This window comes from Pradoshia sp. Z5_111 (assembly GCF_058267535.1).
On the sequence record NZ_JBZCPQ010000003.1, the window covers coordinates 1 to 57,671 of the forward strand.

The window sequence follows — 57,671 nt, forward strand, 5'->3', positions numbered from 1 at the left end:
CTAAGTCCAGTTGAATACCGGACTCAGATCTTAGAAGCTGCTTAATTTTTTGTGTCTAACTTTCTTGGGTCAGATCATTTAGGCACTCGCGTTTTTTTCATTTTGTTCGGAATAACATTTTATTGATCAATAGAGTAAATGGGGTCAAGAGCAATAATCCAAATAGCAATAAGCAGCCTAAGGTTAACCATAAGTGACGCCCATTAAACGAATCCAATGTAATGAACGGATCAAGTATAAAAGGCAAATGTGAAATTCCATATCCATAGAAAGCAAATAAAAACTGAAGTAATACAAATATAAATGCTAAACCATGTCTTTTATTTCTAATTATTAAATATAAGGCACACATAAAGAAAATTAATGAAAAGGCAAATAACCACCAAATCTCCAACGCATTTTCAAAATGACGCAAGTTATGTCCCCTTAATGAAATAGTAGCTAAAGCGACTGCTATGATCGTTGGAACGCTCCAAAAAAGAGCGTAGCCCCGCACAGTCATACTTGCCTCCTTATCATTGGACTTTTCCTTATAATAGAGCAAAAATACCGCGCTTATAAATAAGACACTTACAATTGCCAGAAACACGACACTCCAGGAATAAGGACTGAGGAATAATTTTTTTACCAGGAGAAATACTCGTTCCCCTTCTTTTTTTATAAATCCTCCCTCAGATATCGTAAGCCCAATGGATAAAGAAGCAGGAATCAGGATTCCAGTCGATACATAAATAAATAAAAATGACCAGCTTGTTTTATTCCCTTTTTTGTACAGGAAATGTGCCATAAATCTGATGACTACCAGTAATAAAACAACCAGCCCTGGTATAACCAATGCTCTGCCAAAATAATAAAATGTATCTGGGAAAAATCCAATCAATCCAGCCACAAAAAATATAAAGAAAATAATCGTAATATGCCATAGTCGCGGATCATAATGACCTGTCCATTTAGGAATTCCCACCTGCTTACCTTTAAAACGACCATAATATGTAAAAAAACCAACACCAAACTCAATGGATGCAATTATGACATATACATAAAGGAAGGACCATAATACCGTTATTGTCAGCAGTTCAAAATTCAAGGCTACGACGCCTCCTTTTCAGTTTTATAAAGTGATTATTAACCCGATCTATACTATTTAGCGGAAAGGGAGAACCGCTCTTCATTCTTCACATGTTTCTTGAATGTCCCAAATCACCGATTGAGATCCAATCAACGAACCTTCATCCCGCCTAAAATTCCAATATATGTCCAAAATAAATATCACATATGCAAATAATACATAATACAGTTAAATGTTTACAGTATTTTCACCCAAACTTTTTGGAAAAATAGTAAAACTGACTATTGATTAACCTAATAAAAAAATCTATAACCCACCAGTAACGTCAAGTAGAAATTTAGCTCTATATAGTATACTAATAAATATATCAATAATTCTTTAAACAAACTCGAGAATCGTATTTAAAATATATAGAAATCGACATAGGTAAGCTTTATTATCTATAACTTTATTATTTTATCAGTTTATGTTAAAAAATGATTATGTCTTTTCAAACATTTTACCTTTCACTTGGCAAATCATTCAACTTCCTTTAAGGTATACCTATATTATTCTATTATGATAGTAAATGGGTGCATACACTTTCCTCTAAGATGAAGATTATAGTATACCAAAAACAGTATCTATCATAACTGAATACTTCCGTTTATATCAATAAAGAAGTTGTTAGGAAAGGATTGGTTTAATGGAGAATATGTTCGTAATGGGTTTTAAATTTTCAGATCTGAAGTGGGAAACCTGGCTTTTTGATATTGGAATTTGGGCTCTAAAAATCTTTTTATTTTATTTAATCTATAAAGTAATACGCACGTTTACTTTCAAAATCATTGAAAAGATTTTCTCACGCATGCAGGCGAAAGAGAATCTTTCAGAGAATCGCACGAAAACATTGGAATCCTTAACGAAAAACGCTTTTGGTTACGTCTTTATATTTATCTTAATTGTTACCATCCTGGAAATGTTGGGAATCAATGTGAGTGCGATTCTAGCCGGTGCCGGAATCGTCGGTTTAGCGGTCGGTTTTGGTGCCCAGGGATTAGTGAGTGATGTGGTAACCGGCTTCTTTATCCTGCTCGAAAAACAGATTGATGTTGGGGATGAAGTGACAATAGGAGTTATTAAAGGCGTTGTTGAGGTAGTCGGACTTAAAACAATCCAAATAAGAGGTTATGACGGAAGCCTCCACTATATTCCCAATCGACAAATTGCCATACTAAGCAATCATTCCCGTGGAGCTATGAGAGCTATGGTGGAAATTAAACTTAAAGCAGAAGATAATTTGGAGGAAATCACAAAATCGGTCAAAGAGATATGCCACACAATGGCCGAACAGGATGAAGATATTCTGATGGGGCCTGAGATTCTCGGCATCCAGGATATGGGTACAGCTGATTATACAATTCGAATTGTAGCCAGAACAACAAATGGACAGCAATACCATGTCGAACGCCAGCTGCGCTCTAGGATTAAAATTGCCATTGATCAAATAAGGCTTCAATACGCTGCTGAAGGAACGGAATAATACTAGAGAACCCGGCTGTTATACTCAAGCCGGGTTCTCTTTTTATATTGATTTCATTCGAATATAATCTGTTATAACCGATACAGCAAAGGAAAGTGCCTTCTCATCCGGATTTAATTTAGCGTGGTGCAATCCATACGATGACTGAACACCAAGCCAGAACATAAAGCCTGGGATCTCCTTAATCATGTATCCAAAGTCCTCACCCGTCATCGCTTCCTTACAATTGACTAATGACGTATCATGGCGCTGATACAGAAATTTCATAAACTCTTCTGTTAGATTTGGTTCGTTATATACTTGATAGTAGGATGAACCAAAATCAACATTAATCTTACAACCAAGAGCCATTTCCATTCCTTTTGCCATTTCCAGTATTCGATTCCGGATCAATAGCATAGAATCCTCAGAAAGCGTCCGAATCGTCCCTTCTATCCGCGCATTTTCAGCAATACTATTTTGGACGGTCCCTCCTGTAATTTTTCCAATTGTAACAACGGCCGAATCGAGTGGATTAATATTTCTTGCTACAATAGTCTGTAGCTGAGTAACAAATTGACAGGATGCAATCACCATATCATTCGTCAGATGGGGATAGGCAGCATGCCCACCAACCCCTTTAAAATCTATAAAGATCTCCGAGGTATTGGCAAAGAGTAAACCTGTTTTGGTGGCAATTGTTCCCACCGGATATTCCGGAGCTATGTGCAATCCAAAAATCAAATCAGGCCTCCACTTAGAAAACTGCTCAGCAGCAATCATCTCTTCTGCTCCTCCAGGTCCCTCTTCTGCGGGCTGGAACATAAATAAAACATGGTCATTAATTGGATTTTCCACTAAATCTGTTAATACACCCAGGGCGATGGTCATATGAAAATCATGGCCACATGCATGCATAAAATCTGCATGCTCGGATTTAAAGGGAAGCTCCGTTTCTTCACGAATTGGCAAACCATCGATGTCAGCACGGTAGCCTATGGTTTTCTCAGGAGATAGCCCTTTTACTCGAACAAATAGTCCTGTTCTCCATTTTTCCCATTCTATACGATCCTGAGGAAGATTTCTTATGTAATCTATCAAATATTGTTGAGTCTTAAATTCCTTATAACCAGGCTCAGGGATCCGATGCAGATCTCTTCTAATCGAAATTAACTTTTCCAAATCACAGCTCACCTCATCTCCAATTTAAAAACAGGCGCGGAAATCATCATCTCCACGCCCTTCCATTTTTATTATAACTGACGAAGCTCATCCTTAATTTCAATTTTGGATTTAGTCTTTTCATCAATTTTTTTAATTACTTTAGCCGGAACTCCAGCAACTACTGTATGAGCAGGAACATCTTCTACTACAATTGCGCCAGCCGCAACTACAGCTCCCTCTCCTACTCGGACACCTTCTAAAATAACCGCATTAGCACCAACAAGTACATTATCTTCAATTACAACGGGATTGGCAGATGGTGGCTCTATTACTCCAGCCAACACTGCTCCTGCTCCAATATGACAATTCTCACCAACAGTTGCACGTCCGCCAAGCACAGCATTCATATCAATCATGGTCTTATCTCCGATGCTTGCTCCAATATTGATGGAAGCTCCCATCATAATCACCGCATTATTGCCAATATGAACCTGATCACGGATAATCGCACCCGGCTCAATACGTGCATTAATCCCTTTTAAATCCAGCATTGGAATCGCAGAATTTCGACGATCATTTTCAATCACATAATCTTCTATTTTCTCCTTGTTTTCTTCTAATGTTGGTTGAATATCAGACCATTCTCCAAAAATTACCCCAGTGTTACCGGTAATAAATGTTTTAACTTCAGGATTAAATACCAGTTCACTGATTTCTCCCTTTATGTATACTTTAACCGGCGTTTTTTTAACACTATTTCCGATAAAGGATATAATTTCATTTGCGTCCATCATTTTCATAGTATATTTCTCTCCCCTAAATAATTTTCTATTACTTTATCAAACAAGCGTAGGAAAAACAAGAATAGAGATTTCATTTCTATTCCGTTAACATTTCCTCAATCAAACTAACAAAAGCCTTAACCTGCCTTAATTCCAGGGAAGCATCATAGCTTACAAGCCATGTCTTTCTTTCAACTGACTGTCCCTCCAGGTCATACAAAGGATGTTTAAAATACGAGGCTTCACCTTCTCTTAAAGATATACCCGGTAGAATGGCATAACCAATTCCATTCATCACCATCTGTTTACAAGTTTCAATTTGATCAACAAGAATGGTACGTGTCGGAGGAATTCCATAATGGCGAATCCACCAGTTTTGAATCTCTCGATAATAGTTCGAATCACTTTTAAACAAGATAAAGGGGCGTTCTGTAGTTAACGCATCTGATAATTGGCTAAGCTCGGTATCCACAAGGTATAAGTGATCACTGAACAATAGCTTTTTATAGCCATGCCAGTCAGGGACTCCTCTCAATATACCAATATGGGACTCTCCATTATAGATATTTTCGATCATTTCACTGCTCCATCCTGTCACAAGTGAAATCTTAACATTGGGATATTTGTTAACATATTTCTTTAAAATCATCGGGAGCCAATATTGGCCGACTATAGAAGCACTCGCAATTTTTAAAGTACCCTGTACATTATGATTAAGAGCGTCTACTTTTTCTCGTGTTTTTTCTTTTAATTTCAGGGATTCCCTGGCATATTGAACGACAATTTCTCCAGCCTCCGTCAACGTCATTCCTTTTGCTGACCTAATAAAAAGCGGTGTTCCCCATTCTCTTTCTATTGATTGAAGACGCTGTGAAAGTGCCGGCTGAGAGACAAACATTCTTTCGGCAGTCTTACGTAAATTCAGTTCAACAGCAAGAGTATCCAATAATTCAAAATCAGTTATAACCATTTGTTCTCCTCACAAACCAATCTCTTCTTAATCAGACATTCAATTTATTTTACCTTTATATTCTGCTGAACTGCAAATATTACAATATAGCAGGTTAATTAGGCTGTTACGATTTCTCTTTTGGCATTTTCAATATTAAGAACACGCTAAGTATAGCCAGTAGTAAGACAATAAAATAAACAATACCCAATGAATGTGTTAATCCACTTTGGAGCAGTTCCAATCTTTCCGGTCCTAATGAAGATCGAATCTCTGTGTTAAGCAATTCGTTTACCGAATTTAAATCTATATTTTCATTTTGTGAAAAATAGGCGTTTAATCGGTTATTCAATATGCCTCCCAATAATGCGGCACCGATTGTATTTCCCAGATTTCTCATGAACATGTTGGCGGCCGTTGCAGCACCTCTTTGTTCCCAACCCACAGTAGATTGGATGGACACAATAAACGAAGTGCTTGTAAGCCCCATTCCCACACCAAGTAAAAACGATCCCGAAGCGGCCAAAAACACATATCCATGGGAGGGCAAAAATGTAAAAGCCAATGCACCCAAAATGATAAAGATTCCACCTATTATACAGGTAGTACGATACCCTATCTTCAAAATCATATTGCCTGATATAAAGGATGCAATCGGCCATCCTATAGACATAGCAGTAAGAGTAAATCCTGCTATCGTTGGGGATTTCCCCATCACTCCCTGTACAAATGTTGGTAAATAGCTTGATACTCCAATTAAAACAATACCGGTTGTAAGAGAGGTTAAATTAGCAAACAATATTGCTTGATTCTTCCAGATAGAAAAGGGCATAACGGGCTCTTCAGTTCTGTTTTCATGCTTCACAAAGCAAAACACCAAAATCAGCAAGAGTATAATTAACAACAAACTTTTTAGAGAAATCCAGGAAAATGAGATCCCGCCTTGCACAAATAAAAACATTAAAAGCGACAAAAAAACAGCAAGCAGCCCTGAACCCATATAATCAACCTTTTGTTTTTTAACCGCCTTATGCTCATGGAAGAAAAATAACAAACCTCCTAAAGAGAGAAATCCTAACGGAATATTAATCCAAAAGATCCAGCTCCATGATATGTATTCGATTAATAATCCGCCAATTGCAGGTCCCAAAATGGCCGATATTCCCCATACACTTGATAAATACCCTTGAACTTTTGCTCGTTCTTCTTTCGTATAAATATCCCCCACAATTGTCATGGCAACGGGCGTAATGGCTCCCGCTCCAAAACCCTGGATTAAACGGAAGAAAATTAAGCTTTGCATGGACCATGCATATCCAGAGCCAAGGGAACCAAGCAGAAAGACTGTAATCCCAAATAACAATATGGGTTTTCTGCCAAATAAATCAGATAGCTTCCCATAGATCAATACCGTTACCGTATTCATTAGCAAATAGGCTGAGAAGACCCAACTATATAGGGAGAAGCCTCCCAGCTCACCAACTATCTCAGGCATTGCCGTTGAAACGATAGTACCCTCGATAGCACCCATGAATAAAGCCAATAGGATAGAAATTAATACGTAAGGGCGTTTTGTCTTCTTCTTTGCCCTTTTGAACAACTTTTTTTCTACACTTGAATTGTTCGAGTCCATTTTCCCACGCCCCTCCCTATCATTTTAACGAAGTTCCTATCCTGGATAAAGTAAATTTGGAAGATAATACCTAACAAAAATTTTTGTTAGATATCAGTATCTAAACAGTGTCTTATTGATCACTTCGTTTATAATCACTTTCCTTTTTAGTTATACACTTGAACTTTATAACCAAGTAAAAAACGCCTGGAGCTTTATCCAGGCGTTTTAAAAGATTGTTTAAATTTTGTTCCACTAATCATTATCGATTGAGATAACTGATATTAATTATATTTAATGATTTTTATTAAACGATTTGTTTGCTTCATAACCTGCCTTCTGGTCAATATACCTTCGAAAGCTCCCTCAGTACCTACCACACATACAAATGGATGATCGATAAGTAGTTCCATTGCTTTTTCAATTGAATCATTTTCTTTAAGACATGGGAGATTAGGATCCATCACTTCTGCAACCTTCATCTCTTCCAGTTTTTCAAATTCAATTCGCTCAAGGCCTAATATCGCATCCATTATCTTTGGTGTACTAATTAATCCATGCAATTTATAATCATGTCCCAGAACTGGTATAGCAGTATAGCCGCTTCTAGTAAGAACCAATAATGCATGTTCGAGATTATTTTCCTGCTGTACATGAGCAACACGTTCAGACGAAATCATTAAATCCTTTACAGTCAGTTCGAATCCATCTAATTTTTGCATATCTAACATGGTTAAGAACCCCTTATATAGTTAGTTCCTGTTTATCCATTTTTGGTTTTATTCGGAAGACTCAACTGTTCGATTTGTCAGTAATTATCTTCCCTTCCCTACTTTAGATTAATTCAAGTTAGAGATTTTAAAGAAGCATTACCTACATGATAAGGAACAAATACCTTCATCATGCTAATGGAACATAACCAAATCATCTCAAATTTCCAAATTAGCTATAAATTAACTCAAAAATTTCAATGGCAATCATATCAATATTATCAAATTGATACTTCATAGTCTTTCCTTTATCTTGGAAAATCTCTAGCTCGAATGTTTCAGTTTTATCGAAATAAGATACTTGACATTTCACTTGACCTTCAACTTCAAACACACGTTGTGCTGTATCTGATACTTTCCCTTGCTCCTGTAGGTTTTTCAAACGTGATAAAATTCCTTGTAATCGTGACATATCTAATATATGCTCCTTTCATGACTTACCAACAAATAAAATATTGTCGCTTATGGACTTGCCATTAGTAACAGAATAGAGGAATAGGCATTATTTGTATACCCAAATTCATTATAACGTATTTGATGGTTACACCTTTTATTTCATCTCTTTTTTTAGAGACTTCATCATTTTATCATAAAAACGTTCCAAGAAAAATTCCAGCGCCATTTTTTTCACTTTAAAGCAGAATCTATCAAAATAAATTGACAAGAAACTCAGGTGTTGGCAATCCTTTTTCTCTTTTCTTGTTCTTTTAATTAAAAGAGAGTCCTGCCTGATATCCTACTTAAAATTCGTACTATAGTAAACAAAAAAGTTTCATGTATACTGGTAGATACAAAATAAACAAAAGAAAGGATAGAAAAAAGTGGAACCAATTCTCTTTTTTACGCAACCAGGCTGTCCGCCATGTGCTTACGCCAAAATTTTTTTTGATGAGCACAATATTCCCTATACCTTAAAAGATATTCAGAAGGATACAAAAGCAAAAAAAATACTTATGACCAAATATGATTCATATTCTACCCCAACGTTTGTCATTGGTGATCAAGTAATCATTGGATTTAACCAGGAACGAATTATGGAATTGTTAAATATTGAAAATTAATACAAAAAAGCTAATCCTCATTTAAGCAGGATTAGCTTTTCTATTCATGCCATCAGGATTTAGAAAGCAATCATCCCAAACCAATGAGACATTTGATTAATGAACCCATAGCTAATATAATCTGTCATTCTGTTTATGAAAGTTTGATTGGATGGCTCCTCACCCACATTGGACTTTTGGGCTGTTTCTTGACTATTATCAAGTGTTTTGGGATCGAAAGCAATTTGGTAATCATTAATTACCCATTTATCATGGTCATACATCAGCCCGATTGCCTCGTAATGCCCTTCATAGCTAATTGGTCCATCTGTATTGCCTGGGAACCATTCATACACATACCATTGATCATTAGCTGAACTATATCCTAGTTTAGTATGTTCACTATATGTAAAAAAAGGAATATAATAAAGGGCTATATCGGTACCATATGTCTGATAGCCACTTCCATCCACACTTTTTTGTACATTCATGTTCATAAAATCCTCAGTGTATTCCTCTGAGAAGGAATTTTTTAATAAGTCTCGAATTTTGTCCATTGATCTTGGTTGTTCTGAAAGAGATACTTGCAATTGAAATGCGCTATCTAAAAGATTAAATGCATCCTGTTTATCCAGTGTACTTTTAGCATCTACTTTGACAAGAGGAGAAACCGCTAATACAAGTATGGCAATAAACAACGAAGTTAAAACCTTTTTCATTATGATCCCCCTTTTTAAGTACATCTATCTCAAGGCCTTTATTAGCTTATTCCCCTTTTTACCAGAATAAACACTTTTTACTGAAAAATAATACAAGGATAGTGAAAACTTAAGTATATTCATAAACAACCAGTCAATGAACGCACAAAAAAACAGTTCATCAGCAAATTGAACTGTTTTTTATTGATTCCTATTCTTACTACTACCATACTACCATTCATCTATACCTAAAACGGAAATTGATTAAGATGAGCACCGCCATCCATTGTAATACAGTCACCATTAATATAGTATGCCCGATCAGATAGTAAATAGAGGGCTAAATCTGCAATTTCCTCCGGTGTTCCTAATCTTCCAAGCGGAACACTTTCAAGAGTTCTTTGAGCTGCCTCCTCCGATTGAAATAACTTATCTGCTCCCCCGGTTCTTTCAATCGGCCCGGGAGCAATTGCATTTACGCGGATTCCATATTTTTTACCCCATTCCACAGCCAAAGTTCTTGTCATTGTCAGAACACCGGCCTTTGCTGAGGCAGAGTGAATGACATATGGACCTGCATCCCACGCATAGGTAGCGACCATATTGATGATTGATCCTTTAATGCCGTTTTCTATCCAATACTTGCCGATGAGACTGCTGCAGTAAAAGGTACCATTCAAAACAATATCAATGACAGATTTCCAGCCATTCGGTGATAGATCCTCTGCCGGACAAATAAAATTACCTGCTGCGTTATTAATCAAATAATCGATTGTACCAAATCTGGTAACCGTCTCTTCAATGGTTCTTTCAACATCCTCCACATTTCGAACATCCATCTGAACAGCCAGTATATTCTCCTGATTTTCTGCAAATTCTTTAATGGTGTTATCCAGTTTTTCTTTATTCCTTCCGGTAATGACTACCTTAGCCCCTTCATTTGCAAAACGTTGAGCCATAGCCTTTCCCATTCCACTCGAACCACCAGTTACAATCACTACTTTTCCCTTCATATGAGCCCTCCAAATAAAATGAATGATTATTCACTTTTATTATATCACAAAATTCTGTCAATAATATCCAGAAGTACTTAATTAGAAAAATAGAAGAGAAATATAGGTATAACGAGATTTATTAAATATTAGCCAATCTCCAATAAAATGATAAAAGGGCAGCCATTAGGCTGCCCTCAAAATTTACTTATGATTGATTGATTAGTTCATTTAGTTTAGAGAGAGTACTAATCAATGTTTCCTTTTTATTCGTGCCTTTTCCATTTACTCTTAAATCATTAAGCATAACAAATACTCTGCCGGGATTTCCTTTTTTATGGAATCCGTACATATATACTTTTATCATTCCTATTTTTGCAGGAAGATAGATCATTTCATATGATTTGGCTTTATTCATCTGTAACACCCTCGTCCTCAGAATGAAACATCCCATTCAGTTAAAAATATATAATCATCATTTCTATAAATCTAAATACCTATTGTATTTTAATTTTACCTTATTTTAGGTAGTTATTCTATAGACCAAATAGCACATAAATTTTGTAATCAAAAAGTAATACTCATACATCTTAACAATTTTCTTAATGAATGATAGGATTAGACTGACTATTATGAGATAGGAACTTTACAATGAAGAAAATAACCAGAAGATTCTTTTTAAAAAAATCATTTGCCTATATAGCTACTATTCTTTGCTCTCTTATAGGAGGGCGATTTTATATGAAAGATATTGAACCATCCTGGATTGACATAACAAACTTTTCCTATTCCCACCCACTTATTCCAGAATCCTTTCATAATAGTAGAATTGTCCAATTTAGTGATACTCATTTGGGTTTCCAATATAATTTGACAGATTTAGAAAAAACAGTCGAAACCATTCATTCACTTAATCCCGATATTATTTGTTTTACAGGTGATTTGATGGATAATCCGAATGAATATAAGATAACTCCTAAGCTCAATCAATTATTAAGTCAACTGGAGGCACCTCTTGGTAAATATTGCGTATTTGGCAATCATGATCATGGCGGTTATGGTACGGAAATTTACAAAGAGACTATGGTTAATAATGGATTTACCCTGTTAGTAAATGAATCAAACTTTATAACCCAGGAGAATGGCAGTCAAATCGTAATAAGCGGGATAGATGATGCAATGCTTGGCAAGCCCAACCTGGATGTAAGTATACCGGGACAATCCAGTGATTTATTTACCATTCTTCTGTCTCACGCTCCTGATTATGCTGATTATGCCGCCAGTTACCCAGTGCATTTGCAATTAAGCGGACATAGTCATGGAGGACAAATTCAAATTCCACTTTTGGGTGCGATTGTGACCCCTCCTTTTGCAGAAAAATACAGGGAAGGATCTTATACAGTTGGTCCTTTATCCTTGTATGTAAATCGCGGATTAGGTACAACCCGTATTCCATACCGATTATTTTCACGTCCTGAAATCACGGTCATTGATTTGCAGAATGGCCAAGAAGGCTTAAAAAAACGATAAAGGCAAACGAGCAGAACCTACATTCTGACCGTTTGCCTATTGTCTGGCTGTTTTATGCTATATTTTATTTCTTCTTTTTCAGGAATTTCTCTTCAGCTTCAATAGCCGGAATTGGTCTTGAAAAATAAAAGCCCTGTGCTTTTTCACACTGTATATCTAACAGGAAATCTACCTGTTCCTTTGTTTCAACACCTTCGGCAATGACTTCAAGACCCAGACTGTGCCCCAAATGGATAATTGTTCTCGTGATTGCTGCATCCTTACTGTCAGTCATTAACTCGCATATAAATGATCGATCGATCTTTAACGTGTTTAATGGGAATTGTTTCAGATAGCTTAAAGAAGAATATCCAGTGCCAAAATCATCTACAGATATACTTAATCCCAATCTCTTCATTTCTTTCAGTGTCTCATTCGTCTCTTTTGTATCCTGTATTGTCCCTTCGGTAATCTCAATTTCCAATGATGATGCATCTATTTTATACTTATCCATATACAATTTTATGATATCTACAATATTAGGCTGTTGAAATTGTTTGGGGGATAAGTTAATCGCTACTTTTGTATAATATCCACATAAATTCCACTTATTTATTTGCTTGCATACTTCTTCTATGACCCATTCGCCAATTGGGATTATTAACCCTGTATCCTCTGCGACTGGAATAAATTCTGCTGGAGAAACATAGCCCAGTTTGGAATGATTCCACCTTAATAATGCCTCAAAGCTGGTTGTTTCATTATTAAGCAAATTAATTTGAGGTTGATAATGCACAGACAATTCATTTTTTTCAATAGCCCGTCTTAAACTGGTATCCATTAAAAACGGATTCGCAAATTGATCATTTCTCATACGCTCACTGTAAAATAAAAAGTGTGCCCTCCCTCTTTTTTTGACCTGAAATAGGGCGTCATCTGCTTTCTGCATTAAGGTTATCGCATCCAATCCGTCATCGGGATACATACTAATACCCATACTTGCTGTAACATAATATTGCTGCTCATGAATGTAAAAAGGTACCTCAAGAAGGGAAATCAGCTTTCCAATAAATCGTATGGTTTCATTCCTGGAAGTTTTCTCAAGCAATATAACGAACTCATCTCCCCCCTGTCGGTATACAGAGTGAAAATCTCCCTGAATAGACAGAAGCCGCTCACTGATTACTTTTAAGAGCTGATCCCCAGACTGATGCCCAAAGGAATCATTCATAAATTTAAAACGGTCCAAATCCATATATATTAACGAGAATTCACTATTCAGTTTCTTAGCTATATGAATAGCTTCATGTAAATCTTTCATCAAGGCTGATCGATTTAATAGACCTGTTAATTGATCATGCAGTACCATATAATTAATCTTTTCTGTATTTCGGAGCTGCTCGGAAAGATCCCGCATAATAAAATAAACGCCCTTAATTTCCTTGTTCACAATAATAGGGACTGATTTTAATTGAATTTGGATGTAATGTCCTCTTTTATGCAGGAAAAACACAGCCGTTGCTTCCATTGGATATCCCTCTAACGCTCTTTCAAATAAGTTCATAATCCTTTCCAAATCGTCCAAGTGAATATAATCAAAAAAAGAGTAGTCTTTTAGATTATTCTCCCGATACCCGGTAATTGAAATAGTCGAAGGATTGCAGTTCAGAATTTCTCCATTGCGATTAAGCGAAACGATTGCATCCAGATTATGATCCAATAACGAACGATAAATCTGTTCACTTTCAATGATCATTCCATTCTCTTGCATATATTGAGCTGATAGGTGTGTAATCCCCACCAGATAAGCCATATTTCCTTCAGAATCAAAAACCGGGCTTATAGTTGTCTCTCCAAAGCGTTCAAAGCCATTGAAATCGAAAGCATCTATAAACGTTACAGGTTCATTATTATTCCTCACTTGTTCATAGTACCTTTGCAATAATTCAGCCTTTTCTGCAGGCAAATAATCCCACCAGGTATTACCAATACAATCTTCTGGTATACCAATTAATTTATAAGCGGACTCATTTACAAATACATATCGAAATATGTGTTCAGCATCATATTCCATGACAAATACCAATTCTTCAATATGGTGAAATAAAATATTGAAGAGTACCTTTTGAATCTTTTTATCATTTACCTGTTTATTACCTGTATAGCTTTTAATGTTATTCTTTAAAGTTGTCATAGTTATGGCACCTAACAGTTCATTTTTTAAATAAATTACATTTCTTCCAATTATTTTATAATACATTGTCGAATTTTCATATAGACGAGCGATTAATGTCCTATATTTTTCATAAGATGATAGCATAACATACAACAAACTGACGTTCCCACCAAAGAAAAACATACATAAAGCATTAACTTGCGATGTTCCCGGCTCAGCATTAAATCCAGGGATTCAATTGCAAAAGTAGAAAATGTAGTAAAAGCCCCCAAGCTTCCTATCACAGTAAACATATGCATACCGGTCCCCCGCTCTATTCCTATCCCAGCCGATATACCAATTAAACACGACCCAATTAAATTAATAACAAGAGTAGCTAGAGGAAACGAATGATTATATTTTTGTAACCAGCCTGTCATTATATATCTTAAACACGTTCCGAGAAAACCACCTATCACAATTAATATAATCAACGCGCTTCCCTCTTTATCCAACTGGACATAATAAATCCTAACCATGCCATTAAGAGACCTGCAATCATACTCAGTAATAAATAAAAAAGACTATATAGGGGATTAGTTGCTGCGAGATTGGTTACTTCCAATGCAAAACTACTCATCGTTGTAAACCCTCCACATAATCCGGTTCCAAAAAATAATTTCAATCTTTCATTTCCCTGATTTTTAAATAGCGAATAGGTGAGAAAAGCTAAAACAAAGCTTCCAAAACCATTTATGAATAAGGTGTTAAACGGAATAGGACTGCCAGAAGAAGGGGGCAATAAGCTAATCCCGTATCGAGCTAACGCACCCATTGCCCCTCCGCAACCAGTAAGTAGCAGCTTTTGCAACGTATCACACTCACTTTCATAATTCTTATACCTTCAATTTCTCGGGTAGTCTGTTTTGAACATATATTCGTTTAAATAAGATATAAAACGTTTTTCCTTTTATCCCATAGCAGAACACGTTATAATCAGTTATATGCTTTTACTTATTATCATGAAATATTCTTAGAAGAAAGGAACATTTATGAATCAAAATAATGGGAATCTACCTAATCCCACCTGTTTTACTGCCGATGACCTAGGAGAAGCGATTTATTCTGTGAATAGACATGCAAAAACTGCATCAGACCCTAAATTTCTATACAACCTAAAGAAAAAAACGATTATTAAAATGCTTGAAGAAGGAAAAGCAAAGAAAATAGGCCTGCAATATTCAGACCATCCTCATTTAAGCTTCCAACAATCAGATGTACTGATACAATGCGGAAAGTATACATTCCATATTCCGCCCTCAAAGGACGACTTTCAAACATTAACACATCTTGGTCATTTATCAAAAGAGGTAAGAAACCCCTCTTCACGTCTTTCCTTATCTAAAGCAAAAAAACTATTGATGTCTTATACAGGATGCAAGGAAAATACAGATAATGATCGCGCTAAAGATTATAAAAAGAAATACCAAAAACCGACTTTTACGCGTCTTGGTGAATCCTATCCATATCAAAATTGGAAAAAGTAAAGCTGCTGAACAAATGGTTCAGCAGCTTTACTTTTGCAATAGTTTGTCTAACTGTTTGACCAATTCAACTATTTCTGGTTTACTAATTTGCGCATCTGCTCCTACCAACTCTCCCTTATGCCTTAAATCTTCCGTAATTAATGATGAAAAAATGATAACAGGCAGATCTGACAAGGCAGGATTTTCTTTAATTCGTTTGGTTAGATGGTGACCATCCATTTGTGGCATTTCAATATCTGTAATTACCAAATGTATTTCATTCAGTATGCCTCCTGCTTGTGCCTTACCTTCTAAAAAGGTTAGCGCTTCCTGGCCATTTTCAAAGAAATCGAGTTGTTCATAACCGGCTTCTTTTAATGTCTGCATCAACAGCTTCCGCAACAGCGGTGAATCCTCAGCAATTAATAAACGCTTATCAGATCGTTCTCTAACTCCTAATTTTTGAATCTGATTAACGGTTATTCCTGATTCTGAATTAATTTCCAAAATAATTTTTTCATAATCAAGCAATAAAAGCATTTCATTATTCATTTTAATGACACCAGTAATCTGACTATCCAAACCCTGGTACATATCAGATGGTTTTTCTATTTGGTTCCATGAAATTCTATGAATTTGAGTAACGGTATGTACATGAAAAATGACCTTCATTTTATTAAACTCAGTCACTATAAATTTATCCTTTTCAGGAGATTGGGATGCCGGAAGATTTAATGCACTGGCAATATCTACTACAGGCAGTATCTCTCCACGAAGTTCAATGATTCCTTCAACATGTTGATGTGTTTGTGGAACACCGGTAATCCGCACTGGGTTAATAATTTCTTTAACTTTAATAACATTAATTCCAAATTTATGCTCCCCAATACCAAATTCCACGATTTCCAACTCATTTGTTCCGCTCTCTAACAGGATTCCTTTTTGTTGTTCATTCATTTTTAACAGCGCCTTTCCATATCTCTTACGATTAATTGCAGTAAGATAAAGCCTTCTTTTTAGTATCGGCTTAAATGATCAATTTTTTATTACTATTTAAAATCAAGTCGAAAATAGTGTTTATTTTGTGAAACATTGCTCAATGTTATAGACGCTTTAACAGATGAGGACTATTATACAGATAGAAGCATAACTTAAATCAATATGCTGGAAAGAAGGGGTACGACTAATGAAAGGTACTGCCATTTTATATGAAGATAACCATGTTATTACTTGTTTAGAGAATATTCAACTTAGCGAAGTTGAAAAATACACACATAACCAAACGGACGAATCTTACGCAACTCCTCAGCTTACTATGTGGCATCCAGAAGAAATCGATTGGGATTACGGGTATTAATATAAATAAAGGACCTAGTCCTGTACACATGACCTAAGCGGCTTTAGTTCTAAATACCATAGAGCTAAAAGCCGCTATTTATTTTTCCTTTCTGTACAGCCTTCGGAATAACCATCCTTTTAGCATAAAAAGAATCATCATTATAACTGTGATGATGATCATAAACAGAAGGACATACCAAAAACCATTCCGAAATGTTAAACCAGGCATTTCAGTAAAATTCATACCATATAAACCTGCAATAAATGTTAATGGCATGAAAATAGTCGTAATAATTGTCAAGGTCATCATTGTTTCATTCATTTTGTTTGAACTGACCGCCATATAACTATCTCTCAGATCAGTTGAGAACTCTTTATAGCCATCAACCAATTCTTTTAATTTCAATAAATGATCATACACATCATTAAGGTAATGATGATGTTCAGAAAGGGCACTGATTCTCTCAGAATGAATAATTCTGTACATCAAATCATTCATGGGCAGGATAATTCTTCTTAGTTGCGAAATCATCGTTCTAATTTCGTACAACTGACTCATTGGATCATTATGAAGAGAATGCTGCTGCAGGTGGTCTTCCAAGATATTTAATTGTTCTTCTATTTGATAGGCCTTTGGAATATAGGCATCTACGACTGCATCAATAATTCTATGCAGGATATGGATAGAATTATCCAGTTGATCTGTTACTTCCCATACCTTATCTATTTCCTCAATATGATCTTCATGAACAGTTACGATTGATCTTTCATTTACGTAAATATCAATCTCATTTCTTTCGAGGTTTCCATTTAAGGAATGAATGACAAAAAACATATAGGATGGATAAAAATCCACTTTAGGTCTCTGGTTAATTCGATCAAGACAGTCCTCTATAGTGAGAGGGTGAAAATTAAAATACGTCCGGAGTATATTAGCCTCATATTCTTGCGGTGCGAGGATATCAATCCATACGAGGCTATATTCCTGATTCTGTAAGTCCTCCAAATTTATTTCCTTCATACCATCAGTTTGATCTTTAGCAAGTATTCGGTACACACCCTACCCCCCCAGCTACGCAAAACGAAGTATCCATAGTATTCCAAATCCATGTATGCATCATTCACCCGATTTTGTATAAAAACCATTTGGAGTAGGATAGTGTACACTTTCATAAAGCAACCTTATAATAATAAAGATAAGAACTGTAATTAGGAGGTAAGACCTGGAATGGAACACTTAATTAATCCTCATGTAAAAGAGATAGAAATATCCGGTATTCGACAGTTTTATAATATGGTATCTGATATTGATGATGTCCTGTCCTTTACAATAGGATTACCTGACTTCCCAACACCCTTACATATAAAAGATAAAGCAATAGACGCCATTCAAAATGATTGTACTACCTACACCCACAATGCCGGTTTACTCGATCTCCGGCAAGAAGTATCAAAATTTATGTATAGCCATTATTCACTTGAATATAATCCGGATGATGAAATTTTGATTACCGTAGGAGCAAGCCAGGCGATTGATATTGCCTTCAGGACTATTTTAACACCCGGAGATGAAGTCATTCTGCCTGGCCCTGTATATCCCGGTTATGAACCATTAATTCACTTAGCAGGGGGAAAAGCAGTCCATGTTGATACAAGAAGCACCTCCTTTAAATTAACTCCACAATTAATCACAGAACGCCTAACCGAAAAAACAAAATGCATTGTTCTTCCCTATCCATCGAACCCAACCGGGGTATCATTAACGAGAGAGGAACTGGAGGAAATTGCTGACCTTGTTAGAGGGAAAGATATTTTTATCCTGGCTGATGAAATCTATAGTGAATTAACTTTGGACAGAAATCATACATCGATTGGTTCCATTATAAGAGAGCAAACCATTACAATAAATGGTCTATCAAAGTCACACTCCATGACCGGTTGGCGAATCGGCTTTCTGATGGCACCAAAAGCAATTGTTAAGCATATGATCAAGGTTCATCAATATAATGTATCCTGCGCCTCCTCTGTCTCACAGATGGCTGCACTGGAGGCTATGAGGAACGGCGAACATGATCCAGCTGCTATGAGAGAAGAATATAAAAACCGCCGTGATTATGTTTTTAATAGACTTACAGCCATGAATCTCCAGACTGTATTACCGGATGGCGCATTTTACTTTTTTATTAAAATACCGGATGCCTTTAAAAATTCACTTGATTTTGCCCTCAAACTGGTTAAGGCTGAAAAAGTAGCTGTTATACCTGGATCGGCTTTTTCGGAATACGGAGAAGGATATTTCCGTTTATCATATGCTGTTTCCATGGAACAGCTTAAAGAAGGGTTAAACAGACTTGAACATTTTCTAATCCAGCAGATAAAATAACAAGAAGCATTTCGTTAGAGGCATGATCCCTTTTCGAAATGCTTCTTTGTTTTAATGAAACTAAGTTACTGATTGGATGCCTCAGTATAGTATTTATACAAGGCTTGTGTTCCACGGTTCTCTTCTCCCATATCCGCTAATTTTTCATACATAGCTTTGGCTAAAGTCAGTCCTGGAAAATCAAGACCTAATCGTTCACTTTCTTCTAATGCAATTTTTAGGTCTTTTAAGAAATGTTTGATATAAAATCCCGGTTCAAAATCACCCTTTAATATCCTAGGCGCCAAATTGGTTAAGGAAAAACTGCCAGCAGCACCAGTTGATATGCTTTTCAAAACTGTTTCCGGATCCAGGCCTGATTTTTCGGCATAAACGATCGCTTCACATACACCAATCATATTCGTAGCAATGGCTATCTGGTTGCATAGTTTAGTATGTTGGCCCGAGCCAGCATCTCCCTGATGGATAATATTTGTCCCCATTGCTTTAAATACAGGCATCATGCTCTCAAAATCCGATTGATCACCGCCAACCATAATGGCAAGATTAGCATTTTTTGCACCAATATCTCCTCCGGAGACAGGCGCATCAAGGACATGCAATCCTAAATCCTTACCCGCCGCATATAACTTTTTTGCCAAAGACGGAGCTGAAGTGGTCATATCAATTAAATAAGTACCCGGCTTGGCATATTTTAATAAGCCTTCCGACCCTAGATAGATCTCTTCAACGTCAGAAGGATAGCCAACCATCGTAATAATAACATCGGCTTCCTCAGCGATTGCACGGGGGGACTCCTTCCAATCTGCACCTTCCAAAAGCAATGGCTCACATTTGGACTTTGTTCTGGAATAAACACTGACAGGGTATCCCGCCTTCATTATATTCATTGCCATACTTTTACCCATTACACCAATACCGATAAAACCAATATGTAAATTCATCATAACGCTCCCTCCTATACCTCTATAATAGCAAAAAAAATCAACTGGAAAACCAGTTGATTAAGAAAGGGGGGTCACTAAAAGCATGTTGCTGTTTTGTGTCCACCTTTAATGTACCCCTACATTCAAATAAATAAACCTGTATTTCTATTTTTATTGAAACTATTTTTGAGCTGTAGCTTCTTTAACCATTTCAACAATTTCTGCTGATGTCTGCATTTGAATAGCTTTTTCAGCCAGATCTTTCATTTCGGTTCTAGTAAGTGTTTTAATTTGGGAACGTGCACGCAGAACAGATGTTGCACTCATTGAAAACTCGTCCAATCCTAATCCAACAAGCAACGGAATCGCCAGTTCATCCCCAGCCATTTCTCCACACATTCCAGCCCATTTGCCTTCTTTATGTGCAGCTTCAATCACCATTTTTACTAAACGTAAAATAGCAGGATTATACGGTTGGTACAAGTAAGATACACGTTCGTTCATTCTATCTGCAGCCATTGTATATTGAATCAAGTCATTCGTACCAATGCTGAAGAAATCTACTTCCTTAGCAAATTGATCTGCGATTACCGCAGTTGAAGGGATTTCCACCATGATTCCCAATTGAATAGAATCTGATACTTCAATACCTTCTTCAATTAATTTCGCTTTTTCTTCTTCAAGAACCTTTTTGGCGGATCTGAATTCATCTAAAGTGGCAATCATCGGGAACATAATTCTTAAATTCCCATACACACTTGCCCGTAAAAGTGCTCTAAGCTGCGTTCTGAAAATCGGCAGTTCCTCAAGACACAATCGAATAGCGCGGAATCCAAGGAACGGATTCATTTCTTTCGGAAGATCTAGATAAGGAAGCTCCTTATCTCCACCAATATCCAATGTGCGTACAACAACAGGCTTACCTTCCATCCCTTCAAGTACAGCTTTATAGGATTCAAACTGTTCTTCTTCTCCCGGAAGATTGTCTCTTCCCATGTACAAGAATTCTGTTCTGTATAAGCCTACAGCCTCAGCACCATTTGCTTTAACACCTTCAAGATCTTTAGGAGTACCAATGTTCGCTGCTAATTCTATATGATGGCCATCTGCCGTTACCGTTTTTTCGTTAACAAGCTTAGCCCACTCAAGTTTCTGCTGTGCATATGCATCAGCAGCTTTTTTGTATTCCTCAATCAATTCAGGTGTCGGATTAATATGTACTTCACCTTTCAGCCCATCAAGTATAATCATATCGCCGTTTTGAATAGTTTCAGTTGCCTGTTTAGTCCCAACAACTGCTGGAATTTCAAGCGAGCGTGCCATAATTGCAGAGTGAGAAGTACGTCCACCAATATCAGTTGTAAAGCCTTTAACAAATTCTCTGTTTAATTGAGCTGTATCTGAAGGAGTTAAATCCTCGGACACAACAATCACTTCTTCAGCAATCATACTTGGATTTGGTATTTGTACGCCAAGAAGATGACTGATTACCCGTTTTGTTACATCACGAATATCAGCTGCTCTTTCTTTCATATATTCATTATCCATTTGTTCAAACATGGTTATGAACATATCAGCAATTTCGCGCATAGCAAATTCAGAGTTAATTTTTTCAGACTTAACTTTCTCTTGTACTGCACCAAGCAATTCAGGGTCATTCAAAACAAGTATATGAGCATCAAAAATAGCTGCTTTATCTTCACCTTGTTCTGTTTTGACTTTTTCACGAATTGTTTCTAATTCGGTCTGAGCCTTATTAACCGCCTCTTCAAGACGAGTTAATTCGGTATCCACTTCATTAATCGTGCTTTTTGTTACAGTTAAGTCAGGCTCCATTAAACGATAAGCTTTTGCTATGACAATTCCATTAGATGCCGCTATCCCGTTTAACATCGTTGTCATTACTTAGCCAATCCTTCTTTTGTTAATGTTTCCTCAATGGCATTTAATGCATCTTGTTCGTCATTTCCTTCAGCGATAATTGTAATATCTGAACCACTGCCGATTCCTAAAGACATAACACCCATAATTGATTTAAGATTAACTTTCTTTTCTTTATATTCAAGGTTGATATCAGAGTTGAATTTACCTGCTGCTTGTACAAGCAATGTTGCTGGACGAGCATGAATTCCTGTTTCTGCAGTTACATGAAAAGTTTTTTGTACCATAAGTAATCGAGCTCCTTTATTAATAATTATTTTGTTTTAGCTATACGAATTCTAGCTGCTTACATCTTATGATTTTACCCAGTTTCAACCGGTCCTATGTATAAAAGGATGAACAGTCGAAATTATGTAGCTTTTCTCACAATATAGAGTAAAACCCTATAAGAGAAATGTACCTGAAAAATTAAAATTGTTCAACTGCTTTTATAAATTTAGAACCATAAATATATCTCAGCTGTAAGATTAATTGAAACATAGTCTTTCAATAAATATAAGATTCGTTTCCTATATATACCAGAATCCTATATACAATGAATTTATTCAGTAAAGTGTTTGCACACAGATAAGCAATTCTACAACTAAATTTCACATAGCTTGGAGAAATATCTATATATTGTATTTCCTATCGATTTTACAACAAAGGTATTTCTAATGACAAATTTGAAGAACCTTTCTATTCTGTTTTATATTCATATTTTCAATCTTCATAAATCATTTTTCTTGTCATTCCACCATCAATAACCAGATTCTCTCCATTAATAAAATCGTTCTCTGAATCGCTTAAGAATAAACATGCTTTTGCTATATCTATCGGCTTACCTACCCTACCCGAAAAATGCTGGGCGTGATCTATCTCACGTAAACCAGTGTAATCAGTCGTTTGAATCCACCCAGGGCTAATACTGTTAACTCGAATACCCTTTTTGGCTAATGATGCGCTGAGAGCGTGAGTTAGAGCTAGGATTCCACCTTTGGATGCAGCATATGCTTCTGAATTCGGTTCAGATTGTATGGCTCGAGTTGATGCAATATTAATAATAGAACCACCCCTTCCAGTCATCAACTTGGCTCCTTCTCTTGACAAAATAAATACACTTCGTAAATTGGTATTGATAATGCGATCCCAATTCTCTGTTGTCATTTCTAATAATGAAGTGAATTCACTGATACCTGCATTGTTTACTATAATGTTCAATCTATTCCACTCACCCCTGATTATTTCCATTATATGAAGACAATCATTCTCTTTGCTGAGATCAGCCTCAACAAATAAAGCAACTTTTCCCATTGCCAATAGTTCAGCTTCTATTTTCTTTCCAGCTTCCACATCCATATCGGTTAAAACAACCTTCGCGCCTTTATTTGCATATTGCAATGCGATTTCTTTACCAATTCCATTTGCAGCACCTGTTACTAACACAACTTGATCCTGAAATTTCATTGTATTCAATCCTCTCTTTTAAATTTAAATGGGTAGATTTTGTTGTAGGAATCCATATTTTTTAAAAATATGACTATTTTAATTAAATTTATCATCATTATTTTCAAAAAACTGAACAGATTTTCAGATTTGCTTTTTTTACAGAAAGAATTTTTAAGCGTACTTTAAAGATACCCGGGAATTTAGAGGTCGCTCCTCATAGGGCAGGATCACGCGAGTATGGAAGATTTCGAATCATTAGTTAACCAATATAATCCGTTAATTCATCATATTATGAGAAAGCTTAATATTATTTGTGAAAAAGATGAATTTTACCAAATAGGATTAATTGCACTTTGGGAAGCCAGTCAAAATTTCAACCCTGAAAAAGGACAGTTTCTATCCTATGCCTACAAGTCCATACAAGGTAAAATGCTTATACAGCTTTGCAAGTCCACTAAAATAAACGGGAGAGAGGTAAAAAAATCACCGGAGTATTGGAATTTATTAAAGGTTGAAGAAGATGTTTCCTTCTTGGAATGGTACTTCCCTAAACCTTTTCTAATTTCCTTAACGGATAACCAATATATTTGGTTGGCTGAATACATTCAATTTGGTAAAACCATCACAGATATCGCTTACGAATACCACACAACGTATGCAACAGTGAAATCTTGGAGACGGATGGCGCTAAAAAAACTAAAGCATTACCTTGAAATACATCCAGATGTGTTTATTAAATAAGGACGTTTTCATTAAAATGCCAACAAGAGGGTGGGACATAAGTATTTCAGTCAATATAAATCCGATCTATTAACTGATATTTTAATAAATATTTCGCCTAATAGTTCGGATTTTTATTTATTTACTTCTGTATACCATTATTAAACTTAGTGGAATGGAGCGGAAGCCACCGACTCCTGCGGGAAGTAACGGAGGCTCAGCTTCCTCCCCGCGGAAAGCGAGTGGAGTAAGCGCGCAATGGAACGAACTTTTCCAACTTAACTCTTTAATAAATAACAAAGTCAATAAATTAGATATCGTTCGTCTTTTCAAAATCGTTTATAAGTTATGTCCCATCCTCTTGTCAATTTCTATTTAACTTCTGGGCTCCTCTAAGTAATGATAGGTCACCCCTCCACCTATATGAGCTGTTCCCCGAAAGTGTTTAAAATCTTCTCTTTCTACAAGCACAGATCGAAAAGCCATGAAGTCCTGCTTGGCAACTTCAAGTTTATCTATTTCTCCATTTTTCAATTGATCAAATATGGATTGGATCTCTTCTTTATTCATTCGTAAAACCTCCTATATATACAAAACATGATACTCTTAAACCCCTACATTAAACAAGTATTCCATAGAAGCGAAAATATAAAGACTATTTATTCTTTTAACATTCCAATTAATCACAATTTATACTATAATTACAATACTATTCTGCATAAGCTAAATAGTAGGGATAATTTCTTCTTAAGTAGACTTACGAATCCCGAAATTGCAAGGATATTAGTTTACTAATCAAGATCTGTTGATAACTTTAATAAATTGAAAAGGTGTGAACATGATGAAAAAGGCTGATGTAGGCAATATAATTGAATTCCGCGATGGATTACGTGGGATTGTAGAAAAAGTGAATGAAAACTCTGTGATTGTGGATTTAACTTTAATGGAGAATTTTCATGACCTTGAATTAGAAGAAAAGACAGTCGTTAACCATAAAAATTATAAAATCATATATGAATAATTCGAGAACGGGGCTACTTGCCTCGTTTTCTTCTTGTCCCATTAATTTCCCTTACTTTAAATTTGAGAAAAACTTAGATATAATAGTGAGAATCGATTCCATTTGGAACCTTTCACTAAACTTTTCATATTAATGAAGAGCATTACAGAAAGCGGGTTTAGTATCATGATTGTAAAAAACGAAAAAGATTTAGAAGGATTAAAAGCAGTAGGTGCAGTTGTTTCACGTGTCAGGGAAGCAATGAAATTAGCTACCGTTCCCGGTATTACAACACTGGAGCTTGATTTAATTGCAAAGAAAATATTTGAAGAAACCGGAGCTGTTTCTGCACCTAAAAATGAGTATGATTTTCCCGGTTTTACATGTATCAGTGTAAACGAAGAAGTTGCTCATGGAATACCAGGAAAACGTATAATAAACGAAGGCGATATGGTAAATATCGACGTCTCTGCAGTATTAAATGGATATTATGGGGACACAGGAATTTCGTTCCCTGTTGGCACTGCAACTAGTGAAAAAGAAAAATTATGCCAATGCGCAGTTGATGCTTTTTATCAGGGAATCAGCAAAGCTAAAGCAGGCTCCAAGAAAAACCAAATTGGTAAAGCTGTCTTCAATACAGCAAAACAAAATGGATTCACTGTCATCAAAAATTTAACCGGCCATGGAATAGGTAGAAGCCTGCATGAAAAACCGGATCATATTTTAAACTATTTTGACCCATGGGATTCAGATCTTCTTCATGAAGGTACAGTATTGGCCGTTGAACCGTTTATCTCTACAAAAGCAACCATGGTTACAGAAGCCGGTGATGGATGGACATTTATCACGAGTGACAAAAGCTTGGTTGCACAATGTGAACATACTATCATAGTGACAAAGAATGAGCCGATTATTTTAACATTATAATGTGCCTACGGTATTGACCGTTCTAAAGAGAGGGGACTATCCCTTCTCTTTTCTTTTTGTCTTTTTATAAATCAATTTCTAAAACAGCATAAATCATAGCTGACATTCACTTCCTTACAGTTATTAACAGCAAAAAGGTTAAACTAATATATCCAAAAATCGGATACAATATAGAGATCAAAGGACCATATTCAATTTGGCCAATCATTAAACTTATGGCAAAAATCCCTACATATAGAGACCAGGAAGGCAATTCCGTTGCTTTTTTAAGTTGCCTTTCAAGTCCAAAGGCATTCCCAATCAAGGTTGAAAAAATTTCTCCAAAAATAATGAATAAGTAGAGTCCATATAAAAAAGGCGCAATATGTTTCATGACATAAGCCGTAGGAATGTTAATCTGTTCAATCCCTGGTATGGAGGATAAAGAAATATGGCAGCTTACCAAAACAACGGATAAAATAAATCCTCCTAAATTTGCACCTTTTCGAATAATATTTTCATCCTTTATTTCGGCAGCCAATGGAACCAAAACAGCCTGTGTCAAAGCAAGGTTAAATGCCGTATAGGAGAAGGGCGATAAGACCATCTTCCAGCTTACTTCATCAGGAATAGTTAGCAGACTTTGAACAGGATTCATTTGGAATAATGAAGCAAACATAAGGATTAAATTAAAAATAATCATTGCCGGTACCACAAAGGTGTTAATAGATAATAAACCTTTAGTTCCCCAGCTCATGACAACAATTGATAGAAATGTAGTAAAAAGCATGCCACCTATTTTAGAAAATCCCAATTGCTCTTCAAATAGGCCGCCAACTCCTGACATCATTACACCTGTAACTCCAAACAACATGCCCATAAAAATGATATTAACAAAAAAGGATATACGTTTACCAAATAACCAATCATTAAATTCCATATAATTTTTAATATTTCTATGTAAAGCTACAATCATTATTTTTCTGCCAATCCGAATAAAAATAAATCCCGAAAGAAGAATCCCAAATAGGCCATAAAGTCCATATTGGGTAAAAAATTCATATATTTCCTTTCCAGTTGCAAAACCCGCTCCAATAACCGTTCCAACATAAACAGCTGCAACTTGAAAAATACTTACATATTGACGATCCACCCTTGTCCCTCCCCGCTTACTACTCACTGTATGCGGGTTGATTCTGTTTATGACCAAATATTTTTCTGGTGAATATAGGGTATATTCATAAATGAAAGAAAGTTACGTTTACCTCTTAACTCCTTGATTCATTAATGAACCAGTTTATTTCCTTCAAATTTTAGGCAAAAAAATAACTGCCGGTTATTTCGACAGCCAGTCTATCTTATTCTTTTAGTTCACTTTTATTTGCTTATATAGGTAATAATGGATTATTTACTTAACGGTACGGATTTACCTATCCTTTTCAGAAGCTCAATCACCGTTGCTTTCTCTTCAACCGTTAACCCATCCATTAAATGCTCAATTCGTTCCTGATGCTCTGGGAAAATTCCTTCCAGGAATTCCTTGCCCTTTTCCGTAATTTGCGCAAATGTTACTCTTCGATCATTGGGACATGCAATCCTTTTTAGTAATTGCTTTTTTTCCAGTTTATCTACTACATAAGTGATACTTCCACTGGCAAGCAGGATTTTATCCCCTATATGCTGCATTGGTTGATCACCTTTATGGTAGAGTAGCTCAAGGACAGCAAATTCGGTTGGATTTACACCTGAGGCTTGGATATATTTGTTGGTATAGTCACTGATAGCCCGATAAGCCCTCGACAGAACTATAAATACTTTTAGAGATTGATTTTGTTCTTCCATATTTAATCACCCACAATTAACGGTTAAAATTCACTATTATCATCCGCGTAATTATACTTCTTTCCTATTAAAAAGTAAAACTTTATAATCATCCAGATAGTCGTAATAACCCAGTATTTACCTTTCTTTTTTCATTTCCAGTTCATTTGCAGAAATCCTAATATTTTGGTGACACTATTCCCTTTATTGATGATGTATAACCTTATGCAAACGAAGAGATTATATTTCCTGAAGTACAAAATAAATCTTCTAATGTCTGTTCCTTTGTTAGTTATTGCTCTGTATAAATAGATCTCTTACAAGGAACATCCTTTAGGTCCAAGCAGTCATTTCATCTATTCGCAGGATGAGATTCAGTCATCCAAATCGTGCTGTAATGATGATTGGTTAAGTATAAGCTATTCTATTCCCAGTAAAAAGGACTCATGCTTAACCTGAAAAATAGGGTTAATAAACGAATATGGAGAAGGTCTCGCCTGAGGATAAGTGACGGAAGTATATGTTTATACCTATTCCTTCCACTGTGATCATTTAGAAAAGGGGTTATTTTCTGCATTCATAATTACAGCCTAAAATGCACATAGAAAAGGAGTATATATAAGTCGGCCTGGGTTAAAATGCACTTTACGACCAGGTAGAGATATCTTTTCTAGAATTGATTATACCTATCCTAGTATTACACTGTTTTACTAGTTAGTTTTCAACCAAAAAAACATATGTAAATAGTTAAATGGTAAATACGTTTATGTCATAGAACCCTAGCTTTTACCTTTACGCATTCCTTGGTTATTTAATAATTTGTTATTGAGTATTTCATTCTAATATGCTCAAGAATTAACTGATCAAGCTGCCGACTCAGATTTAATGTACCTTCATCAAGAAGGCCATTGTTCCTAGCATGGCTAATCATTTGTTCTCTTTTGTTTCTTATGGCAGTTTCCAGCCAATCTTTTTGATTCTGCAAGAAAAGCTCCTCCTTCTTATTCACTAAAAAAATAACATTAAGTGGTATTATGTCAGAATCTTAAAATAATGTAAATACAATCGCAAAAAAAGACAAAAAATAAAAATTATTTCAGTCTTTTATTAAAGAATCTGTCTCCCCTTCCAATAAATAAAAATAAGAAACCCTTATAAACCAGAAGAGTTTCCATTTTACCATCCTATTCTAACTTTTTCTCTTAAGTGAACTCATGATTAATAGGCAGATAGATTTGAAACAGAGTTCCTTTCCCTTCTTCACTGGCTACTTCAATCCAACCGGCGTGCTCTTCAATGATTTTGTAGGTAACCATCAATCCTAGACCTGTCCCCTTTTCTTTAGTTGTATAGAATGGTTCTCCCAATTTATCAAGAACAGTTTCAGGGATTCCGGTTCCATAGTCCTGTATCGATATTAATACATGGCTATCAAAAAATAATTCTGTTGTGATATCAATAAACCCTCCTGCAGGCATAGCCTCTATAGCGTTTTTGATTAAATTTATAAAAACTTGTTTAAGTTGGTTACTCTCACAATGGATGGGTGGTATTTTAGAAAAATGTGTGTGGAATTGAATATTATGCATAGATGCTTGTGCACTTAGCAGATCCAACGTATTTGCGATTATGGTATTTACCTGTTTAATTTGATAGGAAACTGCCTGTGGCTTTGCAAGGATTAAAAAATCTGTAATGATTGTTTCGATTCTTTGTAATTCTGAAGAAATAACCTGGAAATAGGTTGAAAATTCGCCATTCAAGCTGCCTTCCAGCAATTGAATAAAACCTTTCAAAGCTGTCATAGGATTCCTGATTTCATGAGCAATACCGGCTGCCAGCTCACCTACAACATTCAATGTATCTGATTTTTTTAATTGTTCCTCCATACGAATCTTATCTGTTACATCTCTAAAAATGGTCAGATTCTTACCCGGTATAACATCCAGTCTCGATGAAAAATCCAGTTGTTTATTTAGCCCATCCCTGCATGTAAGCTCACACACAAAATGATGATGCTTATTTTTATTGATCAAGGATATATGTCTTTGTAAATGTTTCATCTGATGTTCAGTCAGTTCGAATATTTCATGGAAGTTTTTGTTTTGGATATGATCAATAGAAGCCCCTATAATTGCAGCACCTGGTTCATTAATATCATATATTTCCCCGTCTGCTCCCCAAATCATAATGCCATCAAAGGTACCGTCAAAAATTTTCTTGAATTTATTTTCCGAGATAAGAAGTTCCTGCTCAATCTCCCACTTTTCACTAATATCTTTACAAATTAAAAGAGTATAAGGACTTTTGCTAATCTGCTTTTTTGTTAATTCTATAATCTTTTTTTTCCCACTCGATGAACTGTAAATCAGCTCAGAACTCTCTTGATCTCCCAAGGTAAAAAGCGTATTTATCTTTTCACCCGCAATATTCTCTATATTCGTATTAATTATTTCCACCTGCGTTTTCTCAAACAACATGCAGGCTTGCTCATTAGCCTGTACAATGATTCCTTTAGAGTCCAGCATGATTATTCCATCCACGGATTGACAAAACACACTTTGAATTCCTTCTATTAAATAGTGATTTTGCTCTGATTCTTTAAGAACATCATAAATAATCGTATAGTACAATCCACTGTAAAAATTAAATTGTGTAGTATATTGATATGTGATTTCCTTTGAGTCGAGATAAAGCTGAAATAAATTAAAATGGGAATTTCCAGATGATAGATGCTTGATAACAGTATCAAAGTTATCTTTATCGGCGGCAGTAATAAATTGATAAATACTTTTGCCTAGAATTTTCGATCTCTCAATTTTGACCAACCCACAAAAGGCTTTATTACCATCCACGATGATTCCTTCTTTTGTATGGATAACAATATAGCACTTTAAATCATTAATAATATCTACATATAAATTATCCTGTTTTACATGATCCCTTATATGTTCTGTTTTAAATGGGATTAACATATAAATAATTTTTTTAGAATATGAATCCAAAAGTCCATTAAGTTCAAGTTTAACTGAGCAGGTGTCACCAGAATTCCTTACTGACCATATATGATTTGAAAAACCATGCTGTTTCACGTTTCTGAGTTGATTATCAACCACCTCTTTTGAAACTGAGATAAAAAAGTCCCGAAGATTTCCTGGTTTACCCTCTCGGCCTAACTGATGGTATAACTTGATTGCCTGCTCATTCTGAGATATGATTTGCATTTCAAAATCAGTAACAATGATTGCTTTTGTAAATGAGTTAAAAAAATGCTCCCATGTCTCGTAATCATTTTTCAAGGTCGTATTTTTTTCTTTAATCTTTACTTCCTTATCATTCAAATCCATATCAGCCAAGGGAATCCTCCTAATACCTGTGACATAATAAGATACTTATTCTACAAAATTATGGAAAAACCTTTTTGAACAATCAGAATCAGACTAAATACCTCCTTATGGTATAGATTAAAATATAAAAAAACCTGAAGAAATATCTTATAGAATCTCTTCAGGCTTTTAAAACACTATTAAAGGGATGGATTTTCATGCTTAGCCAGCAATCGGTTCCATCTTCTATCCACTTCTTGTTCAAATTCTTCAAGCATACCTGCATTTTCTTCTTGCAGCAGATGCTTTGTTTTCCCCATATATGTTAACCATTCAGATAGTTGAATCCGTTTTTTCCTCGTTTCTGGATTATAAGTAATGGTCGTTTCACCATTCTCTACTTCATATAGAGGGAAGAAACATGAGTTTACTGCCGCTTCCATAATCTTGGCACCAAAGCGTTCTTCTGCTTTCCAATTCAAAGGACAGGTGATTAATATTTTGCCATAAACGGTACCTACATTCTGTGCATACCATTGTGCCTTTGCCGCTTTCTTAATTAAATCCTGCGGGAAAGCTTCCGATCCTGTAAATACATATGGTATTCCAGTGGCAGCCATGATTTGAGCTGTATCCTTATGATGAAAAGCTTTTCCTTTTTGCGCTCTTCCTACACCTGTTGTACTTGTCATATGACCAAGCGGAGTAGAGTAGGACATTTGCGAGCCTGTATTCATATATCCCTCATTATCATACTCAAGCATAATGAGTTTGTGATTGCGCAATGCAGTTCCAATAGCTGAACCCATCCCTATATCCATGCCACCATCACCGGTGATCATAACGAAGGTCGCATCATCACTGATTGAGATTTCACCACGGCGTTTTTTCTCCAAAAATGCTTCAAGTGTACCTGATAAAGTTGCCGGCCCGTTTTGGAATAAGTTGTGAATCATCGTTTGTTTATGAGAGCTATATGGATATGCCGTTGTTACCACATAGGCACAGCCTGTTTGGAACAGAACAACAACATCCCCCTCGATTCCTTTAAAGAACAGCTCCAATGCTGGAAAAATTCCGCATCCTGGACATGCTCCATGACCGGAAGCCAAACGTTTCGGCTTGCTCATTAATGAGCGTAAAGGTGGAATACGCACCTTTAATTTCCCACTCTCCTCATCAGGTGTGACCTGAATGAGCCCTGTTTTATATAAATCTTCGGTATGCGGCTTTAAAAGTGGCTGTGGTTGGACATCAGGCAATCCCGGATTGACTCCGTAATAATCAAATGCTTTTTCAATCTGGCCATTATTTAATGCTTGCAAGGCCAAATCAAAAAATGCCCTTGCATCCTCCGGATAAAAATCCTTTCCTCCTAAACCAAACACACGGCTTAACACAGCAGTATGATTATCCTGGTCTTCCTGCAAGGCAGATTTCACTTCATGTGTAAGGTTTGGACCATTGGCACCATAGGAATCCGCTCTCTCGCCAACCAACAATACTTTCACATTCTTAAGAGCCTTCCTGATTTCTTCTGCCGGGAACGGACGAATTATGTTAGGGCTGATCACGCCAGCTTTAATTCCTTGTTTTCTTAAATCATCGACCGTATCTTTGGCTGTCTCGGCAGCTGAATTTAATAGGAATAAGGCAACTTCCGCGTCCTCCATCTTATAAAGATCCAATACTCCATATTCACGACCTGACAGTTCAGCATATTCACGAGCTACCTGGGTAAAAATCTCTCCGGCTTTATACATCGCTTCAGACTGCTGATAGTGATTATTGATCAAATCATCCCCATTCATATGGGCACCAATCGTTACCGGGTTGTGAATATCCACGTGTGGAAAATGAGTTGGCATTTCACCAATAAATTTTTGGACAATCTCTCTATCTTTAAAGTAGTTTACTTTTCTCTTTTGATGAGAGGTAAAGAACCCATCATAAGCGACTATAACAGGTAAACGTACATCGGAATGCTCCGAGATTTTCAACGCCATGATATTCATATCGTAAACAGCTTGAGGTGTTCTGGCTGTCAAAATGATCCAACCTGTATTTAAGGCAAAATATAAATCAGAATGGTCGCCCCGAATGTCGAGCGGACCACTGATCGATCTAGTAACAAGATTCATAACCATTGGAAATCTTGTACCTGATTGAACCGGTAGCTGCTCTAGCATATACATAAGTCCATTTGCGCTTGTGGCATTAAAAACCCTGGCTCCAGCCACGGCAGCACCATAACAAATACCTGCCGAACCATGTTCTCCATCTGCCGCGATTAATTGAATATCATGTTCTCCTCTGGATTTCATAATATCTAAATACTGAGCGATTTCAGTTGACGGAGTAATTGGAAAATACCCCATCAAATGATAATTGATTTGTGCTGCAGCCATAGCGGCCATTTCATTACCTGATTCAAAGGTAGTCACTTGTTCAGCCATTGTACCCTTTACCAATTCAGTTAGTTCCACTTCTGATATCGCCATCATTTCATCCCTCCTGCTACATAAGGATTACGTTGTTTCACTGTATTTTCCTCAGCAAAACCTAAGATTTCCCGCATTTCCTGAAGGGCGCTAGTCGGACACGCTTCAATACATTTCAAGCAGCCTTTACAGTATTGATAATCAATCCCTGTTAAAAACATTTGCTTACGCCCACGCTTATCTTCTCCCTCTTCCCAGACAAAACAAAAATCCGGGCAAGCTGTATCACAGGCAGCACAATGTATACATTTTTCAGCATCCCATTCAGGTAAAAAACCTTGTCTGGAACCGGACAAGTCTTTAAGTATACTATTTCCCTGAGCAATGATCGTGCCGCCAATGACTTGGGTTTCGTACCCCAATAAAGGTAATGCTCTTTTAAAGCTTTTGCCCTCTGCATCTTGCGGTACCTCGAAATGTTTAAACGTCACTTCATGATAGCCACGTTCAAACGTACGGATATTTGGCTCAACTAAATGTGGATATTTCTTTTCAAATGTTTTTCTAATTACATCTTTCATGGACTCGGGATTGAGGAAATCACATATACGGAACAAAGCTCCAAGCATAGCTGTGTTCACTTTTGTTTTTTCTTCTACTGCAATACCAAGTGCATCGACGATTGCAAGCGTTCCGTACTGAAGATTTAGGTCATTTTTTATTTCATCGAACTGACGGGTTGAATTAACAAGAACAATACCATCCGGACGTAAACCACTCACCACATCAACCATTTTATAAAGTGCTTCATGAAAAACACCAATAACATGGGGCTCTTCAATTGGGCTATGATCACGTATTTCAGTTTTGGCATCACAGAAACGAACAAAGCTCTTTACAGGAGAACCTTTTTTTTCCGAACCATAGGATGAAAAGTTGGAACCATTTAAGCCATGCCCCAATACACCTGATTCAGCCAGCATTTTTCCGGCTAGGTTTGCCCCAAGTCCTCCTATTGATTCCAAACGAATTTCATAAAAACCTTGTTCATTCTTTTTTGGAAGAATTGTCATTTATTTTCCCTCCCTATTTCCTAACGATAAAGTTTGTTTAGTCTATTAAATATTATTTAAATATTAATGAATACAGTTTTAATTGGAATTATTTATATATTGAAACCTATAGCTATTCTGCATTTAAACTATATATAACAGATATCTTTATTCTTATAGTACAGATACATAGATTATAGTATGGAAATACACGATTATCACATTGTTAATAATGGTTCAATTGGATGTTTTTACTAATTCATTCTTCGATTGTTTGATTACCATTATAAAGGGGAATAATAGAAAGAATTTTTCCGGAAATAATAGGAGGCAACTATGAGACAGAGGGAAAGTTATTTTGACAACGCAAAAGTCATATTGATGTTTTTTGTTGTCTTTGGTCATATTTTACGAACATATATTGATCAAAATGAAACGATTTATGCTCTATATAATACAATCTATACCTTCCATATGCCTGCTTTTATATTGTTATCAGGCTTTTTTGCAAAAGGCTTTAACAAAAAAGGCTATATAAAAAAACTAAGTACTAAACTGATTCTTCCCTATTTACTTTTCCAGGTCCTCTATACGATCTATTATTATTATCTATTTGATAAATCAACGCTTAAGTTCGAAGCGTTGGAACCCAATTGGTCATTATGGTTTCTGTTAAGTCTATTCTGTTGGAATTTAATGCTTTTCATCTTCACAAAATTTAAACCTTTAGTAGGGATTGGATTAGCAATAGGGCTTGCTTTACTTGTAGGATATATTGATACTATCTCTACTTATCTGAGTTTATCCCGGACATTTGTCTTTTTTCCGTTTTTCCTGATTGGTTATCACTTACAGAAAGAACATTTTCAAAATATAACCACAGCGAAAAGTAAATTTTACGCTTTGGCATCCTTTGGTGTAATTTTTATATGGTTTTCATTTTTTCCGGAAATAGACTCCCAATGGCTCCTCGGGTCAAAGCCTTATTCAGAAATTGAGGCGGTAACATTCCTCTCTATGTTTAAGCGCTTTGGATTTTTCATCGTAAATTCTCTTATGATCATGAGCTTTATGGCGCTAGTACCTAAGGGTAGCTATTTCTTTACTAGATGGGGCACTCAAACCCTATATGTATATTTATTGCATGGCTTTTTTGTCCGGACCTTCAGATTTACAAGTTTAAATGAATACTTCACTACAGCAGAACACTATATATTATTGGCAGCAATCTCATTGATCATTACAATCATCCTGTCTAGTACATTAGTCAAGTCAATCACACAGCCGATGATTGAGTTTAATACCCGTCATACGAAAATGATGTTCTATAAATTAAAAGGCTTATTGCATTTTTATAAACAAAAATATGATTTGTCCAAATCGATGAATCGTAGTCCTTCGGAATAAGTAATTCCGAGGGATTTTTTGTATCGCTATTTTTTCCCACCACTCTTATACCAATACACTCCATTATTTCCTCGAACATCTCTCATAATGACAACTGAAAATCAAACAGTACTACATTAGAACCTATGTAAAATATCACCAATACTGTAAACCCATACTCAAATATGATAATATGAATTGTTAGCAAACGGTGAAAGGAAGTATGACAAATACATGAGAATTATTGGAACTACTTTAAATGCCAAATATATTCATACCAATTTAGCCCTTCGTTATTTAAAAGCGTATGCAGCACCCGAATACGATGTAGAAATTATTGAATACACCATTAAAGATCCGGTAATGAACATCGTTACAGATTTATATAACCAAAAGCCAGATGTAATCGGATTTAGTTGTTATATTTGGAATATGGAAGAAATCAAAAAGGTTATTACCATACTAAAAAAAATCAATCCCGATATCTATATCGTTCTTGGAGGTCCAGAGGTCACATATGATCCATTTTTCTGGCTCAAAGATATCCCAGGTGCTGATTTCATCGTCATAGGTGAAGGAGAAGCCACATTTAAAAATCTCTTAGCTGAAATAGATGGCAATAAGGACTTTCACACGGTTCAGGGAATTGCGTTTCTTGAAGGTGAAAAACCTATCCTGACACCTGCCGCTCCAAAGGTAGATTTAAAGTCTATTCCATCACCATTTAGATTTGAAGAGGATATCCCTAACTTGTCCAAACGAATTACGTATATTGAAACAAGCCGAGGTTGCCCTTTTAACTGTCAATTCTGTCTTTCATCCATCGAAACCGGCGTTCGCTTCTTTAATAGAGAAGATATTAAAGAAGATATCCGATTCCTGATGAAAAATGGAGCTAAAACGATTAAATTTATGGATCGGACGTTTAATATCAGTCGTAGCTATGCTCTCGACATATTTGAATTTTTAATTAAAGAACATGAACCGGGTTGCGTTTTTCAATTTGAGATTACAGCAGATATTATGAAGCCCGAAGTAATTGAATACTTAAACAAAGAAGCTCCCCCCGGCCTATTTCGCTTTGAGATAGGAGTCCAATCAACAAATGATTATACAAATGAACTAGTCAAACGAAAACAGAACTTCGATAAGTTAAAACGGACGGTTACCATGATTAAGGACGGCGGGAAAGTGGATCAGCATCTTGATCTTATCGCAGGTCTTCCAGAAGAAAATTATAACTCCTTCCGAAAAACCTTTGATGATGTGTTTGAAATGCGACCAGAGGAGCTTCAACTGGGCTTTTTAAAAATGCTTCGCGGTACAGGCTTGAGAACTCAGGCTAAGCAATGGGATTATCAATATATGGATCAAGCCCCATATGAAATTGTCAGCAATAATGTAATGCCGTTTTCCGATATCATTAAAATTAAGCAGGTTGAGGATGTACTGGAGAAATATTGGAATGATCACCGAATGGATCTTGGAATGGAGTATATAGTAGGCACTGTTTACAGCTCTCCTTTTGATTTCTTCCAAGAATTCGGAAGCTATTGGGAAGAGAAAAAATGGTCACGCATTGGACACCAGCCTGAGGATCTATTTAAGCGCCTCGTCGAATTTATTGGTGCAACGAATCCCGATAGCCTTGAAACACTAATTTCATTACTAAAAGTGGATTATTTATCACAACTAACCTTTAAACCACGTAAACCATGGTGGGAATATTCCATGACCAAAAATGAAAAATCTCCAATCTATCAGGCCGTTTTGGCTAATCCTCATCTGGTTGGTGAGAACTTTAAAGCACTTAATTTGAATGAAAAAGAACTGTATAAACATGTACTGATTGATGAACTTTCTATTGATATGAATCACTATTTAAAAACTGGCGAAATAACAACAGATCCGACCTTATTGATTGCATACTTCCATCCAAAGCATGGTGGGTCCAAGTTGTTTTATGTACCTTCAACGGTATTTTCAAAAGAAATAGAGCTCGACTAACGTCGAGTCTCTATTTTTTTATTCTCCCTGTTTACCACGCTTAGAATTACGATTAGCGCCCTTCATAGGGTTTTCACCATGTGTAAATTCCGCGGAAAACTCTGTTTCCTGCAGATTTCTTTTAGGGGTTTTACTCAATTTATTAACCGCATTCATTTCTGCCTTACGTTTCATTTTTACACACACTCCTTTTATGCTGTTAGTATTCGTTCAAGACTCTTTTTCATGCAATAAATCAAACTTAATCAAAAGGGAAACCATGCCTATTCCTCCATACTTTAAATTGCATTAGATCATGTTTTTCATCCATATTAATGGTGTGGAGGAATCAAAAATCCACAGTATATGTAGTGAGGTGAATAGAAATGTCCAGCAGTAATAAATTATTGGTACCAGGTGTACAGCAAATGCTTGATCAATATAAATATGAAATCGCCGCTGAATTCGGCGTTACGTTAGGATCAGATACGGTCTCCCGAGCGAATGGATCAGTAGGTGGAGAAATAACCAAGCAACTCGTTAAACATGCACAAGCACAAATGAGTGGAAAAACTAAATAACTCTATATGGCATAGAAAATGTCCGGTAAAATACCGGACATTTTCTGAATTTATTTATGTAAATGGGTTATATTTATTCGTACATACCTTTTCTTTTTTGATTCTGATTACGATCATCTTGTTTATCTCTTTGATGCTGCGGTTTCCGTACATCTCGCTTGTCCATCCGCTCTTGCTTCCTGGCATCTCGCTTGTCCACCTGATCTTGTTTCCGGGAATCTCGCTTGTCCATCTGATCTTGTTTCCGGACATCACGCTTGTCCATCTGATCTTGTTTCCGACTTTTATAAGGTTGCTGATTTGGTTGCTGATTTGGTTTATTTCGCTTATCTACTTGTTGATTGTTTCGGTCGGTATCTCTTTTATTTTGATTGGTTTCCCTTTCTTTCTGGATGGTATCCTTTTTTACCTCAGTGTTTATATGCTGGTCTTTAGAGTGGGGCCTTTGCTTTAAATTTATATCCTTATGTTCTTGTTTTACAGCCTTCTCTTTTACATTATATTTAGCTTTAGCCTGTTTTTTAATGGTACCTGCGTTTTTAGGTATTTCAACAGATTTTTGCTTATTTTCCTGAATGACTGCAGACTTATTTGGAATTTGGACTGGGTCACTAGTGTTACTGATTTTCTGCTTTATTCCAACTTTTTCCACACTTGAATTTTTTTGATTGCTTTTTTCTTCTGTTACTTGAGTTTCATCATTTTTCTTTACTCCAGCTGAAGGCTGATTCTTGGTTTTCTTATTGGTTTGCTCTAGGTATGTTCCTGTAGAAACCCCTTTATCAGTTGCTCTCTTTCTATCTTTAACAGATGCCTTTTTCATTTCAATCATAACAGAATTACCAATTTGCGGGAGATCCTGAGTATCAGTTAATTTTTGCTGTAAGGAATTTTCAAAATTTTGATTATCCTTTTCAATCATTACGGTGGAGAACAATATATTGGAATTGGTTTTAAGATGCCCTGCACTACGATTTAAAACAACCATTTCACTAATAACATCGTCCATATCTCTGCCTTTCCATTCCTTAAGCCTTGCTATGATTTCTTTCCCTTCTTCGTTAATTCCCTTTACCTCAACCACTTTTAGTTCGTCTGTAATACCAAGTTCGATACTTGATTTAACATCCATACTGACATAAGCTGATACCTTTGAATTAGTTATAAGAGCAGGAAAGAAACTAACTATTAAAAGAACAGATGCTGCTAATACTGGAACTAGGATTTTAAATTTCCATCCATTCTTCTTGCTGAATTTTGGTTTTGGCTCAGTAACATCAATCCTTATTTCTTCTCCAATTTGATAGTCTTCGCGTTCTTTGTTCAATTTAATGAAATCGCCTTCAGGGGTCAATACAGTAATTTCCGTTGTTGATATTTGCATAATGATTCCACACTTCAATTTGAAAGAACCCCCTTCAAGTAATCCTTTAAGAACAAATAGTCTCCCGTTAAAATCAACACCATAGCTATTATATAAATGCGATTGCGTTCTATTGTCTTTCTTGAAACCTCAACTTTTTCTTCCAGCATTTTGATAGGCAATTTTTTCTTGTCTATGACATATTGAAGCATCAAAGGCTCATCTGCTATTGTTTTAGCAATTTTTATGGCGTTATTCCTTGCATCCACATGCTTTGGTGTATGCTTAACCAATTGGTCAAAGGTTATATGGAAGATTTTTAGTAATTCAGTATACCGAATAATCTCATCCTTTAAATTTCCGGAGTTTAATTGTCTCTGATGGTTTTCAATTGATTTTTCTATTTCTATGGGGCTTTGTATGTATTCATCTTCTGCAAAGTGTTTGATTTCAAAAGATAGTTCATTCATTTTTTTCGATTGTGACCTTATGTAATCTATAACTCTTCTCCGAATCACCGTATCTGCAAATGGCAATAAGCCATTTCCTTTATCAGCTGAAAACTTATCTATAGCATCGTTAAAAGCTATCAGGCCAATACTAAATTCATCATCTGTTTCTCGGATATAACGCCGGCATACAGATGAAACAGATTTTTTAATAAAGGGTTTGTATTTTTTAAGCAGATTATTTCTTAATTCCAGATCCCCTTCTTGTATTAAGCGTACGATTTCTGTTAAATCCTGCTTTTTTTTCAGAATCGGAAAAAGCATACCAAGCATTATGTCACCTCATCCCTGCACAAATTATACCATATGTTGTAATGTATGGTCTTTGTGGGATGTTTTCACTCTTCACTAGTTATAAATAATGCTTGGTTATATATTTTTTCTATTATGCTATATCATACGTATACAAATTTCCGTATATAGGGGTTATACCCAAATTTTATCAAATTGGTGTAAAAATAAAAAAACGGAATGCACATAATCATGCATTCCGGATCTTCAATTAATCTATTAATTTATATCTTTGTAATTTTACATTTCCTGGTCAATTTGATTTTTAGCTTTCAAATCTTTACCTGATACGAGGTATCCAATAACCACAATCGATACTAAGACACCCCAGAATATGATTTTCCACGTTGTAGACTCTGGGAAATGATGATCAAGAATTCCAACACCTGGATGTGCCAATGTCATGACAGCCAGCTTAACCCCAACCCAGCCGACAATTAGAAAAGCAGCTGTTTCCAGAGATGGTCGCTTGTTCAATAATACAACAAATTGTGTTGCAGCAAACCTCATAATAACTAATCCAATAAATCCTCCAAGGAACATAACAATAAATTGTCCGCCATTGATACCGCCGATATTAAACGACCCTACCGCCGGTAAAGTTACAGCTAAAGCAACAGCTGCAAGCATGGAATCAACTGCAAATGCCAAGTCCGCTACCTCGACCTTTAGAACAGTCATCCAGAAACCGGATTTCTTTTTTTCCTTAACCGCTTTATCTTCAGATTTTAAGAAATAGTGTTTCACTAAATAATTAATCATAATGTAGAGCAAATATACAGCTCCAATTGCTTGTATTTGCCATAAATCTACAAGTAATGAAATCAGGAACAGGGAACCGATCCTAAAGACGAACGCACCAATCAATCCATAAAACAATGCTTTTTTCTGTTGTTCCTTCGGAAGATGTTTAACCATTACAGCCATTACGACTGCGTTATCGGCTGCAAGAATTCCTTCAAGTCCAATCAAAACCAATAATACCCAGGCGTACTCTAAAAATATTGCCCAATCCATAAGTAAACCTCCTTTTATTTTCCAAACCAACAAAAAAGACCCATGCCAAAAAAGTAATTCTTTTTTGACAAAGGTCTTGCTAGACATTGTAAAAATGCCAACAAAGCCGATGGTTAAAAACCACGTACTGACGACTTTGTTTTAGGTTTCCCTAACGCTACTCCCCTTTGAAAGGTTTGTATGAAGTTTGTATACCTATTATATTGGCTTCTGGATACAAGCGCAAGTATTTACTCATATAGAGTATTTATTTTGATAGTTTTATTAATTTCAGATATTCCTTGAGTACCTTTATCATAGATTTCCTTTTACCAAAGTAGGCTGTTAACAGCGCATGGAAATGTTTATATTTCCCTTCATAAGGATACCACTGAATCTCTGATTTTTTGAGCCCCATATCTTCCATTACTGCTTTTTCATGACAAAATATACGAAGACCCTGTTCCCCATGATACCTGCCTATTCCACTTTCTTTAACTCCGCCAAAAGGAAGATTATTATTGGCAACTGTTATTAAAACATCATTAATTAACACAGCACCTGATAGAAGCTTTTTAGCTGTCAGCCTTCCTTTTTCCTTATTTGTTGTCCAAACACTTGCATTTAATCCGTAATTGGAATGATTGGCAGCCCGTATGGCTTCTTCTTCTGTATCAACAGTTAGTATAGGCAGAACAGGACCAAATGTTTCCTCCTGCATCACAAGCATATCCTCTGAAACATTTGTTAAAACCATCGGCTTAATAAACATGGAATTTTCATTCCATTCAGAAGGCGGATCACCAGTGATTAGGGTGGCACCTTTTAGCAGGGCATCTTCAACATGCTCTCTTACAATAGATATTTGCTGAATAGATGTCATAGAACCGATATCTGATTCTTTTCCATTCCCTTGCTTTAACTGATTAACAATTGGCAATAACTCCTGTAAGAAAGGCTCTAATGCATCCTTTTGGATAATCAATCTTTCAACACTCATACAAACTTGACCGCTATTCGTAAATGCTCCCCAAACAGCACCCTGTGCTGCACGCTTATAATCAGCATCGCTAAACACGATCATTGGATCCTTTCCACCGAGCTCAAGAGTCGTTGGGATAAGATCGCGTGCTGCTATTTCCTGAATAATACGTCCCGTACCTACGGACCCTGTAAAAAAGATATAATCAGGCTTTTGCTTCGTAAGACTAGCACCAAGTTCCTTACCGCCATGTGCTACTTGAAAAACTTCATCAGGAAATCCAGCTTCTTCAAATAATGATTCAATTAATTTGCCCACTGCAGGTGTTACTTCTGATGGTTTTAAAATAACCGTATTACCGCCTGCAAGCGCGGATACGACAGGAACCATTGCCAAGAGGAATGGATAATTCCATGGTGAGATAACAAGCACAGAGCCTCTTGGCATATAATGAATACTCGATTTGTGACCCATTAATAAGAAAGGTGTACGAACCTTCTGAGCTTTAAATGTTTTTTTCGCATGCTTTTCAATATGATTAATAGCATCAAGGGCAGGCATGATATCAGCCACTAACGCATCAGTTTTAACTTTCCCTGTATCCTTTGATATGAGCTCAGCAATTTCATCAAGTCTATTCACAATCGTATGCCTCAACTGCTGAAGATAGCGTAAACGTTCGTCTATATCTACTTGTGACCATGAAAGAAAAGCCCTTTTGGATTTATTCATTATTTCACCAGCTTGACTAGCCGGCATTTCTTCATACTGCATAATCAGTTCTCCCGTTGCAGGAGCATATACATTTACCATTTCTTTTAAGGCTTCCATCTCTGTTCCTCCTCTAATTATGTAATCTCTATATGAAACGCCCGATTGTTCTTATTGGCTCTGTAATATTCAACCATTGGCACTACACCTTCCTTAAAATCAGGACATTTAATGCCTCCTTCAGCTAAATCAGCCTGTGCCTGTGCACAATCAAATTCTCCTTTCCAGGTGAAATAATCAAGAGATTCAACTTCCACACCCAGAAACTTTCGTATTGGCTTAATTGATAAAGCCATTTTTGTAAGCCCAAACGGTAAATAGCCGATTGGTCGTTTTCCATTATACCCTTTCAAAAACAACTTATAAATATCTGTAACCGTATATGGATTAGGATCTGTTAAATGATAGGTTTTCCCAGCACCTTTAGGACTTAATGTTAAATAAGCTGTTGCTTTTATTATATAGTCTACAGGGACCAAATTAATCACACAGGTTGACTTGGTTATATTAGGGATAATTGGAAGGTATCTGATTCTGTCGAGGAAATTTAATATAAAATATGGGCCGTCAAATTTAATGGTTTCCCCAGTTAGGGTATTTCCTTTTACGATACCCGGTCGAATGACCGTAACAGGAACATGGTCCATAATCTTTCGAACAAGTACTTCTGCTTCATATTTGGTTTCTTCATAATAATTTTTAAATTCATCTGGCTTAATTAATTCATGCTCATACAGCTTTCCTTCACGTCTTCCAGCTACATAGGCTGTACTAAAATAGGTATACCTCATTAGGTTAGGAAGGGTCAATACATAATCATTTACATTGTTTGTTCCATCAACATTTACCAAATAGGCTATATTTTTTGGAACAGCTAAATCATAAATGGCAGCCAAGTGAAATAAATGGGTAATTTCCTCCTTTTTGAAACCGCTTTCTTTTTTACTTATGTTTAATCCTGGTTTAGTGATGTCTCCTTCAATTAGGATAAACTGATTTTCATCTAAATTGAACTCCTTTAAAATTTTTAATCTTTCACTGACAGCCTTATGCCATTCAGAAGGCAGTACAATAGCAATCACTTTATTAAATAACTGATCCTGTTTTTTTAGCTCCCTTATTAGTTGATTTGAAATAAAACCTGGAAACCCGGTAAAAAAATAGACATGTTTCATTGTTTCACTCTCCTAATATATTCTTTCCACCATTGTAAGAATATTTAGAAAAATATGTCAACAATTAATTGTTATATAACAGAAAAAAGCAGGATTTTAACCCAATCTGGGCTAAATCCTGCTTGAATTTAATTACCGTTCATGCTGATCCATTGGATTATAGAGTTCTATAGAAGGATTTTTTTCCTGGAACCAACGCAGCGCAAAGTCATTCTCGAATAAGAATGCATATTGATCATAGCGATCGCGTACCAAAAGACTTCTTGAACTTGAAAGCTTTTCATCAATTTTTTCATTTGTCGTCCAACGGGCAATCTTGTCACCCATTCTTTCCATGATAACTTCAGTATTATACTCATTTTTCATACGGTGCTCAAATACCTCAAACTGTAACTGTCCGACTGCTCCAAGAATATAGGACTCAATTCCAACTGTTTTAAATAATTGAATCGCACCTTCCTGTACAAGCTGATTAATACCTTTATGAAAATGCTTTTGCTTCAATACATTTTTAGCGCTAACACGTACAAACATTTCAGGTGTAAATTGTGGCAGACGTTCGAAAGAAAATGCTTCTTTTCCTGAAGTTAGCGTATCACCAATCTGATAGGTTCCTGTATCATATAATCCGATAATATCTCCTGCTACCGCTTCAGCTATATTGTTTCTTTCCTCTGCAAGAAATTGTGTTGAATTATTAAGTTTCATAGGCTTTCCTGTTCGGCTTAGTTGAACAGTCATACCACGTTCAAACTTACCTGAGCAAATACGGAAAAAGGCAATTCGGTCACGGTGCATTGGATTCATATTTGCTTGGATTTTAAAGATAAACCCTGAAAAAGTATCCTGAACAGGTTCAACCGGTCCCACAGATGATGGTCTTGGCTGAGGCTTTGGCGCAAACTCTAAATACGTATCCAAAAATGTCTGAACGCCAAAATTAGTAAGGGCGCTTCCAAAGAATACAGGAATTAATTCACCATTACGGACTTTTTCACGCGAAAATTCATTGCCTGCTTCATTTAACAATAACACTTCTTCCAATGTTTGCTCATAAAGAGGAGACTCAACAATAGAGTGATTTTCATCTTCTACTTCGCCCTCTTCATTCAATTTCAAGTATCGCTCTTCACCTTCAGCTTTAAACATTTCAATTCGATTATAATAACGGTCATAAATACCGAAGAAGTCTTTCCCCATCCCAATTGGCCAGTTCATTGGATAGGATTCTATACCAAGCACTTCCTCCAACTCAGCCAACAGCTCAAGCGGCAATTTACCTTGGCGATCCATTTTATTAATAAATGTGAAAATAGGAATTCCTCTCATGCGACAAACCTTAAATAATTTCAGTGTTTGTGCTTCAATCCCTTTGGCAGCATCAATAATCATAACTGCGCTATCAACAGCCATTAAAGTACGGTACGTATCTTCACTGAAATCTTGGTGTCCAGGTGTGTCGAGGATATTCACACGAGTCCCATTATAGTCAAACTGCATAACACTGGATGTTACGGATATTCCACGCTGCTTCTCAATTTCCATCCAGTCACTTGTTGCATATTTACCGGTTTTACGCCCTTTTACAGTACCAGCGTCACGGATTGCACCACCAAATAAGAGCAATTTTTCTGTTAACGTCGTTTTACCTGCGTCAGGGTGAGAAATAATAGCAAAGGTTCTTCTTGATTCTATCTGTTCTTTTAAATTAGTCATGTGAGCCATCCTTTTATATATTGTAAAACTTCTTAAATCTATTCAACTTGGATCTACATCTCCAATAATACTTTGATGTTGTAAAAAGGAAATAATTTTTTAACACTTCTTATTAAAATCAAAATACATCTTATCAAATATACCATGTAAAAAAATAATATGTGAATAGGCGAACCATAAGTTTTAATCAAACAGTCATATTTTCTCATATGTAGTTAATTACAGTCAATTAGTGTACGTTTAAGTATTTCACCTTTCTTTGGGGAAAAGTAAGTTAACATAAAAAAAAACGAGCATTAATGCCCGTCCTTTAAGCTACTTTTTTCTTATTGGTTAATTTTTTTGTAATATAGCTAATCACTAGGGGTGCAGCTGCAGCAATAACCCTTTTTAAAATTTTACTTTTCAAGATAATCACCATCCTTATACCTACCTTACCCGTATTCGGTGGAAGATAATCACAAGATTTACGCAAGTTTACCTTATTTGAATAAAAGAGGCTATCAGAAAAGTGAATAATTTCACAAGCTTATTGATTAATTAGAGAAGTCATAGTAGTTTATTTAATGGACGTTTTTCAGCATAGGAGGAATTTAACATCATGGAAGAACAAGGATTACAGTATTTAGTTGCCCTTGCAAAGAAAAAGAAAAGGCTGTTAGACCATTTTCCTCTTCATTATTTCTTAAGAGCGATGATGGCAGGAATATTTGTAGGGTTTGTAATCATTACCTGCTTTAGAACAGGAGAATATTTCAGGGTAGCCGACTCACCTTTTGCATACCTATTCCCGGCACTTTTCTTTGGTATCGCATTAATACTTATTATTTACGGTGGGGCAGAGCTATTTACCGGTAATACCGCTTATTTCACTGTCGCTTATATGCGTAATGAGGTAACACTTAGAGATTTAGGCCGAAATTGGGGCGCTTGTTATCTTGGCAATGCTGTTGGGGCAATCTTCTTTGCCATTTTATTTTATCTTACAGGCATATTCAGCCATATTCCAAACGAGCATTTAATGCACGAAATTGTTTCTTATAAAATGCATGGATCTGTTACAGCTTTATTCTTTAAAGGAATCCTTTGTAACTGGCTTGTTTGTTTAGCTTGTTACCTGCCTAGCCAAGTAAAAGGTGACGGAGCTAAAATGGCAATGATGATTGCAGTCGTGTTTTTATTCTTCTCATCAGGCTTTGAACATAGCATTGCGAACTTATCATTATTCTCAATTGCACTAGTATCACCGCATCCTGATACCATTACAATCGGAAATGCCATCTACAATTTGGTTCCTGTTACTTTAGGGAATATTGTCGGTGGAGCGATTTTCGTAGGTATGTTATATCAATTCCTAAGTAAATCAAGCACACAGCTTCAATTAGAGGACAATATGAATAAAATCTCTGAAATCACTAAAAAAGAAAATGTAAAATAATAAAGTGAACCAAGAAAAAAGAAGACCGATCCATAAAATCGGTCTTCTTTTAATTTCAGTTCGTGACGGCCTCTTTATGAAGGTGAATCAATTGATACTGCTTATGCTCCAATGTTTCCTCCAATAAATCCAGTAAATGAAAATGATGAGTGAAAAAGATAACTTGGGTTTTTTTCGATAATTCTTTTAAGATGGATAACGTAATTTTTGATCGTTCATTATCAAAGTGAACAAGAATATCATCAACAATAAATGGAATAGGTTCATTTTCCTCACAATATTTTTCTATGCTTGCAACTCTTAAGGATAAATACAATTGATCTTTTGTTCCATCACTCATCGCTTCTATTCCAATTTTCTCGTTATTTCTTAGTCCCAGCAGCACTTCTTCATCCTTTTCATTATAATCAACAGTTAACCCTTCAAAGGAGTTCAGCGTTAATTTCGCAAACAGTTTTGATGCTTTTGTTAAAATCGGATTTTGATTTTCGGAACGGAAATATTCAATTCCCTTCTGTAATACAAATGTAGCTAATTTTTTTTGGACATATTGATCGGTCAATTCTGCCAGCTCAGCCAAGATGCTTTCTCTTTCTTCAGCAGCCTGAACAGCAGCATATGAATTCCCCTTAATCTTTTCTTCATATTCTTTTCTGCATACACCAAAGATTTGGTTTTGTTCCGTCCTTTTCTCTTCCAAATCTGCAAGCTCTGCTTTCAATTCTGCCATTTCACTTTCCATAAAATCTAAATCAAGCTTGTCTATTTCATCTTTCATTTCTTGAATCGATAAGCCATTGCCAATCTCAAGTAAAACCTTCTCCAGATTGAGCAGTTCTGCAGACAGCTTCTGCTTTTGTCGATATTTATCTTCAATAATTTGCATTTCCTCGATGGTCTTTACACGTGCTGTCTGTAACAATTCATCAAGACGATTAAGCGCCATCTCCTTCTTATCCTTCGCTAAGCGATATTCTTTTTTTCGTTTTTCCAATTGTGCTTGCCATTCGAGTTGATTTTGCTTACACTTTTTCTGCTCCTGCAACTGATTCGTTAAATCATAGACAAAGGATTGAATATTTATTGGTTCAGGTATTTGTAAAGTATCAGCTACAATTTTGATATGATCTGCATAATCCTGGACAAATAACATACCAGCTTTTGCTTTGCTATTGATATCAGCCCAATCATCATACGTGGTTGTCAATTCATTGTACTTATCAAGCATTTCCAATGTGTAATCAATTGGTGTCTGACTTTCAATTTGCAAGGGTTTAGTAGCTTCCTCCCATGCATCTCTCCAATTGATTAACTCACTTTGCTTACTCGTGAGCTCCTGCTCGATTTGTTTCAGATCAGCAGCCTTACTCCTCCACTCTTTTTCCAATGAATTTCTCTCATTAATACGCTCTGTTTCTAAATGGATTGCTCTATTTGCTTCTCTGATTAAGTCTGAAAGAGTCCATTCTGGCACCTGAATATCTAGATCATCAGCTACTTCAGACAGGGCAAGGTATAGGCGGCTTTTGATAGCTGATCGTTTTTCTGTCAGCTCATCCCAAAGTTTCTGCTTCTTTTTATATTCGCCTTGATTCTCTTTAATTATTGTGTATTTTCTTACCCATTCTTTCATTTCAGTTGGTGATAATGGTTCAATACCGAATGGTTCCCAAAGCTCGTTCCACTTCTGAAAAAACATGTTTATTTGATCTTTAAGGCACTCCAGCTGTGTCTCTGCAGTAGCAATCTTGGTTTCAGATCTCTTTATATCCTGCAACGACTTATTCTTCATACCCACTTTTGCAGATTCTCGCCACATAATATCTGAAAGCTCATCCGTTATTTTTAAATCATGCTCAAATTTATCTTCTACCTCTTGCTGGCTGCAGTATTCCTCAATTAATTTACGATCAATGGCTTCACCTTTAAGTTTAGTCTTAATTAAGCTCCAACCACGGTCGCGAATCTGACGGCTTCTCTCTAAATCATCTTCTGTAGGAATTACAGACAAGGCTTCTAATTCAGCAATCGATTTTTCCGCTTCCAAAATAATCGTTTTCTCAACTTTAATACCGCGCTCTAAATTTGTTTTATCTTCATTGAATCTATCAAGTTGCTCAATGTACTGATTAATGGTTTCTTCTAAAATGGAAATATAAAAGGAATCAAACTCTTCTACCGAACCTTCCCATAATGGTAAATAGTTTAGTTCTTCCATCGTTTTGTCTTTAAGGTCCTTCATTTCCTCTGACAAAACATCAATGGTATTTTCAATATTTCCTTCTATCTGGGCGTGGTCAAGTACAAGTTTTAGCTTGGCAATATCCTTTACCTCTCCAAAACCTTCCCATTCCGCTCGCCTTAATGCAACAGCTTCCTTTAAACTTTCATGTCGTTTATTTATTTCTTTTAGCGTTTCATGTAAGATTCCATATTGCTTATAAAGCATGCTGATTTTTTCTTTACGAGAAGTGGCAATTCTAAAATCCTCAATATTGACGCTATCTACACTACCATAGCCCAGCTTATGAAGAATATCGTTCATCCGATTGAGCATCTGCTCAGCCTTTGCCTTATTTACATGTAAATCTTTATTTTCTTTCTCGTATGCACCAACTTGGCTGAAAAGAGATTGAATCATAGACTCACATGTTAAGAGTTTTTCATCAATATCCAGTTTGGCTAACTTCTCTTCGAGCGCCATTATTTCTATATTGGATATTTTGGCATTTTCATCAGCATGTTTTAATTCATTTAATACATTTTCTTTTTGTAAATTAAAATCATTGGGTAAATCCGGAATTTCAGTGAAGCTCTTTTGTTGCTCTATTAATGTGTCTCTTTCAATAAGAATGGGAGCAGCTTGGTTTAGCTTGGACAATTTTTTTAGAGTTGCATCTACATGAAGGTAATGCTCTTTTAATTCATCCAGCTGTTTCTTACCATGATGGTAATCATCCTCAAGCTGCTTCCATTGTCTAGCGAGCATTTGCGAATCATTAAGTCGGCGAGTTAATTCTTTTTCTTTCTTTAATAATTCATTAATCTTAGGTTTCGAACCACCTGATTTATATAATTCTTTACTTGCCGAATCAAACTCCTGCATGATTTTCTTTACAGCATTAACCCCAGAGGCCGCAGCAAACAAACTTTCTCCGACGCTTCCATTTGACTCAAGCAAAGCTTCTCCGCCTTCTCGCAAAGTTTCATGATTGAGTGCAAACATATTTCGGAATGTTTCCTCTGACAGCACATTTATATAAGGTAATAAAACATTATCTGGTAATGCTTCTCCCGCTTCGTTAAGAATGGTCTTTGACTTTCCCTTTCTTCGTATGAAGGACAGAGTATTACCTTTTGAATTGGATAGGCGGGCCTTTATACGTAAACTAGAATTGGGATGTATAAATGAATCCTTAGAATTATGCGGAATGCCGTACAAGAGTTGAGTAATAGAACGCAGCATAGTACTCTTTCCGGCTTCATTATTTCCGTACACTACATGGAAAGATTGATTAGGCTGAAAGGTAACCGGGAAATCAGTAAAATGACCAAATGCAGTTAAATTTAACTCTTCAAAACGCATGCCTTATTTACCTCCTTCCATTTGTAACTCAAGACTCACCAGTTGTTTAACTTCCTCCAGTTTTTCTTCCAGCATGGAAACTGAATCAGGGATAACCATATTCTCTCCTCTTTTTAAATCGGTCGGCAATACATTGGTGATCGCCGAAAACTCTTTTCTCACATCTTCGAGCAACTCATCCATATCACTGGTCTCTAGCCAATTAAAAATGGATGTCACCGGATTATTTTCATCAGAGAAATGATTGAACTCTACCGGCGGGGCCGTTTTATTCTTTATTTTCTCAATCCATATTTGCCCATGTCCAATAGCGAAAGCTGCAGATCTAATATCATTTAATACTCTTTCTTTATTTTTCAAAAGCTCCTGATATAAAGAAGTATTGCCACTAACAACTACTCTGGCTGCGAGCATTCTACCATCAGCAGCATCTAATTGTTTTTCCAGCTGCTCTTCGATGTTCATAAGTAATTGATCGTAATCAGTGAGAGGTCTCGCATCTATCTCAATAATTTCCCAGCGCAATACATCCAGTGATATATGATTTAATTCCTGTATCTGTCCATCGCTAACTTTAATTAAAGAACATCCTTTTGGACCTGTCTCTTTGCTATGACGGCTTTGAATATTTCCCGGAAAGAGAATGACTGGGTTTTTCTCACATAAAAACTCCCGTTTATGAATATGCCCAAGAGCCCAATAATCATATTCTTTTCCCTTCATATCCTCTATGGAACAAGGCGCATAATTCTCATGTCCTTCCCGGCCTACTGCCGATGTATGCAAAATCCCAATATTAAAATATCCATCTTCCTTTGGAGGATAGCTTTTAGCAAGATTATCTGTTACAGCACGCGTTGAAAATCCTTGACCATGCAAAGCCACTCCAAGTTCATCTATAAACATACTTTTGCATTTTTTATCATCAAAAATATTTACATTATCAGGAAGTTTTATTTCTTTAGTAATGATACTGGCTGCATCATGATTCCCTTTAATCATATAAACAGGAATTTGATGCATTTTTAGCCTTGCCATTTCGTTTGCAAAAAAGAGACCTGTATTGTAATCCTTCCAATCCCCATCATATAAATCACCTGCAATAATGATGAAATGCACTTTTTCTTTAATAGCAAAATCAATCAAATTTTTAAATGCATCTCTGGTTGCACTGCGCAATTTTTCGACAGGTGCTCCTTCATATCTTGATAAACCTTTTAATGGACTATCTAAATGGATATCAGCAGCATGAATAAATGTAAAGTTCACAAAGATCTCCCCCTTTCCTCATCCTTATAATCATAGAATAGCATAAAATGGTATACACTAGAGTTCTTAACTTCATACTCCCAAATATTCACAGCTAAACGTAACTTTACTTAAACAGAACAAATGTTCTTATTTTTATTATATAAAATCCATTAGTATTTGTCTCTACTATTTCTATGTAAAAATCAGGATATACCATGAAACCTTTGATATAGTTAAACGTAGATACATATATGATAAATAAAAGGAGAGGTAAATAAATGAATTCATATACGGAAACCAATAGATATCACATTCCAGCCGTTATCCGGACTTTCGCTTTATCATTAGCCATTTCTTTACTTGGCTTTATTGTAGGTAATTTTGTTCCTCCATCCTTGTTCTTGCCGCTGATGATTATAGAGTTCGGTATGCTTATTGCGGCATTTTTTGTGAGACGAAGGAAAATTCTCTCATATAGTTTCTTATATGCGTTTACTTTAATATCAGGCATCACCTTATATCCTGTAATCGCAAACTATTTGGTAGCAATAGGACCACAGCCCATTATCATGAGCCTGGCTGCTACAGTAGTTGTATTTGGCGGACTCTCTCTATATGCCGCAACAACAAAGCGGGATTTAACATTTTTAAGTGGATTTTTATTAGCTGCTTTACTCGCCATCCTGGTTATTGGGATTTTTAATATTTTTTCACCCTTATCTTCTACTGCTATGCTTGTCTACTCATTTATAGGGATACTCGTTTTCAGCGGATACGTATTATATGATGTGAACCGTATGAAACAGTATGGAGTAGCAGAAGATGAAATCCCATTGGCTGCACTCAATTTATATCTTGATTTCGTAAACCTGTTCCTTTTTATCCTAAGATTTATCGGGATCCTATCATCAGATGATTAACCAAATGAAGCACTGTGAGTTATATTCAAAGTGCTTTAATATTTATAATCCCACGATTTTTGTCATATTTTCACAACACATTAGCTCGACCATTTGTACATAATTTCTCATCCTGTGTGGCAAAGTAATTGCACAGAACTGCTTAAAGAGATGAGGGAATTTTTGTATGAAATCACAAACGGATACCAATAAAATTAGTTTTTGGTGTTTGGCCAGTATAGCAGCAGTGCCACTAATAATGACATTAGGTAATTCAATGCTTATCCCTGTTCTACCTATTTTAGAAAAGAGAGTTGGAATCTCCTCTTTCCAATCCAGTTTGATTATTACAAGCTATTCAATTGCCTCCATCCTTTTAATACCGATTGCAGGCTATTTATCCGACCGTTTTGGGAGGAAAATGATCTTACTGCCTAGTTTAGTTTTAGCTTTTATCGGCGGGCTAGTATCCGGCTTTGCCTCTTGGAAAATGGAAAATCCATTTATGGTCATTATAATAGGACGGATCATTCAAGGAATAGGATCATCTGGTGCTTTTCCAATCATATTACCCTTAGTTGGCGATCTTTTTAAAGACGATGATAAAGCAAGCTCTGTTCTGGGAATTGTGGAAACATCCAATACCTTTGGAAAAGTTTTAAGTCCCATACTAGGAGCTGCATTAGCCATTTCTCTATGGTTTCTTCCTTTCTTTGCTATCTCTTTTTTAAGTTTAGTCACATTTTTTATGATTCTTTTTTGTATAAAGGTGCCAAAGAAAACAGAAGATCCTCCTACACTAAAAGAATTTTTAAAGGATACAAAAAAGATATTTAAGAAAGATGGGACATGGTTATACAGTGTATTCCTGACAGGGGCATTCGTCATGTTAATATTGTTTGCCATCCAGTTTTATTTATCTTCCATACTTGAATCCAAGTATGATATTCATCAAATTAAAAAGGGATTTGTACTTGCTGTTCCTCTATTTTTCTTGTGTGTTGCTTCATTTATCACCGGAAAAAAAATAAAAGATAATATTAAATTAATGAAAATCCTAATTCTGGCATCTATCATTGTTAGCGCGATTGCCATCACCTTTACAACTTTTTACGATAATATCTATATATTAATCGGAGTATTATCTATTTTTGGTGCCGGCCTTGGGACGATTTTACCATCACTGGATGCAATTATTACTGAAAACATCGATAAAAAACAAAGAGGAACAATCACATCTTTTTACAGCTCAGCACGATTTTTTGGTGTAGCAGCAGGTCCTCCGCTCATGTCTTATTTTATGAAGCATAATCAATCTTATCTTTTTTATAGCTTTGGTGCTATTTCATTGATTTTATTCTTTATTGTTCTCAAATTTATAAAGAGTGATGAAAAAGCAGCTACCTAAAAAAACATGTCCCATGCCTTTATAGGCAACTGGGGCATGTTTTTAATGTTATAATTATTTTGGAAATTTATTTTCATAATGAGGAGTGATTTACTTTGGCGCAAACAGGATGTTTAAAATGTGGAAGCCGTGATGCCAGCCAAAAAGAAGTATCTATGACAGGGACCGGCCTATCAAAAATGTTTGATATTCAAAATAATCAATTTCTCGTAGTTTATTGCAATCATTGTGGCTATTCGGAGTTTTATAATAAAAGGTCATCTGCTGGCAGCAATGTTTTAGATTTTTTCTTCGGAGGGTGATGATTCCCTCCCTTCTGCTTCGTCCAGTTTATGCGGTAAACTAGACCTTCCCCCAGTATAAATAAATTTACAATCCTTAAATCGCCTCCTCTATAATCATAAAAAACTCCATCAATCTTTTTAGGATAAATTTCCTGTTTTTATTCAATAAACGTTTAAATACGGTTACCTTATTTTGTACAGGGAATGAACATAATAAGGATTTCCAAAGCCTTAATTACCAGTCAAGGAGGAATTATATGCAAAATACCAAGATGAAAGCAATTGTAATAGAAGAGTATGGCGGACAGAATACTTTAAAGGAAAAAGTAGTTGAAAAGCCACCTCTTTTAGACAATCAGGTATTAATTGAAGTAAAAGCTGCTTCCGTCAACCCGATTGATTGGAAATTAAGAGAAGGCCATCTTGCTGATCAATATGCATTCGAATTCCCTATTATATTAGGATTGGACGTTGCAGGTGTTGTTAAAGAGGTGGGTAAACACGTCGTTGATTTTACAAAAGGAGACCGGGTTTTTGCACGTCCCGATACAACTCGTTATGGAGCTTATGCTGAATACACAGCTGTTGACGAATTACTGCTTGCAAAAATCCCTGATAATTTATCTTTTAAAGAAGCTGCATCCGTTCCATTGACTGGAATGACTGCATATCAGTGTTTATTTGACGCATTGGAGATTATGGAAGGACAGAAAATTCTTATTCATGGCGGTGCAGGCGGTGTTGGTTCGTACGCCATTCAATTAGCCAAACTCAAAGGCGCCTATGTAGCCACCACAGCCAGCAAAAAAAATCATGCCTTTTTAAAAGAATTAGGAGCCGATCTATGCATTGACTACCATAGCGAAAATATTGAAGATATATTGACAGAATACGATGCTGTTTTAGATACAATTGGGAAATCCGTTCAAACTGCCAGCATGAAAATCTTGAGACGCGGCGGAAAATTAGTATCCATTGTAGACCCGCCAAATGAAGAATTAGCTAATCGCTATGGAATTACCGAAGAATTTGTATGGTTAAATCCAAATGGTAACCAATTAAAGGAATTAGCCAAGCTTCTAGACGAGGGAAGATTGAAACCAATAGTGGGTGAAACCTTTCCTTTAAACGAAAAAGGTGTTCAAAATGCTCACGAATTAAGTGAATCCTCGCATGCTAGAGGAAAAATAATCTTAGTAGCTGATTAATATTTAGTTATTTCTTGGGAAATGAAGAAAAGAAGAATGAGATATAATCAAGCAGGCAAAGGTAATTATCCATACCTTTTCCTGTTTTTTCATTGAAATAATTGATACAAAAAAGAGGCAGCTGTAAGTCATTAAATAACCTACGAAACTGCCCCCTAATAAACTTTAGACCAAATAGAGGTCATATCACTATTTTATAGTATCTAAACCAGTATTGGATTTAACCAAAATCTCATCGAATTTCGCTTCATCTTCCTTCTTACGAGATAATAATGTTCCTACAAAACCAGCCAGAAACCCGAGCGGAATGGATACCAGACCAGGTGTTGATAAAGGAAATAAAGGTTCACCAACCAGTATGGCAACCCCAGCTTCCGGATTAAAGACGTTAGGGCTGACTAAAACAAGTCCAACTGAAGTGATTAAACCTACTACCATTGCGCTGATAGCACCCGTAGTATTAAATTTCTTCCAGTAAATTGTATAAATAATTACAGGTAAATTTGCACTGGCAGCCACGGCAAAGGCTAATGATACAAGAAAGGCTACATTTAAATTTTGTGCTACTAATGCCAACAGAATCGATAAGACGGAAACACCAATAGAAGCGTATCTTGCCATCTTAACCTGCTCTTTTTCAGTTGCCTTTCCTTTTCTCAATATCTCATTATAAAAATCATGGGCAAATGCAGATGCCCCAGTTAGTACAAGACCAGCAACAACGGCCAATATTGTCGCAAATGCAACGGCTGATATAAAAGCAAACAATATATCCCCGCCAATAGCCTT

General features: G+C 36.0%; 53 protein-coding genes (1 of these 53 running past the window's edge). 17 read left to right on the plus strand and 36 right to left on the minus strand.

What is annotated here, in order from left to right; translation table 11 throughout:
- Positions 1 to 97: 97 nt before the first annotated feature.
- Positions 98 to 1,087 (minus strand): cytochrome d ubiquinol oxidase subunit II, encoded by a 990-nt coding sequence (locus AC4D4A_RS06915; protein WP_490995215.1) that lies wholly within the window; start codon positions 1,085 to 1,087, stop codon positions 98 to 100.
- Positions 1,088 to 1,772: 685 nt separating this feature from the next.
- On the opposite strand from AC4D4A_RS06915, the gene AC4D4A_RS06920 reads away from it, so the two are divergent.
- Positions 1,773 to 2,591: a mechanosensitive ion channel family protein gene (locus tag AC4D4A_RS06920; protein ID WP_490995216.1), complete on the plus strand. Its 819-nt coding sequence runs from the start codon at positions 1,773 to 1,775 to the stop codon at positions 2,589 to 2,591.
- A 42-nt stretch (positions 2,592 to 2,633) separates the two neighbouring features.
- Here the strand turns inward: AC4D4A_RS06920 and AC4D4A_RS06925 are convergent, their stop codons facing one another.
- The 6 genes from AC4D4A_RS06925 to AC4D4A_RS06950 form a co-directional block, all read right to left on the minus strand.
- Positions 2,634 to 3,752, minus strand: coding sequence for an N-acetyldiaminopimelate deacetylase (locus tag AC4D4A_RS06925; RefSeq protein WP_490995217.1), 1,119 nt, complete (start codon positions 3,750 to 3,752; stop codon positions 2,634 to 2,636).
- A gap of 71 nt (positions 3,753 to 3,823) precedes the next feature.
- Positions 3,824 to 4,534 carry a 2,3,4,5-tetrahydropyridine-2,6-dicarboxylate N-acetyltransferase gene (dapD, locus tag AC4D4A_RS06930; RefSeq protein WP_490995218.1) on the minus strand — a complete coding sequence of 237 codons (711 nt, stop codon included), beginning with the start codon at positions 4,532 to 4,534 and terminating at the stop codon, positions 3,824 to 3,826.
- 79 nt (positions 4,535 to 4,613) lie between these two features.
- Positions 4,614 to 5,486 (minus strand): transcriptional regulator CcpC, encoded by an 873-nt coding sequence (gene ccpC, locus AC4D4A_RS06935; protein ID WP_490995219.1) that lies wholly within the window; start codon positions 5,484 to 5,486, stop codon positions 4,614 to 4,616.
- Between the two features lie 106 nt (positions 5,487 to 5,592).
- A complete protein-coding gene (locus AC4D4A_RS06940) occupies positions 5,593 to 7,098 on the minus strand; it encodes an MDR family MFS transporter (RefSeq protein WP_490995220.1) in 1,506 nt (501 codons plus the stop codon).
- Positions 7,099 to 7,361: 263 nt separating this feature from the next.
- Entirely contained in the window at positions 7,362 to 7,808 is a 447-nt protein-coding gene (cbpB, locus tag AC4D4A_RS06945) for a cyclic-di-AMP-binding protein CbpB (RefSeq protein WP_490995221.1), read from the minus strand.
- A 211-nt stretch (positions 7,809 to 8,019) separates the two neighbouring features.
- Complete coding sequence (locus tag AC4D4A_RS06950) at positions 8,020 to 8,259, minus strand: YkuJ family protein (protein WP_066100892.1); 240 nt, start codon at positions 8,257 to 8,259, stop codon at positions 8,020 to 8,022.
- Positions 8,260 to 8,668: 409 nt separating this feature from the next.
- Here AC4D4A_RS06950 and AC4D4A_RS06955 point away from each other — a divergent pair, with 409 nt between their 5' ends.
- Complete coding sequence (locus tag AC4D4A_RS06955; protein ID WP_490995222.1) at positions 8,669 to 8,908, plus strand: glutaredoxin family protein; 240 nt, start codon at positions 8,669 to 8,671, stop codon at positions 8,906 to 8,908.
- Between the two features lie 59 nt (positions 8,909 to 8,967).
- On the opposite strand, the gene AC4D4A_RS06960 is transcribed toward AC4D4A_RS06955, so the two are convergent.
- The 3 genes from AC4D4A_RS06960 to AC4D4A_RS06970 all read right to left on the minus strand — a co-directional run bounded on the left by AC4D4A_RS06960 (position 8,968) and on the right by AC4D4A_RS06970 (position 10,995).
- Positions 8,968 to 9,606 (minus strand): DUF3993 domain-containing protein, encoded by a 639-nt coding sequence (locus AC4D4A_RS06960; RefSeq protein WP_490995223.1) that lies wholly within the window; start codon positions 9,604 to 9,606, stop codon positions 8,968 to 8,970.
- A 227-nt stretch (positions 9,607 to 9,833) separates the two neighbouring features.
- Positions 9,834 to 10,598 carry a 2,4-dienoyl-CoA reductase gene (gene fadH, locus AC4D4A_RS06965; protein ID WP_490995224.1) on the minus strand — a complete coding sequence of 255 codons (765 nt, stop codon included), beginning with the start codon at positions 10,596 to 10,598 and terminating at the stop codon, positions 9,834 to 9,836.
- Between the two features lie 187 nt (positions 10,599 to 10,785).
- Complete coding sequence (locus AC4D4A_RS06970) at positions 10,786 to 10,995, minus strand: hypothetical protein (RefSeq protein WP_490995225.1); 210 nt, start codon at positions 10,993 to 10,995, stop codon at positions 10,786 to 10,788.
- A 323-nt stretch (positions 10,996 to 11,318) separates the two neighbouring features.
- Here AC4D4A_RS06970 and AC4D4A_RS06975 point away from each other — a divergent pair, with 323 nt between their 5' ends.
- Positions 11,319 to 12,107 (plus strand): metallophosphoesterase, encoded by a 789-nt coding sequence (locus AC4D4A_RS06975; protein ID WP_490995226.1) that lies wholly within the window; start codon positions 11,319 to 11,321, stop codon positions 12,105 to 12,107.
- A 64-nt stretch (positions 12,108 to 12,171) separates the two neighbouring features.
- Here AC4D4A_RS06975 and AC4D4A_RS06980 read toward each other — a convergent pair whose 3' ends face one another.
- The 3 genes from AC4D4A_RS06980 to AC4D4A_RS06990 all read right to left on the minus strand — a co-directional run bounded on the left by AC4D4A_RS06980 (position 12,172) and on the right by AC4D4A_RS06990 (position 15,112).
- The gene (locus AC4D4A_RS06980; RefSeq protein WP_490995227.1) at positions 12,172 to 14,280 is read right to left on the minus strand and encodes a sensor domain-containing protein; all 2,109 of its coding nucleotides are present in this window, start codon (positions 14,278 to 14,280) and stop codon (positions 12,172 to 12,174) included.
- Between the two features lie 92 nt (positions 14,281 to 14,372).
- Positions 14,373 to 14,780 carry a fluoride efflux transporter FluC gene (locus AC4D4A_RS06985; protein ID WP_490995228.1) on the minus strand — a complete coding sequence of 136 codons (408 nt, stop codon included), beginning with the start codon at positions 14,778 to 14,780 and terminating at the stop codon, positions 14,373 to 14,375.
- Complete coding sequence (locus AC4D4A_RS06990) at positions 14,732 to 15,112, minus strand: fluoride efflux transporter FluC (protein WP_490995229.1); 381 nt, start codon at positions 15,110 to 15,112, stop codon at positions 14,732 to 14,734. Before AC4D4A_RS06990 ends, AC4D4A_RS06985 begins: the two co-directional genes overlap by 49 nt.
- A 181-nt stretch (positions 15,113 to 15,293) precedes the next feature.
- Here AC4D4A_RS06990 and AC4D4A_RS06995 point away from each other — a divergent pair, with 181 nt between their 5' ends.
- On the plus strand, positions 15,294 to 15,788 hold the full coding sequence (locus AC4D4A_RS06995) for a YkyB family protein (RefSeq protein ID WP_490995230.1): 495 nt from the start codon (positions 15,294 to 15,296) through the stop codon (positions 15,786 to 15,788).
- A gap of 27 nt (positions 15,789 to 15,815) precedes the next feature.
- Here the strand turns inward: AC4D4A_RS06995 and AC4D4A_RS07000 are convergent, their stop codons facing one another.
- Positions 15,816 to 16,724, minus strand: a complete 909-nt coding sequence (locus AC4D4A_RS07000) for a chemotaxis protein (RefSeq protein WP_490995231.1) — start codon at positions 16,722 to 16,724, stop codon at positions 15,816 to 15,818.
- Between the two features lie 229 nt (positions 16,725 to 16,953).
- On the opposite strand from AC4D4A_RS07000, the gene AC4D4A_RS07005 reads away from it, so the two are divergent.
- On the plus strand, positions 16,954 to 17,124 hold the full coding sequence (locus AC4D4A_RS07005) for a hypothetical protein (protein WP_490995232.1): 171 nt from the start codon (positions 16,954 to 16,956) through the stop codon (positions 17,122 to 17,124).
- 78 nt (positions 17,125 to 17,202) lie between these two features.
- Here AC4D4A_RS07005 and corA read toward each other — a convergent pair whose 3' ends face one another.
- A complete protein-coding gene (corA, locus tag AC4D4A_RS07010) occupies positions 17,203 to 18,162 on the minus strand; it encodes a magnesium/cobalt transporter CorA (RefSeq protein ID WP_490995233.1) in 960 nt (319 codons plus the stop codon).
- Positions 18,163 to 18,333: 171 nt separating this feature from the next.
- Between corA and AC4D4A_RS07015 the strand changes: the two genes are divergently transcribed.
- Positions 18,334 to 19,488 (plus strand): aminotransferase A, encoded by a 1,155-nt coding sequence (locus tag AC4D4A_RS07015; protein WP_490995234.1) that lies wholly within the window; start codon positions 18,334 to 18,336, stop codon positions 19,486 to 19,488.
- A 65-nt stretch (positions 19,489 to 19,553) separates the two neighbouring features.
- Here AC4D4A_RS07015 and AC4D4A_RS07020 read toward each other — a convergent pair whose 3' ends face one another.
- The 4 genes from AC4D4A_RS07020 to AC4D4A_RS07035 all read right to left on the minus strand — a co-directional run bounded on the left by AC4D4A_RS07020 (position 19,554) and on the right by AC4D4A_RS07035 (position 23,801).
- Positions 19,554 to 20,432 carry an NAD(P)-dependent oxidoreductase gene (locus AC4D4A_RS07020; protein WP_490995670.1) on the minus strand — a complete coding sequence of 293 codons (879 nt, stop codon included), beginning with the start codon at positions 20,430 to 20,432 and terminating at the stop codon, positions 19,554 to 19,556.
- Positions 20,433 to 20,594: 162 nt separating this feature from the next.
- A complete protein-coding gene (ptsP, locus tag AC4D4A_RS07025; protein ID WP_490995235.1) occupies positions 20,595 to 22,316 on the minus strand; it encodes a phosphoenolpyruvate--protein phosphotransferase in 1,722 nt (573 codons plus the stop codon).
- Positions 22,316 to 22,582 (minus strand): phosphocarrier protein HPr, encoded by a 267-nt coding sequence (locus AC4D4A_RS07030; RefSeq protein ID WP_066100932.1) that lies wholly within the window; start codon positions 22,580 to 22,582, stop codon positions 22,316 to 22,318. The genes ptsP and AC4D4A_RS07030 overlap by 1 nt, the downstream gene beginning before the upstream one ends.
- A 475-nt stretch (positions 22,583 to 23,057) precedes the next feature.
- Positions 23,058 to 23,801 carry an SDR family oxidoreductase gene (locus AC4D4A_RS07035; RefSeq protein WP_490995236.1) on the minus strand — a complete coding sequence of 248 codons (744 nt, stop codon included), beginning with the start codon at positions 23,799 to 23,801 and terminating at the stop codon, positions 23,058 to 23,060.
- Between the two features lie 219 nt (positions 23,802 to 24,020).
- Here AC4D4A_RS07035 and AC4D4A_RS07040 point away from each other — a divergent pair, with 219 nt between their 5' ends.
- Positions 24,021 to 24,524 carry a sigma-70 family RNA polymerase sigma factor gene (locus AC4D4A_RS07040; RefSeq protein ID WP_490995237.1) on the plus strand — a complete coding sequence of 168 codons (504 nt, stop codon included), beginning with the start codon at positions 24,021 to 24,023 and terminating at the stop codon, positions 24,522 to 24,524.
- Positions 24,525 to 24,878: 354 nt separating this feature from the next.
- On the opposite strand, the gene ykzS is transcribed toward AC4D4A_RS07040, so the two are convergent.
- On the minus strand, positions 24,879 to 25,073 hold the full coding sequence (gene ykzS / locus AC4D4A_RS07045; protein ID WP_066100941.1) for a protein YkzS: 195 nt from the start codon (positions 25,071 to 25,073) through the stop codon (positions 24,879 to 24,881).
- Positions 25,074 to 25,344: 271 nt separating this feature from the next.
- Between ykzS and AC4D4A_RS07050 the strand changes: the two genes are divergently transcribed.
- The gene (locus AC4D4A_RS07050; protein ID WP_066100944.1) at positions 25,345 to 25,524 is read left to right on the plus strand and encodes a YkvS family protein; all 180 of its coding nucleotides are present in this window, start codon (positions 25,345 to 25,347) and stop codon (positions 25,522 to 25,524) included.
- Between the two features lie 165 nt (positions 25,525 to 25,689).
- The gene (gene map, locus AC4D4A_RS07055) at positions 25,690 to 26,433 is read left to right on the plus strand and encodes a type I methionyl aminopeptidase (RefSeq protein ID WP_490995238.1); all 744 of its coding nucleotides are present in this window, start codon (positions 25,690 to 25,692) and stop codon (positions 26,431 to 26,433) included.
- 106 nt (positions 26,434 to 26,539) lie between these two features.
- Here the strand turns inward: map and AC4D4A_RS07060 are convergent, their stop codons facing one another.
- The 6 genes from AC4D4A_RS07060 to AC4D4A_RS07085 all read right to left on the minus strand — a co-directional run bounded on the left by AC4D4A_RS07060 (position 26,540) and on the right by AC4D4A_RS07085 (position 35,073).
- Entirely contained in the window at positions 26,540 to 27,565 is a 1,026-nt protein-coding gene (locus AC4D4A_RS07060) for a YkvI family membrane protein (protein WP_490995239.1), read from the minus strand.
- Between the two features lie 251 nt (positions 27,566 to 27,816).
- Positions 27,817 to 28,254: a MarR family winged helix-turn-helix transcriptional regulator gene (locus AC4D4A_RS07065; RefSeq protein ID WP_490995240.1), complete on the minus strand. Its 438-nt coding sequence runs from the start codon at positions 28,252 to 28,254 to the stop codon at positions 27,817 to 27,819.
- 790 nt (positions 28,255 to 29,044) lie between these two features.
- Positions 29,045 to 29,218: a Spo0E family sporulation regulatory protein-aspartic acid phosphatase gene (locus AC4D4A_RS07070; protein WP_490995241.1), complete on the minus strand. Its 174-nt coding sequence runs from the start codon at positions 29,216 to 29,218 to the stop codon at positions 29,045 to 29,047.
- 217 nt (positions 29,219 to 29,435) lie between these two features.
- Positions 29,436 to 31,580 (minus strand): ATP-binding protein, encoded by a 2,145-nt coding sequence (locus tag AC4D4A_RS07075; RefSeq protein WP_490995671.1) that lies wholly within the window; start codon positions 31,578 to 31,580, stop codon positions 29,436 to 29,438.
- Positions 31,581 to 31,759: 179 nt separating this feature from the next.
- Positions 31,760 to 34,060 carry a thiamine pyrophosphate-dependent enzyme gene (locus AC4D4A_RS07080; RefSeq protein WP_490995672.1) on the minus strand — a complete coding sequence of 767 codons (2,301 nt, stop codon included), beginning with the start codon at positions 34,058 to 34,060 and terminating at the stop codon, positions 31,760 to 31,762.
- Positions 34,060 to 35,073 carry a 2-oxoacid:acceptor oxidoreductase family protein gene (locus tag AC4D4A_RS07085; protein WP_490995242.1) on the minus strand — a complete coding sequence of 338 codons (1,014 nt, stop codon included), beginning with the start codon at positions 35,071 to 35,073 and terminating at the stop codon, positions 34,060 to 34,062. The genes AC4D4A_RS07080 and AC4D4A_RS07085 overlap by 1 nt, the downstream gene beginning before the upstream one ends.
- Before the next feature lie 315 nt (positions 35,074 to 35,388).
- On the opposite strand from AC4D4A_RS07085, the gene AC4D4A_RS07090 reads away from it, so the two are divergent.
- Positions 35,389 to 36,459 carry an acyltransferase family protein gene (locus tag AC4D4A_RS07090; RefSeq protein ID WP_490995243.1) on the plus strand — a complete coding sequence of 357 codons (1,071 nt, stop codon included), beginning with the start codon at positions 35,389 to 35,391 and terminating at the stop codon, positions 36,457 to 36,459.
- A 213-nt stretch (positions 36,460 to 36,672) separates the two neighbouring features.
- Positions 36,673 to 38,445: a B12-binding domain-containing radical SAM protein gene (locus tag AC4D4A_RS07095; protein ID WP_490995244.1), complete on the plus strand. Its 1,773-nt coding sequence runs from the start codon at positions 36,673 to 36,675 to the stop codon at positions 38,443 to 38,445.
- Between the two features lie 18 nt (positions 38,446 to 38,463).
- Here the strand turns inward: AC4D4A_RS07095 and AC4D4A_RS07100 are convergent, their stop codons facing one another.
- Positions 38,464 to 38,619: a hypothetical protein gene (locus AC4D4A_RS07100; protein ID WP_490995245.1), complete on the minus strand. Its 156-nt coding sequence runs from the start codon at positions 38,617 to 38,619 to the stop codon at positions 38,464 to 38,466.
- A gap of 191 nt (positions 38,620 to 38,810) precedes the next feature.
- On the opposite strand from AC4D4A_RS07100, the gene AC4D4A_RS07105 reads away from it, so the two are divergent.
- Entirely contained in the window at positions 38,811 to 39,005 is a 195-nt protein-coding gene (locus AC4D4A_RS07105) for an alpha/beta-type small acid-soluble spore protein (protein ID WP_066100972.1), read from the plus strand.
- A gap of 73 nt (positions 39,006 to 39,078) precedes the next feature.
- On the opposite strand, the gene AC4D4A_RS07110 is transcribed toward AC4D4A_RS07105, so the two are convergent.
- The 6 genes from AC4D4A_RS07110 to AC4D4A_RS07135 form a co-directional block, all read right to left on the minus strand.
- A complete protein-coding gene (locus tag AC4D4A_RS07110) occupies positions 39,079 to 40,407 on the minus strand; it encodes an anti-sigma factor domain-containing protein (RefSeq protein WP_490995246.1) in 1,329 nt (442 codons plus the stop codon).
- Positions 40,404 to 41,150 carry an RNA polymerase sigma factor SigI gene (gene sigI / locus AC4D4A_RS07115; RefSeq protein ID WP_490995247.1) on the minus strand — a complete coding sequence of 249 codons (747 nt, stop codon included), beginning with the start codon at positions 41,148 to 41,150 and terminating at the stop codon, positions 40,404 to 40,406. Before sigI ends, AC4D4A_RS07110 begins: the two co-directional genes overlap by 4 nt.
- A gap of 258 nt (positions 41,151 to 41,408) precedes the next feature.
- A complete protein-coding gene (locus tag AC4D4A_RS07120) occupies positions 41,409 to 42,185 on the minus strand; it encodes a TerC family protein (protein ID WP_490995248.1) in 777 nt (258 codons plus the stop codon).
- Positions 42,186 to 42,432: 247 nt separating this feature from the next.
- A complete protein-coding gene (locus AC4D4A_RS07125; protein WP_490995249.1) occupies positions 42,433 to 43,977 on the minus strand; it encodes an aldehyde dehydrogenase family protein in 1,545 nt (514 codons plus the stop codon).
- 17 nt (positions 43,978 to 43,994) lie between these two features.
- Positions 43,995 to 45,092: an SDR family oxidoreductase gene (locus tag AC4D4A_RS07130; RefSeq protein WP_490995250.1), complete on the minus strand. Its 1,098-nt coding sequence runs from the start codon at positions 45,090 to 45,092 to the stop codon at positions 43,995 to 43,997.
- A gap of 132 nt (positions 45,093 to 45,224) precedes the next feature.
- Positions 45,225 to 46,808 carry a peptide chain release factor 3 gene (locus AC4D4A_RS07135; protein ID WP_490995251.1) on the minus strand — a complete coding sequence of 528 codons (1,584 nt, stop codon included), beginning with the start codon at positions 46,806 to 46,808 and terminating at the stop codon, positions 45,225 to 45,227.
- A 601-nt stretch (positions 46,809 to 47,409) separates the two neighbouring features.
- On the opposite strand from AC4D4A_RS07135, the gene AC4D4A_RS07140 reads away from it, so the two are divergent.
- Positions 47,410 to 48,246, plus strand: a complete 837-nt coding sequence (locus AC4D4A_RS07140) for a formate/nitrite transporter family protein (protein WP_490995252.1) — start codon at positions 47,410 to 47,412, stop codon at positions 48,244 to 48,246.
- Between the two features lie 55 nt (positions 48,247 to 48,301).
- Here AC4D4A_RS07140 and AC4D4A_RS07145 read toward each other — a convergent pair whose 3' ends face one another.
- Both AC4D4A_RS07145 and AC4D4A_RS07150 read right to left on the minus strand, forming a co-directional pair.
- Entirely contained in the window at positions 48,302 to 51,832 is a 3,531-nt protein-coding gene (locus tag AC4D4A_RS07145) for an AAA family ATPase (protein ID WP_490995253.1), read from the minus strand.
- Between the two features lie 3 nt (positions 51,833 to 51,835).
- Positions 51,836 to 53,101, minus strand: coding sequence for a metallophosphoesterase family protein (locus tag AC4D4A_RS07150; RefSeq protein ID WP_490995254.1), 1,266 nt, complete (start codon positions 53,099 to 53,101; stop codon positions 51,836 to 51,838).
- Positions 53,102 to 53,361: 260 nt separating this feature from the next.
- Here AC4D4A_RS07150 and AC4D4A_RS07155 point away from each other — a divergent pair, with 260 nt between their 5' ends.
- The 4 genes from AC4D4A_RS07155 to AC4D4A_RS07170 all read left to right on the plus strand — a co-directional run bounded on the left by AC4D4A_RS07155 (position 53,362) and on the right by AC4D4A_RS07170 (position 56,882).
- On the plus strand, positions 53,362 to 54,003 hold the full coding sequence (locus AC4D4A_RS07155) for a Bax inhibitor-1/YccA family protein (RefSeq protein ID WP_490995255.1): 642 nt from the start codon (positions 53,362 to 53,364) through the stop codon (positions 54,001 to 54,003).
- A gap of 166 nt (positions 54,004 to 54,169) precedes the next feature.
- The gene (locus AC4D4A_RS07160) at positions 54,170 to 55,390 is read left to right on the plus strand and encodes an MFS transporter (protein WP_490995256.1); all 1,221 of its coding nucleotides are present in this window, start codon (positions 54,170 to 54,172) and stop codon (positions 55,388 to 55,390) included.
- 95 nt (positions 55,391 to 55,485) lie between these two features.
- Positions 55,486 to 55,692, plus strand: coding sequence for a zinc ribbon domain-containing protein (locus AC4D4A_RS07165; RefSeq protein WP_490995257.1), 207 nt, complete (start codon positions 55,486 to 55,488; stop codon positions 55,690 to 55,692).
- A 254-nt stretch (positions 55,693 to 55,946) separates the two neighbouring features.
- A complete protein-coding gene (locus tag AC4D4A_RS07170) occupies positions 55,947 to 56,882 on the plus strand; it encodes an NADP-dependent oxidoreductase (RefSeq protein ID WP_490995673.1) in 936 nt (311 codons plus the stop codon).
- A 189-nt stretch (positions 56,883 to 57,071) separates the two neighbouring features.
- Here the strand turns inward: AC4D4A_RS07170 and AC4D4A_RS07175 are convergent, their stop codons facing one another.
- Positions 57,072 to 57,671 carry the 3' portion of a solute symporter family protein gene (locus tag AC4D4A_RS07175; RefSeq protein ID WP_490995258.1) on the minus strand. It continues 939 nt past the right edge of the window, so the window shows 600 of its 1,539 coding nt (coding positions 940–1,539); its start codon lies off the right edge, out of view; its stop codon occupies positions 57,072 to 57,074.

What these genes read in the sequence shown, in the direction of transcription:
- AC4D4A_RS06920 (WP_490995216.1), top strand. Translation starts at nt 1,773, where the DNA reads ATGGGTTTTAAATTTTCAGATCTGAAGTGGGAAACCTGGCTTTTTGAT.
- dapD (WP_490995218.1), bottom strand. Translation starts at nt 4,534, where the DNA reads ATGAAAATGATGGACGCAAATGAAATTATATCCTTTATCGGAAATAGT.
- ccpC (WP_490995219.1), bottom strand. Translation starts at nt 5,486, where the DNA reads ATGGTTATAACTGATTTTGAATTATTGGATACTCTTGCTGTTGAACTG.
- AC4D4A_RS06940 (WP_490995220.1), bottom strand. Translation starts at nt 7,098, where the DNA reads ATGGACTCGAACAATTCAAGTGTAGAAAAAAAGTTGTTCAAAAGGGCA.
- cbpB (WP_490995221.1), bottom strand. Translation starts at nt 7,808, where the DNA reads ATGTTAGATATGCAAAAATTAGATGGATTCGAACTGACTGTAAAGGAT.
- AC4D4A_RS06950 (WP_066100892.1), bottom strand. Translation starts at nt 8,259, where the DNA reads ATGTCACGATTACAAGGAATTTTATCACGTTTGAAAAACCTACAGGAG.
- AC4D4A_RS06960 (WP_490995223.1), bottom strand. Translation starts at nt 9,606, where the DNA reads ATGAAAAAGGTTTTAACTTCGTTGTTTATTGCCATACTTGTATTAGCG.
- fadH (WP_490995224.1), bottom strand. Translation starts at nt 10,598, where the DNA reads ATGAAGGGAAAAGTAGTGATTGTAACTGGTGGTTCGAGTGGAATGGGA.
- AC4D4A_RS06970 (WP_490995225.1), bottom strand. Translation starts at nt 10,995, where the DNA reads ATGAATAAAGCCAAATCATATGAAATGATCTATCTTCCTGCAAAAATA.
- AC4D4A_RS06975 (WP_490995226.1), top strand. Translation starts at nt 11,319, where the DNA reads ATGAAAGATATTGAACCATCCTGGATTGACATAACAAACTTTTCCTAT.
- AC4D4A_RS06980 (WP_490995227.1), bottom strand. Translation starts at nt 14,280, where the DNA reads ATGACAACTTTAAAGAATAACATTAAAAGCTATACAGGTAATAAACAG.
- AC4D4A_RS06985 (WP_490995228.1), bottom strand. Translation starts at nt 14,780, where the DNA reads ATGGTTAGGATTTATTATGTCCAGTTGGATAAAGAGGGAAGCGCGTTG.
- AC4D4A_RS06995 (WP_490995230.1), top strand. Translation starts at nt 15,294, where the DNA reads ATGAATCAAAATAATGGGAATCTACCTAATCCCACCTGTTTTACTGCC.
- AC4D4A_RS07000 (WP_490995231.1), bottom strand. Translation starts at nt 16,724, where the DNA reads ATGAATGAACAACAAAAAGGAATCCTGTTAGAGAGCGGAACAAATGAG.
- AC4D4A_RS07005 (WP_490995232.1), top strand. Translation starts at nt 16,954, where the DNA reads ATGAAAGGTACTGCCATTTTATATGAAGATAACCATGTTATTACTTGT.
- AC4D4A_RS07015 (WP_490995234.1), top strand. Translation starts at nt 18,334, where the DNA reads ATGGAACACTTAATTAATCCTCATGTAAAAGAGATAGAAATATCCGGT.
- AC4D4A_RS07020 (WP_490995670.1), bottom strand. Translation starts at nt 20,432, where the DNA reads ATGAATTTACATATTGGTTTTATCGGTATTGGTGTAATGGGTAAAAGT.
- ptsP (WP_490995235.1), bottom strand. Translation starts at nt 22,316, where the DNA reads ATGACAACGATGTTAAACGGGATAGCGGCATCTAATGGAATTGTCATA.
- AC4D4A_RS07030 (WP_066100932.1), bottom strand. Translation starts at nt 22,582, where the DNA reads ATGGTACAAAAAACTTTTCATGTAACTGCAGAAACAGGAATTCATGCT.
- AC4D4A_RS07035 (WP_490995236.1), bottom strand. Translation starts at nt 23,801, where the DNA reads ATGAAATTTCAGGATCAAGTTGTGTTAGTAACAGGTGCTGCAAATGGA.
- AC4D4A_RS07040 (WP_490995237.1), top strand. Translation starts at nt 24,021, where the DNA reads ATGGAAGATTTCGAATCATTAGTTAACCAATATAATCCGTTAATTCAT.
- ykzS (WP_066100941.1), bottom strand. Translation starts at nt 25,073, where the DNA reads ATGAATAAAGAAGAGATCCAATCCATATTTGATCAATTGAAAAATGGA.
- AC4D4A_RS07050 (WP_066100944.1), top strand. Translation starts at nt 25,345, where the DNA reads ATGAAAAAGGCTGATGTAGGCAATATAATTGAATTCCGCGATGGATTA.
- map (WP_490995238.1), top strand. Translation starts at nt 25,690, where the DNA reads ATGATTGTAAAAAACGAAAAAGATTTAGAAGGATTAAAAGCAGTAGGT.
- AC4D4A_RS07065 (WP_490995240.1), bottom strand. Translation starts at nt 28,254, where the DNA reads ATGGAAGAACAAAATCAATCTCTAAAAGTATTTATAGTTCTGTCGAGG.
- AC4D4A_RS07075 (WP_490995671.1), bottom strand. Translation starts at nt 31,580, where the DNA reads ATGGATTTGAATGATAAGGAAGTAAAGATTAAAGAAAAAAATACGACC.
- AC4D4A_RS07080 (WP_490995672.1), bottom strand. Translation starts at nt 34,060, where the DNA reads ATGGCGATATCAGAAGTGGAACTAACTGAATTGGTAAAGGGTACAATG.
- AC4D4A_RS07085 (WP_490995242.1), bottom strand. Translation starts at nt 35,073, where the DNA reads ATGACAATTCTTCCAAAAAAGAATGAACAAGGTTTTTATGAAATTCGT.
- AC4D4A_RS07090 (WP_490995243.1), top strand. Translation starts at nt 35,389, where the DNA reads ATGAGACAGAGGGAAAGTTATTTTGACAACGCAAAAGTCATATTGATG.
- AC4D4A_RS07095 (WP_490995244.1), top strand. Translation starts at nt 36,673, where the DNA reads ATGAGAATTATTGGAACTACTTTAAATGCCAAATATATTCATACCAAT.
- AC4D4A_RS07100 (WP_490995245.1), bottom strand. Translation starts at nt 38,619, where the DNA reads ATGAAACGTAAGGCAGAAATGAATGCGGTTAATAAATTGAGTAAAACC.
- AC4D4A_RS07105 (WP_066100972.1), top strand. Translation starts at nt 38,811, where the DNA reads ATGTCCAGCAGTAATAAATTATTGGTACCAGGTGTACAGCAAATGCTT.
- sigI (WP_490995247.1), bottom strand. Translation starts at nt 41,150, where the DNA reads ATGCTTGGTATGCTTTTTCCGATTCTGAAAAAAAAGCAGGATTTAACA.
- AC4D4A_RS07120 (WP_490995248.1), bottom strand. Translation starts at nt 42,185, where the DNA reads ATGGATTGGGCAATATTTTTAGAGTACGCCTGGGTATTATTGGTTTTG.
- AC4D4A_RS07125 (WP_490995249.1), bottom strand. Translation starts at nt 43,977, where the DNA reads ATGGAAGCCTTAAAAGAAATGGTAAATGTATATGCTCCTGCAACGGGA.
- AC4D4A_RS07130 (WP_490995250.1), bottom strand. Translation starts at nt 45,092, where the DNA reads ATGAAACATGTCTATTTTTTTACCGGGTTTCCAGGTTTTATTTCAAAT.
- AC4D4A_RS07135 (WP_490995251.1), bottom strand. Translation starts at nt 46,808, where the DNA reads ATGACTAATTTAAAAGAACAGATAGAATCAAGAAGAACCTTTGCTATT.
- AC4D4A_RS07140 (WP_490995252.1), top strand. Translation starts at nt 47,410, where the DNA reads ATGGAAGAACAAGGATTACAGTATTTAGTTGCCCTTGCAAAGAAAAAG.
- AC4D4A_RS07145 (WP_490995253.1), bottom strand. Translation starts at nt 51,832, where the DNA reads ATGCGTTTTGAAGAGTTAAATTTAACTGCATTTGGTCATTTTACTGAT.
- AC4D4A_RS07155 (WP_490995255.1), top strand. Translation starts at nt 53,362, where the DNA reads ATGAATTCATATACGGAAACCAATAGATATCACATTCCAGCCGTTATC.
- AC4D4A_RS07160 (WP_490995256.1), top strand. Translation starts at nt 54,170, where the DNA reads ATGAAATCACAAACGGATACCAATAAAATTAGTTTTTGGTGTTTGGCC.
- AC4D4A_RS07170 (WP_490995673.1), top strand. Translation starts at nt 55,947, where the DNA reads ATGAAAGCAATTGTAATAGAAGAGTATGGCGGACAGAATACTTTAAAG.